Source organism: Echinicola strongylocentroti (genome assembly GCF_003260975.1).
GTDB lineage: Bacteria > Bacteroidota > Bacteroidia > Cytophagales > Cyclobacteriaceae > Echinicola > Echinicola strongylocentroti.
On the sequence record NZ_CP030041.1, the window covers coordinates 346,029 to 403,699 of the forward strand.

Annotated in this window: 48 protein-coding genes and 1 pseudogene (2 of these 49 cut by a window edge); 6 read left to right on the top strand and 43 right to left on the bottom strand. The window is 44.7% G+C overall.

Annotated elements, in window-relative coordinates:
- The 14 genes from DN752_RS01235 to DN752_RS01300 all read right to left on the bottom strand — a co-directional run.
- Positions 1–110 carry the 5' portion of a glycosyl hydrolase gene (locus DN752_RS01235; RefSeq protein ID WP_162633064.1) on the bottom strand. 2,092 nt of this gene lie to the left of the window's left edge, so the window shows 110 of its 2,202 coding nt (coding positions 1–110); its start codon is at positions 108–110; the stop codon falls past the left edge of the window.
- A gap of 167 nt (positions 111–277) precedes the next feature.
- Entirely contained in the window at positions 278–2,614 is a 2,337-nt protein-coding gene (locus DN752_RS01240) for an alpha-L-rhamnosidase-related protein (protein WP_162633065.1), read from the bottom strand.
- A 450-nt stretch (positions 2,615–3,064) separates the two neighbouring features.
- Complete coding sequence (locus DN752_RS01245; protein WP_112782285.1) at positions 3,065–6,577, bottom strand: glycosyl hydrolase; 3,513 nt, start codon at positions 6,575–6,577, stop codon at positions 3,065–3,067.
- Between the two features lie 178 nt (positions 6,578–6,755).
- Complete coding sequence (locus DN752_RS01250) at positions 6,756–7,889, bottom strand: glycoside hydrolase family 88/105 protein (RefSeq protein ID WP_112782286.1); 1,134 nt, start codon at positions 7,887–7,889, stop codon at positions 6,756–6,758.
- A 301-nt stretch (positions 7,890–8,190) separates the two neighbouring features.
- Positions 8,191–11,715 (bottom strand): sulfatase-like hydrolase/transferase, encoded by a 3,525-nt coding sequence (locus DN752_RS01255; RefSeq protein ID WP_112782287.1) that lies wholly within the window; start codon positions 11,713–11,715, stop codon positions 8,191–8,193.
- 294 nt (positions 11,716–12,009) lie between these two features.
- The gene (locus DN752_RS01260) at positions 12,010–13,056 is read right to left on the bottom strand and encodes a GntR family transcriptional regulator (protein WP_112782288.1); all 1,047 of its coding nucleotides are present in this window, start codon (positions 13,054–13,056) and stop codon (positions 12,010–12,012) included.
- A 351-nt stretch (positions 13,057–13,407) separates the two neighbouring features.
- Positions 13,408–15,015: a beta-N-acetylhexosaminidase gene (locus DN752_RS01265; RefSeq protein ID WP_112782289.1), complete on the bottom strand. Its 1,608-nt coding sequence runs from the start codon at positions 15,013–15,015 to the stop codon at positions 13,408–13,410.
- A gap of 27 nt (positions 15,016–15,042) precedes the next feature.
- Positions 15,043–16,203, bottom strand: a complete 1,161-nt coding sequence (locus DN752_RS01270) for an N-acetylglucosamine-6-phosphate deacetylase (RefSeq protein WP_112782290.1) — start codon at positions 16,201–16,203, stop codon at positions 15,043–15,045.
- A 1-nt stretch (position 16,204) separates the two neighbouring features.
- A complete protein-coding gene (locus tag DN752_RS01275) occupies positions 16,205–17,677 on the bottom strand; it encodes a sodium:solute symporter family protein (protein WP_112782291.1) in 1,473 nt (490 codons plus the stop codon).
- Position 17,678: 1 nt separating this feature from the next.
- A complete protein-coding gene (locus DN752_RS01280; protein WP_112782292.1) occupies positions 17,679–19,280 on the bottom strand; it encodes a family 20 glycosylhydrolase in 1,602 nt (533 codons plus the stop codon).
- 27 nt (positions 19,281–19,307) lie between these two features.
- The gene (locus DN752_RS01285) at positions 19,308–20,081 is read right to left on the bottom strand and encodes a 6-phosphogluconolactonase (RefSeq protein WP_112786386.1); all 774 of its coding nucleotides are present in this window, start codon (positions 20,079–20,081) and stop codon (positions 19,308–19,310) included.
- Between the two features lie 125 nt (positions 20,082–20,206).
- Positions 20,207–21,649 (bottom strand): CBM96 family carbohydrate-binding protein, encoded by a 1,443-nt coding sequence (locus tag DN752_RS01290; RefSeq protein ID WP_112782293.1) that lies wholly within the window; start codon positions 21,647–21,649, stop codon positions 20,207–20,209.
- Between the two features lie 51 nt (positions 21,650–21,700).
- Positions 21,701–23,068 carry a RagB/SusD family nutrient uptake outer membrane protein gene (locus DN752_RS01295; RefSeq protein WP_112782294.1) on the bottom strand — a complete coding sequence of 456 codons (1,368 nt, stop codon included), beginning with the start codon at positions 23,066–23,068 and terminating at the stop codon, positions 21,701–21,703.
- An 11-nt stretch (positions 23,069–23,079) separates the two neighbouring features.
- A complete protein-coding gene (locus tag DN752_RS01300) occupies positions 23,080–26,163 on the bottom strand; it encodes a SusC/RagA family TonB-linked outer membrane protein (RefSeq protein WP_112782295.1) in 3,084 nt (1,027 codons plus the stop codon).
- 224 nt (positions 26,164–26,387) lie between these two features.
- Here DN752_RS01300 and DN752_RS01305 point away from each other — a divergent pair, with 224 nt between their 5' ends.
- Positions 26,388–27,422 carry a LacI family DNA-binding transcriptional regulator gene (locus DN752_RS01305; RefSeq protein WP_112782296.1) on the top strand — a complete coding sequence of 345 codons (1,035 nt, stop codon included), beginning with the start codon at positions 26,388–26,390 and terminating at the stop codon, positions 27,420–27,422.
- 228 nt (positions 27,423–27,650) lie between these two features.
- Here DN752_RS01305 and DN752_RS01310 read toward each other — a convergent pair whose 3' ends face one another.
- The 29 genes and pseudogenes from DN752_RS01310 to DN752_RS01445 all read right to left on the bottom strand — a co-directional run bounded on the left by DN752_RS01310 (position 27,651) and on the right by DN752_RS01445 (position 52,257).
- Positions 27,651–27,974, bottom strand: coding sequence for a type II toxin-antitoxin system RelE/ParE family toxin (locus DN752_RS01310; RefSeq protein ID WP_162633066.1), 324 nt, complete (start codon positions 27,972–27,974; stop codon positions 27,651–27,653).
- Positions 27,968–28,225, bottom strand: coding sequence for a hypothetical protein (locus tag DN752_RS01315; RefSeq protein ID WP_211324115.1), 258 nt, complete (start codon positions 28,223–28,225; stop codon positions 27,968–27,970). The genes DN752_RS01310 and DN752_RS01315 overlap by 7 nt, the downstream gene beginning before the upstream one ends.
- A 47-nt stretch (positions 28,226–28,272) precedes the next feature.
- On the bottom strand, positions 28,273–28,611 hold the full coding sequence (locus tag DN752_RS01320) for a hypothetical protein (protein ID WP_162633067.1): 339 nt from the start codon (positions 28,609–28,611) through the stop codon (positions 28,273–28,275).
- A 182-nt stretch (positions 28,612–28,793) separates the two neighbouring features.
- Positions 28,794–29,033 (bottom strand): type II toxin-antitoxin system RelE/ParE family toxin, encoded by a 240-nt coding sequence (locus DN752_RS01325; protein ID WP_317048513.1) that lies wholly within the window; start codon positions 29,031–29,033, stop codon positions 28,794–28,796.
- Positions 29,034–29,109: 76 nt separating this feature from the next.
- On the bottom strand, positions 29,110–29,358 hold the full coding sequence (locus DN752_RS01330; RefSeq protein WP_162633068.1) for a hypothetical protein: 249 nt from the start codon (positions 29,356–29,358) through the stop codon (positions 29,110–29,112).
- Positions 29,359–29,375: 17 nt separating this feature from the next.
- Positions 29,376–29,744, bottom strand: a complete 369-nt coding sequence (locus DN752_RS01335) for a hypothetical protein (protein ID WP_162633069.1) — start codon at positions 29,742–29,744, stop codon at positions 29,376–29,378.
- A gap of 41 nt (positions 29,745–29,785) precedes the next feature.
- Complete coding sequence (locus tag DN752_RS24305) at positions 29,786–29,938, bottom strand: hypothetical protein (RefSeq protein WP_162633070.1); 153 nt, start codon at positions 29,936–29,938, stop codon at positions 29,786–29,788.
- A gap of 66 nt (positions 29,939–30,004) precedes the next feature.
- On the bottom strand, positions 30,005–30,226 hold the full coding sequence (locus DN752_RS01340) for a hypothetical protein (protein WP_112782303.1): 222 nt from the start codon (positions 30,224–30,226) through the stop codon (positions 30,005–30,007).
- Between the two features lie 70 nt (positions 30,227–30,296).
- Entirely contained in the window at positions 30,297–30,530 is a 234-nt protein-coding gene (locus tag DN752_RS01345) for a hypothetical protein (RefSeq protein WP_112782304.1), read from the bottom strand.
- Positions 30,531–31,084: 554 nt separating this feature from the next.
- Positions 31,085–31,264, bottom strand: a complete 180-nt coding sequence (locus DN752_RS24820) for a type II toxin-antitoxin system RelE/ParE family toxin (protein ID WP_245949415.1) — start codon at positions 31,262–31,264, stop codon at positions 31,085–31,087.
- Positions 31,258–31,494 carry a hypothetical protein gene (locus DN752_RS01355; RefSeq protein WP_162633071.1) on the bottom strand — a complete coding sequence of 79 codons (237 nt, stop codon included), beginning with the start codon at positions 31,492–31,494 and terminating at the stop codon, positions 31,258–31,260. Before DN752_RS01355 ends, DN752_RS24820 begins: the two co-directional genes overlap by 7 nt.
- Positions 31,495–31,635: 141 nt before the next feature.
- Positions 31,636–31,911, bottom strand: a complete 276-nt coding sequence (locus DN752_RS01360) for a hypothetical protein (protein WP_112782306.1) — start codon at positions 31,909–31,911, stop codon at positions 31,636–31,638.
- Positions 31,912–32,113: 202 nt separating this feature from the next.
- A complete protein-coding gene (locus DN752_RS01365) occupies positions 32,114–32,530 on the bottom strand; it encodes a hypothetical protein (protein ID WP_112782307.1) in 417 nt (138 codons plus the stop codon).
- Positions 32,523–33,470, bottom strand: a pseudogene (locus DN752_RS24825) (RHS repeat-associated core domain-containing protein); the annotation flags it as partial. The pseudogene DN752_RS24825 and the gene DN752_RS01365, both read right to left, overlap by 8 nt.
- A 235-nt stretch (positions 33,471–33,705) precedes the next feature.
- On the bottom strand, positions 33,706–34,086 hold the full coding sequence (locus DN752_RS01375) for a hypothetical protein (RefSeq protein WP_245949416.1): 381 nt from the start codon (positions 34,084–34,086) through the stop codon (positions 33,706–33,708).
- Between the two features lie 373 nt (positions 34,087–34,459).
- Complete coding sequence (locus tag DN752_RS01380; RefSeq protein ID WP_112782309.1) at positions 34,460–34,813, bottom strand: hypothetical protein; 354 nt, start codon at positions 34,811–34,813, stop codon at positions 34,460–34,462.
- Positions 34,780–35,031 carry a hypothetical protein gene (locus tag DN752_RS01385; protein WP_112782310.1) on the bottom strand — a complete coding sequence of 84 codons (252 nt, stop codon included), beginning with the start codon at positions 35,029–35,031 and terminating at the stop codon, positions 34,780–34,782. The genes DN752_RS01380 and DN752_RS01385 overlap by 34 nt, the downstream gene beginning before the upstream one ends.
- 351 nt (positions 35,032–35,382) lie before the next feature.
- Positions 35,383–35,559 carry a hypothetical protein gene (locus DN752_RS24320; RefSeq protein WP_162633072.1) on the bottom strand — a complete coding sequence of 59 codons (177 nt, stop codon included), beginning with the start codon at positions 35,557–35,559 and terminating at the stop codon, positions 35,383–35,385.
- Between the two features lie 10 nt (positions 35,560–35,569).
- Positions 35,570–36,046 (bottom strand): hypothetical protein, encoded by a 477-nt coding sequence (locus DN752_RS01390; protein WP_112782311.1) that lies wholly within the window; start codon positions 36,044–36,046, stop codon positions 35,570–35,572.
- Between the two features lie 530 nt (positions 36,047–36,576).
- A complete protein-coding gene (locus tag DN752_RS01400) occupies positions 36,577–36,795 on the bottom strand; it encodes a hypothetical protein (protein WP_112782313.1) in 219 nt (72 codons plus the stop codon).
- A 293-nt stretch (positions 36,796–37,088) separates the two neighbouring features.
- Positions 37,089–37,382: a hypothetical protein gene (locus DN752_RS01405; protein WP_112782314.1), complete on the bottom strand. Its 294-nt coding sequence runs from the start codon at positions 37,380–37,382 to the stop codon at positions 37,089–37,091.
- Positions 37,379–42,208: a DUF6443 domain-containing protein gene (locus DN752_RS01410; protein ID WP_112782315.1), complete on the bottom strand. Its 4,830-nt coding sequence runs from the start codon at positions 42,206–42,208 to the stop codon at positions 37,379–37,381. Before DN752_RS01410 ends, DN752_RS01405 begins: the two co-directional genes overlap by 4 nt.
- Positions 42,205–42,585, bottom strand: a complete 381-nt coding sequence (locus DN752_RS01415) for a hypothetical protein (RefSeq protein WP_112782316.1) — start codon at positions 42,583–42,585, stop codon at positions 42,205–42,207. Before DN752_RS01415 ends, DN752_RS01410 begins: the two co-directional genes overlap by 4 nt.
- A gap of 75 nt (positions 42,586–42,660) precedes the next feature.
- Entirely contained in the window at positions 42,661–46,554 is a 3,894-nt protein-coding gene (locus tag DN752_RS01420; RefSeq protein WP_112782317.1) for an RHS repeat domain-containing protein, read from the bottom strand.
- A gap of 296 nt (positions 46,555–46,850) precedes the next feature.
- Positions 46,851–48,200: an AAA family ATPase gene (locus tag DN752_RS01425; RefSeq protein ID WP_112782318.1), complete on the bottom strand. Its 1,350-nt coding sequence runs from the start codon at positions 48,198–48,200 to the stop codon at positions 46,851–46,853.
- Complete coding sequence (locus DN752_RS01430) at positions 48,200–49,162, bottom strand: TLD domain-containing protein (RefSeq protein WP_162633073.1); 963 nt, start codon at positions 49,160–49,162, stop codon at positions 48,200–48,202. Before DN752_RS01430 ends, DN752_RS01425 begins: the two co-directional genes overlap by 1 nt.
- A gap of 173 nt (positions 49,163–49,335) precedes the next feature.
- Entirely contained in the window at positions 49,336–50,262 is a 927-nt protein-coding gene (locus DN752_RS01435) for a hypothetical protein (protein ID WP_112782320.1), read from the bottom strand.
- Positions 50,263–50,315: 53 nt separating this feature from the next.
- On the bottom strand, positions 50,316–51,377 hold the full coding sequence (locus tag DN752_RS01440) for a hypothetical protein (RefSeq protein ID WP_162633074.1): 1,062 nt from the start codon (positions 51,375–51,377) through the stop codon (positions 50,316–50,318).
- A 13-nt stretch (positions 51,378–51,390) separates the two neighbouring features.
- The gene (locus DN752_RS01445) at positions 51,391–52,257 is read right to left on the bottom strand and encodes a hypothetical protein (protein WP_112782322.1); all 867 of its coding nucleotides are present in this window, start codon (positions 52,255–52,257) and stop codon (positions 51,391–51,393) included.
- 661 nt (positions 52,258–52,918) lie between these two features.
- Between DN752_RS01445 and DN752_RS01450 the strand changes: the two genes are divergently transcribed.
- From DN752_RS01450 to DN752_RS01470, 5 genes are all read left to right on the top strand, one after another.
- The gene (locus tag DN752_RS01450; RefSeq protein WP_112782323.1) at positions 52,919–53,695 is read left to right on the top strand and encodes a PASTA domain-containing protein; all 777 of its coding nucleotides are present in this window, start codon (positions 52,919–52,921) and stop codon (positions 53,693–53,695) included.
- On the top strand, positions 53,696–55,543 hold the full coding sequence (locus tag DN752_RS01455) for a T9SS type A sorting domain-containing protein (RefSeq protein ID WP_112782324.1): 1,848 nt from the start codon (positions 53,696–53,698) through the stop codon (positions 55,541–55,543). It begins immediately after the preceding gene.
- A gap of 5 nt (positions 55,544–55,548) precedes the next feature.
- On the top strand, positions 55,549–55,854 hold the full coding sequence (locus tag DN752_RS01460) for a rhodanese-like domain-containing protein (RefSeq protein WP_112782325.1): 306 nt from the start codon (positions 55,549–55,551) through the stop codon (positions 55,852–55,854).
- 371 nt (positions 55,855–56,225) lie between these two features.
- Positions 56,226–57,071, top strand: a complete 846-nt coding sequence (locus tag DN752_RS01465; protein ID WP_112782326.1) for a methylated-DNA--[protein]-cysteine S-methyltransferase — start codon at positions 56,226–56,228, stop codon at positions 57,069–57,071.
- A gap of 495 nt (positions 57,072–57,566) precedes the next feature.
- Positions 57,567–57,671 carry the beginning of a Gfo/Idh/MocA family protein gene (locus tag DN752_RS01470; RefSeq protein WP_112782327.1) on the top strand. The gene runs 1,044 nt beyond the window's last position, so only the first 105 of its 1,149 coding nucleotides appear in the window; the start codon lies at positions 57,567–57,569; its stop codon lies beyond the right edge, outside the window.

Consider the following 57,671-nt stretch of genomic DNA (forward strand, 5'->3'; position numbering starts at 1 on the left):
CGGATTCCCTCTGTGGTCAATTCCCCGTTGATATGCCAAAAAGGCATGGGCTTGAAATGGCCGGGAGGGTTTACAAAATCCCGTTCCAATGTATTTTGACAGGAGAACATCAGCAATAAAGCTAAGCTCCTAGTGAATATTTTTGCTATTTCACTTTTTTGCACCGCCATAAATATCATATGAATAAATTATCTTCTTTTTTTGACATGTCTCTAGAAGCGAAAATGAATCAGTCCTCTGTATAGTAAAGTGAACTACCAACTGACACACCCGCATATTATTTTCTGTTTTCCGTGGCCTCAAATCTCCATATTCCCGGCTTTACTTCAAGACTTATGAATTCCTCGTTTGCTTGGAGCAACTTCACCTTAGGTAGCTTGTTTTTGAATCTCCCCCTTTTCCAAACTACCTTACCATTTACACTTACCAGTTCTTTTGCAGGAATAAAAACAGTAGCTGTTGTTTGGGCTGGTGAGGCCAAATCAAGGGCATAAGTATCCGCCGTTTTGTCCACTTCTAAAGTGATATCCCCCTTTACACTAGGTACGATTTGTTTTACGTGAGTGAGATGGGCCATATTAGGCTTAACTTCGTATTTGCTCCAAGCGACGTCAGTTGCCTTAATGCCCGCTATGTACCGCGACAGCACATAGTTGGGAGCGTTCCAAGCATGGTTATAGGTACCCCGCAATTGAGGATGGTACTTTTCGTACAGCGTCGTCAACCACCCCATTTTCACCTGGCTTTCGTATCGCTGTTTCATACGCAACAAACCTTTTTCAAATTGTCCCGTGCGCATAATGGCCTCTTCTACGATCCATTCCATATGAGGACTTGCTTTTTGTACTGGCAATAACACGCTATCCACCAAGATGTCATAATGCTCTTCATTGGCCAGACCGCTTAGTACGGCCAGCGCACTGGTACGTTCCTCTAATGGTTTGTTTTGTCTTCCGTAATAGCTGCCTTGCCAATATTCATCTTCAAAGTTTTCGTTGATACTATTGATCCGTTGGGTGTACCAGGGGATATCCTCTGTTATATTTAAAGCAATGGCCATTTTTTTTGCAGATTCCAGGGCCATATAATACAAGATCACGTTCACAGGTACCGGGTCAGGATCTACGCCCCAATCCACCCAATTGGCATAACCTTGGCGATGTTCTGGCAAACCGTTGGGCATCATTTTCCACAGCTTCAAGTAATCGACCACAGCGGGGTAGGCATTTTCAAGCGTGGATGTGTCGCCTGTATTGTAAAAATAGCTCCATATTCCCTGATCGATATATTGCAGACTTTGACCTGTCAACTCACTACTTGTCCCACGATATGCGCCAAATCCCGGCGCCAAACCTTGAATCGTATCCCCATCACTATAGGCAATGGTATTGTCAATGGCTTTTTTAAGTAATAAGCGCCCGGGTTCATCCAAGGTATAAAACACGGCCCCTGTTTGATCGGCCACATCGCCTATCCATAACCCCCGCTCCCTATCGGGGCAATCCATATAGTTATCTCGGGCACATACGTAAAGGGTATTTCTGGCCATCCACCAAAGTCGGGTATAGAAGCCATCACTACATTGGAAAGTACCTGTCATCTCCCCCACACCAGTCCAGCGATACTTCAACTCCAGCACTTCCACACCTTTGGGAATGGTGTATGCTACTGAAGGGCCATTAAACCATGTAAAGCCTTCAAACTCCTGCTCTCCGTCCTTGGTGATATAGGTGGACTGTAGGAGATTAAAGGGATTATCGGTATCCATAACAATAGTATTTCCAGCTTTACTTCTTACCTTCAAATACGGGGTTATTTGCTGATTAAAAGGTAGTTTTGCGCTAATCACCAAGGCGCTATCCGTTGTGTTTTTAAACGGTAGCATGATGGTGCTTTTACCTTGCTTTATACTGAGGGAAGGATAATTCGACAAACCACGGTCGTTCCACTGGGGAATGGAACGCTCCACCATATCACCCCACGGTTTACTATTGGCCTTTCCTTTTTCTGTTGGCGAATGCCAATGGCTATCGTCAAAACCGCCAGTATACCAAGCTTGGTCTGTCCAATCAGCCATAGCTTTACGGGCATCAAACTTCACGTTATAGGCATTCACCCGGTTAGCTGAGCCACCACCTCCCCCACTAGTAGGATCATAGGCCGGGTGCGCCATCATCTTCCAGGAGGCATTGGTATTCAAATCCTGCGCCCATTCTGCCTCTACATAAAGCCCCCCAAAGCCACTGTCTTCATGCGTCTTACGGGTACGCCCCCAGTACCAAACTAAAACAGCTATGGTGTTTTTGCCTTTTTTTAGGTAAGGTGCAAAATCGACAGGATCATAATAAATGGTATTTGGAGCAGCACCACGGGCCAAACCACCCTCAAACAACACCATCTCCCCGTTTATGTATAACCAATATTTAGTATCTACTGCAATTTTGGTCAGTGCTTCCAAGGGAACATTGTCAAGATCGATTGTTTTCCTAAATGCCATCCATGTATTGGCAGCGCCTTCTTCCTCTTGCCATATCCATGCTGCATCAACCGAGTCCTGCGAAAATCCCCTAAAGGAATTTAAGAACAGCAGTAAATACAAAGTTGCTTTTCTCATGTCACTTGTTTTTTTGGGTTCATTGAATGGGGCAAAACGGCACCATAGCCTTTCATTGCTAGTATCACGCACCAAGGACTCAAACCGGGTCCAGGGCAAACTACTGTTCTGCGCAGATAATGTTAACCATTATTATGGTAAGGCTTATCCTGTCTCGTACTAGGGCAAACCAAGGCCCCTTATCGTGGAATGCAAGCCAATAAAAATAAAAGGATACAGCAAAGTAGAGAGAATACTTAAACCCGGTTTATGCATTAGCCTATCTATTGCGACCTGATCTGCTGCGACAAAATCAGCCGCTTCACTTTAATTTCCGGTTCTATCTGGCAGCTATACAGGGTAACCGTGGCGGTGCTATTCCTACACCTCCAAACTAACTGATTCTCTTTCACTTTCAGCTCTCCACGAGTTATCGGGACAGGCGATGACGCTTCCATAAATCGGGTTAAATCACTTGGACAGTTCCAACACCTCAACCTGTTGGTAGCACCTAATGACAACGGGGCCCAGTAATCCTGAAGTTTTCAGTGTAGAACCTTTATCCCAGTGTTTGTAAGAAGAAAAGGTGGTACGACCTAAAGGGCGATCAATATCAGGCGCAAGCCATTTGGGCAAAGACGCTAATTGCCTACCTTCTCGTTTGTAATCCAAGGGCAATTGCTCGTCCCCAATTAACCGGTTAGGCCACAGGTTAGTAACGCGTACTTCGAGTGTATTTTCTCCTTCCCTTACGTAATCTCCGATTTTCACCCTGAAGGGAGCCCTCCATAATACGCCGGCATTTTCTCCATTAACGATCACCTCGGCCATTACACCGACACGCCCAAGATCTAACTCCAAGGCTTGATTTGATCGTAGCATATCCTCTGGAAGTTTGAACTTATTTTTATAGGTCGCCGTACCGGAGAAATAACGTATCCTATCTTTAGAGAAATCGGACCACGAAAAGAGCTCATTAACATGCGCTATTTCAGGCATTCCTTGCTGGTCAGGGAAGCTAGCCTCCCATTGCCCTGTCAGTTCAATTGGTGTAGGCACTGATGCTACTTGAACGGTGCCTGTTTCTCCTTTTGAAGTAGTATAGGCCAGTTTACCAGTGTAGGGGCTTTCCCATATCACTTTATTGCCCTCCGTAAAAAGCTTCGGTTCAGGACGCTCCCTGGTCAGATCAAGTGTTTCCCCTTCCGGAATAGACAGCGAATAGGTCTCTCCGCCTGTAGCGTAGCTTATTCGCAATATTTTGTTTTTACCTTCCACAGGTCCCACTTCGACTAAATCGTCTTCAACAGGGATTTCAAGAATGCCTGAAGACAGCATTCCTTTTATCTTTTTAGTAATATCATAGGTTTGGTATTCATCTGGCACACCAACGGTTTCCGGTTTAAATTTCCCGAATACAGCCCTGATGATTTTCATATCTCCAGTAGTACTTGCATCAATATTTACAGCTTCTCTTTCCATGGCCTTGATCACCCGGACACTATCACCTATGGCATATTTCATTCTGAACTCCTTGGTATACCCCATTGCAGGATCACAATCACATAGCTCTCTACTGGCAATTATATTGAGTTGGTTATTTTTGATTTCTTTGGTCACCACATCAGTTATATCAATTAGCCCTTCCTGTAGGAAATTGCCATATTCCACTTTGATAATCTCCAAACCAGGAAGTCGCTGAGGTTTTGGCCGTTTAAGGCTAGGTGTTGTTTTTACCATATTATGGACGGATGCGGTTGGTTCCTTAAAAACCACAAAAACCGCTTCTTCCTGCCCTAAATGTACTGGAACACTGATTGTCCCATCCTTATTCTGTCTCCATTCTGCCAGCTTCATGATTTCACCGGTTTCTGCATTCCAGATTTCGGGCTTTTTCCTTGCTACTCTGAACCGAAAAACCATATCCCTACTTTGTTTTCGAGAATTGGCAACAAAATATATGTCCGTATCCACCACTTGTCTGTGTATAAAGGTAATATCAGCAGGGTTTCCCTGCTCCACATTAAAGTCGGGTGAAATTGGCGTCTTTTTCAGGTACTCATCGATAGAAATATCGTTGACCATGCCTCTGCCCCATAATTCACCAGCTATTCGCTCCACTATATCATCACATGCTGGATAGCCCATTAAGCTGGGGGATTTTTTGGGTTTTGGCCCAATGACCTTGGCTCCTGCTCTCACCAACTCTTCTATTTGCTTCAAGGTTTCGGGTCTTACCCATTCTATTTCGGGCAAGACCAGCACCCTGTACTTCCCTCCTACAGGAGTTTGGATTTGCCCGTTCTCTACTTTCAGTGATCCGAGTTTACCGGAACCTATCAAATCATAATCATAACCCAGTGATTTAATTTCCGGCAAAAGAAATGCAGAATTTGGCGAGGAATCTCCCGTAAACACCAGCACATCCGCCACACTTTTCCCTTGTTGTAACAAAAACTGTGACCTTCCTATATAATCCATAAACGCCTTCCCTTGTCTCCACCAGGTATTTAGTCGATTAAAATCGGTGCCAAACATCCCAAGGGCTAAACCTGGCCCCACATCCCAAGGCTGATGCACATAGGTATGAAAGATAAACCTGGTAATGCCCTGTGCCCAAGCCTGGTCTCCGATGGACTTTAACGTCGCAGGATGCTCATCCCAACCTCCAATTCCGGTAAATGATTCTGCCCCTACTATGGAACTGCCATTCAAGTGGGCTATTGATGAAACAAATTTTGGAGAATCAAAGAAAGGGTACCCTCCGCTCCAAAATTCACACATGACGATATCGCCTGTGGCCCCTACCTGCATATTGTCAAATGGCCCCCAATAAGGCTCCACAGAGAATTTCATTCCTGCCTTATGGCACAACTCTGCAAAGTGTCCATAATAATTCTCGGCCATTAAGTCCCCTATTGTACGACGAAAATCCCAAAGGAAACGCTCTGTCTCCTCGCCACTCTCGACATAATATCCGGCCATGGTAGGCAGGTACGAAAGTATCTCATATCCTCTTAAGCGCTCAAACTTTTTATCAAAGCCAGCTGTCCAGTTGGCTGTCCCCACTTCGTAACTATCGATGAGGCAATTATTCACTACAGTTCCGACCAAATCACCGAGTTTATTGATAATAGGCTCGATACCTCCTTTCCAGTGCTCATCGACTGCTCTTTTGCTCATCTTGTCACACTCTAAGCCATGTCCGCCAGCAATTGCTGGATGATTTTTCTTGCCTGTAGGAGTATGGCCAAGCCTTAGTATCACCCATTCTCCTTCTGGCACCTCCCACTCCAGTAAACCATCTTTGGAAAGCCTGGAAGTGAGGTCTACGATCTCCTCTTTATGAACCAAAGCAGCAACTGGAACATCCTTGGTATCCGGTGCCAAATGATTCCGCACACGTCCTGCTAAATTCTTATAATCCAACCCATCAATTTTAATATCTTTTTCCGGCTTGGGAAAAGCCAGAACAGCGATATCTTCATAATAATCAAGTTTCTTTTCAGGCTCCGGCAAAAGCGCCTTATAGGTAACCCCTCCTTCGACAAGGACCTCACTGTACACGACCGTTTGCATGGCATATTCAGGGGTAATCCAAGGGCCTCCGCTGGAAGACCAGCCCGAACTATTATGAAATGAAAGCTCCAGATCCAGTCGCTTTGCTTCTGTGGCGGCAAAGTAAAAATAATCTAGCCACTCCTCACTTAAGTATTCTACTGGACCTTGAGGAAAGTCCAAATGGACATTAAAAAGTTGTGCCTCTTGGATCCCCATTTCCTTCATTGCTTCAAGATCGGCCGTTATGCCTTCCCGCGACACATTCCCACTGATCCAGTGCCACCAGGTACGGGCCTTCGCTTCGGATGGGGGATTTTCAAACCCCGCTTGAAGCTGTCCTTCGTCACTGGAATACGGCGATTGAGCATTAACAGTAAAAAAGAAAGACAAAGTGACACAAAGTGAAAATAAAAACAACCTCATAATAACTTAATTTTATTGGCCACCGATCAATCAACAAACATTTCATCTTTATAAGGACCGCTTTCACCTGTTGTCCATAGTTGAACCCGGAAAATGCATTAGCCTATCTATGTCACGACGCACAGGTACCGTGGTCTGGTCCGTCGCGGCGGACGCGCACACCGAAAACCATCTGATTCTATTCCTGTAATTTCAAAATCTCACTTCCTGCCAAAAGAAAGGCGCCAGTGCCAAAGTTTTGCCAACTGTCCACGCTTGCCGGTTCGGGAGAAGCTCCAATATTCTGGACCCAGCCTACCATACCGTCATCATGTTGGCATTTGGTCAAGGCCTTCCAAGCTTTTTTCACAGCGGGTAAGTAGGTATCCTTTTCCAAATATCCATTGTTGATCCCCCAGGTAAGAGCATAGGTGAAAAAACCACTACCACTGACTTCACCATGATCATAAGATGCTGGGCTTAAGAGACTCGTCCTCCATAGTCCATCCTTATGCTGAAGCTCTACAATTCGTTCTGCCATCTGTACAAAAAGTCCCTCGTAAAAATCCCGGTGGTCATAGTCCTCGGGCATATCTTCTAATATCAAGGCCAATCCTCCTATTACCCAGCCATTTCCCCTGGACCAAAACACTTTCTTGCCATTTGGCTCATTGATGTCTTTTTCTGATCCCTTCCATATGAACCTGGCATCTCTGGCAAATAGGTGTTCATCTTGGTCATACAGCTTGTCGTAGGTTTCTTTGTAGTACTTGTGCATAGCATCCAGGTATTTCTGATCTCCTGTATGTTTAGCATAAAGGTTGATCACTGGCGGTGCCATGAAGAGCGCATCACACCACCACCATAATATGTTTTTTACCTCATCACCATTTTTGGCATTTTTCCACTTATTGTCCATAAACAAGTGCTCGTCCAAGAATGCTTTTGTCGGTGCCAAATCCACCAAACCTTTCCGTCCCTCAGCCTTGTCCACATACAAGTAACTATATGAAATAGCGATGTCATCTGCATGTTCCCTCCTCTCGAAGGTGTCCCAACTATTTTGATAGCCCATATTTTTTAATGCTGCCATAAAAAACTGATCCCCTGTGGCCGCATGTGCGCGTGCCACCCCAGTATAATAGGCACCATTGGTCCAGTCAGTGGGAGCCACCGCATAGATTGGGTGGGCTTCCTGCCATTCCATGGCTGCTATCATTTTACGCTTTATCCATTCCTTATCAAAAGCTTTTTGTGCCACTACATTACCAGTGGACACTGATCCAGCCAAAACAATCAATACAAATAACCTTGTCAATAATTTACTTATCATCTTCTTTTCTTTTTATATCGCACATGGTACAGCATGCCCAATGACCTAAAATCCTTAAACCCTGAAAATGCATTAGCCTATCTGTTGCGACCTGAAACTGCTTCAAAATCAGCCGTTTCACTTTAGTTTTCGGCATAACTGTAGCGGTGCTACGCTAATGCCTCCAAACTAACTGATTTTCTTGCAATTTCAGCTCTCACTACGATTCCTAACGCATAATCCGGGTTAAATCACAGTGGGCAAAACCGATATGTTCACTCAAAATTCAGCCTATGGCCGGGGTTATAAAATACATCCTGTTTTAAAAGGAATTAACCTTTAACTGTATCCGGTGTTTACCAGGTTCCAAACGGATGCTACTAAAGGCAGACGGTACATTTTGCCCATTATGGATCAGGTCCTTGCCTTCAAGGTCACCAAGTGAAAACTCCCCTACCATATTGGCAGGTATCTCAATCTCGTAGGTTTGTAAGCGGGCGCCATTATAAGTATAGGTACCTTTTATGGTTCCCAATATCGTCGGCACCTCAATAGCACTGGACTTCAGCGAACTCATCTGTGGGTGGATCGTAGCTACTCCAAACCCGGGAGTTTTTGGCTTGATTCCCCATAGGCCCCGTGGAATGACATTCGCAGGGACTGCCCCCCAAGCATGGTTCCAGTCCAAGTTAAACTTGTATTTATTGTCCCAAGCTTCCAGCGTTATCGTGGAACCAAGGCGGATCATATTGTACCAACTTCTGTCACTGGTGTCCGTCAGCAGCTCCAGGGCATAGTCTTCCTCACCGGCACTGTACAGTCCATCCATTAAATACTGGGAACCATACACACTACAGGCCATCCCTCTTGACTTTACAAAATCCAGGACGGATTCCCTGTATTGCTCTGGTACCAAGCCAAAAGCCAAGGGCATCATATTGGCATGCAATGAAGCATGGTCCGTCCCAATGCCGTCTAGGTACACCCCTCGTTCGGTATCAAACATCTGCTCGTTTATCGCTTTTTTTACCTTGGCTGCCCTAAGCTCAAAATCCATCACTTCCTGTGCTTTTCCCATGATCTTGGCAAACCCGGCCATGATCTTCATATTCTCATAGTAAAAGGCATTGATCACGGTATTATAAGGCTTAAACACAAACCCGTCCTGTTCACCAACAAAGGTGCTGTCTCCTCCAAACCGAGCAGGGGGCCAATCCACGATATCGGTAAGTTTCTTATGATAACCTTCTTTGAAACCGAGCTTTAACATGTACTCATGGTCTACACTATCGGAAGTGATCAACCCGTCCTCATTGGCCAGTTCATATAGCGTTTTATATTTCAACGGCTCATAATATCGCTCTATCAGCTCAGTATTACCTGTATACATATAGTCAGCATACAGCATTAGGGCTACATGTTGTTGCCATTCAGTGGGCCAAGTGGGGTGCTCCATAAAATATTCTATGGTCCTTCTGGCCATGGCATATTCACGGTCCGTGGTATAATGGCTTAGCTGGTTCAGGTAGGCGTCTGCCTCATAGGGGATCCGTTCCCTATCTCCATCCACATACAGGCCATTGAAAGTCGTGGCCTTTATGGAATATTTGCACAGCCTCCATACTTGGTTTAGGATATTGTCCGAACTCTCAAAAAAGCTGGCTTCATCGTCAAAATAAGTATGAAAGGCCAGCTGTTCGAAATCATCTTTGTCAAGGGTACCTTTTGCTCCCTCTACTTCGGCATATCGGTAGGGCACCAGTATGGGCGTACCTTCTGGTAGTGGCAAAGCCTTATTGGGCAGGGTGTTTTTGGTATTCTTGTGGACAGGCAGCTGATAATGCGTTTTGTCCGGGGACACTCCCACTTTGATTTCCTGATAGCGGATGTTGCTCTTTGCCGGTGGGGTACGGCTGACAGACTGACCATCCAGCATCTCCCCAATCCTGAAAACAAGGGTATCCGGCGTGGCTGCTTTATAGTTGAATTCCATCGTGGCAAATGCCGCCCTACCAAAATCCATGAAATATACATCCCCACGTTTCTCAAAAGTCACTGGTTTGATCCTGCTGACTTGCTGAAGATTTGCAGTAGAGATCATATTACTTTCGCCCTTACCAACGGTAAATTCTTGCGCCTCGGAGTAATCCACCAGCCTGTTTGCCTCATCCCATATCCTCACTTTCCAATAGTACGTTTCTCCCGCTTTGAGTGGGGGGCCTTGGTATTCTATATTATTGGAAGCTCCGGACCTTACTTGTCCACTATCCCATACATCTCCTTGATTGTACCCAATTGCCTCACGGCTAGAGGCCAATAGAATTTGATAGGCAGACTGAAAACGGGACTCCCCTGGCACCTTCCATCCAAACTCCGGCCTGGTGTCCAATACCTGAACATCCTCTTCAGGAGCCCTGATTAGTTCGACAGTTAATCCTGAAGGAGTAGCTCTGTATTTATCACTGTTTTCCTTGATCAACTCATCGCATTTGGCACGAAGCCGATCGGCTACTTCCTTATATTCCGGATCATTGATCAGGTTATTCACTTCCAAGGGATCCTTCTTCAAATAGTACAGCTCCTCTACGGACTTATCGTTTACATATCGGAAATATTTCCATTCTGCGGTACGCACCCCTTCACTTGGTGGGATTTCGTCAAACTCCCATATGTGCTCGACCAGCACAGTATCCCTGTCAAGATGCCGCTCGTCTTTTTCTACCAAGGGCTTTAAACTTCTCCCTTGCCAACTTTCGGGAGCCTCCACACCTGCAAAATCAGCAATGGTGGATGGTATATCTATGTTCAATACCATGTCCTTGATATCGCGCTGCCTTTTCACTCTTGGATCGTAGATGATCAGAGGAACACGAATGGAATTATCATACATGAGCCATTTTCCCGCCAACTGTCTCTCGCCCAAGAAATACCCATTGTCACCCATCACAATAATGATGGTATTTTCATCCAGGTTCTTTTCCTTTAACTTCTCACGGATCTTGGTGATCTCTTGATCGATGCCAGCGATCATCCTATAATATCCCTTTAAGCTGTGTTGGTATTTTTCGGGCGTATCATAACGCCACGTCCATCGAAGGCGGTTAAAGCCATCCCTGACAAACTGGGGCTGGGCATCAAAATATTCCCTGTCCCCAAGCGCCGGGCCGGGGATAGTGGTATTTTCGAGAAGTCCAGCGGTGGACTGTTGCCAAAAATATTGCTCCGGAGCCCCATCATGTGCATGGGGAGCACTGAAGCTAAGAGACAGGCAGAACGGTTGGTCAGCGGGTGTGTCATCCAAGAATTCCAATGCTTGCTGGCCTGTATAACGTGTCAGGTGGACGGTATCACCATCCAACGTCTTATAGAAATATCCCCTTCTGTCATCGTACCTATTATTACGGTCGTAGGATTCATACACATCAAACTGCTTGTCCAAATCATCATACCTCACCCCGTATTTTCCGAAAAACCCCGTATAGTAGCCGTTGGATTTCAGTATAGTAGGATAGGAATTCTGCATGTACTCTTCCCTTATATTGCCTGTCTGAAAATTAAAATTATGTGAGCGCTCATGAAGCCCTGTAAAAATACTGGCCCTACTGGCTGCACAGATCGGCGTGGTCACTATAGCCGACTCAAAAAAGGACCCTGACTTGGCAAGGTCATCCATTTCTGGTGTCTCTACAAGCTTGTTTCCGGCATATCCCAGCGCATCAAACCGTTGATCATCGGTCAAAATAAAAATGATATTAGGCTTCTCCTGAGCCGCACCAGTCCCTTGGGAAATAGCTTTGTTCAAACTGGCAATGAGTAACAAGCAAAGAAGTATGGTAAACTTACGCATTAATTTGGGTGATTTTAATTGACATATTTCGGATTAGACTTACAGTATATAAAGTCAAATAATGATTACTAAACTACACCAAAGATATGGTTCTTGCATCCTGTATCCTTATGGGCTTGGGGCAATCGGTTCCTTAAATTGAAAAAAAATATCTCCATTTCAACATTTACCTGCAAAAAACTTCCCCCCCAAAAAGGCAGGAATCAGGGCAAATCAGCAATATATCAAGCTGCTGCCGAGCCAATTTTGTCATTGCTATGAAGAGGGGAAAAATAATTTCGGGGTATCAAAAGGTTATATTGAGCCTCTGTTTATGAAAATAAACTCATTCTTCAATTGTTCTTTTTTATTGGATTTGATAAAACCGGCTGCTATCCTCCCCATGCTTTCGAAGTCCGTAGTAAATACCGTTATCCCAAGAAACTGCTTCAAAGGAGTATCATTGTAAGAAATCACCCCAATATCCTTTCCCAGCTCCACTCCCATTTCCTTTATTTGACTGATGATACCTACAAGGTCATTTTCTTGTATCACGATATATGCATCGCCTTTTTGGACATCGCACACCTCTCCCGAAGAATCTATTATCTCAAAGTCAACATCATTTTCCACGCAAAATTTACGGAAGCCAATTTTAATTTCCTGTGGATGTGGGTATAGGGAGTTTGCAGGAAATATCAAGATCAACTTCTTGTACTTCTGTATATAAAGATTCGCCTCAATCAATGCATAATAAATATCCATTTTAAAATCCTGGTAAATAGCAGGAACAGGCCCTGCTAATTCCTCCAACTTATTGTCCATTACGATTAACTTATTGGGGGCGATTTTTTTGAGGACATTCAGGACTTTATCATTTATACTGACGTGTAGGTCATTTTCATTTTTAAAATGCGGCATTACCACGAATAGATAATATTGCCCGATTGACTCATTCAGTTTATTGACAAACAATTGATCATCACAATGGTAAACATAAAAGTCAACTTTAAAGTCTTGGTCAAGTGCAGCTAAAAAAGCTTTATATATTTTCAATTTATAATCACTAAACTTATTTATAAGAAGCAGGACCTTCTTCCCCCCTTCTTCCATTGTATTGGCGATATAATACCCAATCGATTTCTTTGATTTTAGAATACCTTTTTCCTTCAGGATTTTGTAGGCTTTTTCGACCGTATCCCTTGAGACGTAATGCCTTTCACTTAACTCATTGATTGAAGGGATCCTAGCTCCAATTTCCAGTTTCCCTCCATTGACATCTTCAGTAATGGAGTTTACTATTTGCCTATACTTTGGTACTCGGGAATTGGGAGAAATCCTTATAAAACTTGTATCGTTCATTAATGTATATTTAGCGACTTTTGGGAAATTATACAAACTAAAAGCTCCTAATGGCACCATATCCAGTAATCAATACGCTCCTTAATTTTACTACTTCTACAAGAATGGTGAGTTTCCAACCAGAAAGTTAAGCATAATTATCCACCTCCTTTAGCATTCCATCATATCTCCTATAATAACATCAGCGCTAAATTTTCTCACTTCACTTCTGATCATAATTTGGATAGATTAATTATATGAAGCCCTTCCTTATCTTTCCGGATGATCTGAAAATAGAGAATTCCTTTCATGCGATGTAGTGGTGAGGTAGAAAGATAAATGAGGCTGTCTCAAATGTAGACGTCACTACCGTCATTTCCCTGCATAGTCTCCAAACTTTATCCCCACCTGATTTAGCTGCACCTTCATAGCTTCTGCTGTTTCAAGGAATCTGTCGTAATTTTTATTTTTGGGAATTGTCCAGCCAACCTCCGCATATGCCAGTAAACGAGGGAACACTTGCTGAAGCATGGCAGATTCGGTTCTTGTGTATTCTGTCCAAATCTGCGTCCCCAATCCTAAAATTTTACCGTGGTACACTTCGGGTAAACCTGCTGGAATGGGATCGAATGCATAGGACTTTGACAAAGGCAGCCTCCGGTAAGTATAGTCAAGGTAGGTGTCCCAATGATTGGAGTTCACCACTTCGTAGCCTCCCTTCGCCGCTGCTTCCACGAGTCCCAAATCACCTTTCCAAAAATGAACGATGGAAGATTTTTCCAGCGTCTGCTCGGCCTTTGCTGATGAGCTGTCTCGTTCATTGTGGATATCATGCCCCAATATATCATTCCATCCCATCATCCTTTTCCCTTTGCCTGCGAGGTAGGTGGAGATTTGATTGGTAAAATAGATCTGAAGGTCCATTGGAGTCGAAAGGCCGTTTAGGCGCATATAATCCGTGATTGATTCCGAATTCTTCCATGGATTATAGTTGACTTCATCTCCGCCAATATGAATGGCTTCCCCTGGAAATAGTGCTACGACTTCATCCAACACATCTTTAAGAAACCCAACTACCCTAGGGTCTGCCACATTGAAGGAGTCTTCCATTTTTCCAAATGTAACAGGTACCTCCTGCGTGGTCCCCAAAGAACCAATCCATGGATAGGCCGCTATGGCTGCCATGGCATGACCCGGCATTTCTATTTCTGGGACAATTACAATGTGGCGCTCTTTGGCATATCGAATGATTTCCTTGATCTGAGCTTGGGTGTAGTACCCCGTTTGTGGCTTCCCTACTCTTTCATCACTTCCTCTGGCCAATTGAGTGTCTTTTCTTGTACCTCCTACTTCAGCGAGTTTGGGGTACTTTTTGATCTCTATGCGCCAAGCTTGGTCATCTGTCAGGTGCCAATGAAAAACATTCATTTTCAGCATGGCCATTTGATCAAGCATCTTCTTGACCACTTCCTCCCCCATGAAGTTCCTACAATCATCCAACATAAATGCCCTCCAAGAAAATCGAGGTTTATCGACAATTATTGTGTTAGAAATCATGACCTGACCAGGTACTGAATCGGAAAAATCACGAGGCAATAGCTGTTTCAATGTCTGAATTCCATAGAATACCCCTGTAGAAGTAGCTGCTACTATTTCAATGGCCCCGTCAATCACCAACGAATACCCTTCGTTCCCAAGGGAATCTGATAAATTCTCATCTAGCCGTAGGTGGATACCATTCCCACTTGCCAAGATTGGAGATGGAGTGACAAAGCCTTCATTTAAATAGGTGGACAAAAACTCGGCCTCTGTCCTTAAGCCTTCTCCGGCAACAATTGGCATTCCTGCCTTCAACACAAACTCCCCCTCTAGTGCCATTTTACTTAAGGGATATGGGATAATCTGGGCTCGCAGATCGGTAAAAGCCATCAAGCCTACTATCCAAATAAAGAAAAAACCAACTGATTTAGTGTATTTCATGATCAATGTAATTCTGAGTAACTCGTCCTATATTTCTAATGAATAAACTAGCCTTCCGCTCTTGATGGTCTTGTAGATCACCATTTTACTGTCTTTGTGCTCAAACAGGACCACATCCGCCCTGCTTCCTTCTTGGAAGGCCATGATCTTCCCGCCCTTCCCCAAGTAGGACAATGGTTTGACGGATGCCATGTCAATAGCATTGGGCAATGTCGCCAAGTTTGTTTGGGCCAAATATTCCAGGCAAGATTTGAGAGAAGCGGCTGATCCTGCCAGTAATCCGGGGTTATCCTGCATGCACAGCCTCCCTACCGAAGTCAACTGCACCGTCCCGCCAATAGGGCTTTGATACGTTCCAGCTGGCAAGCCAGCAAACTTGGTCGAATCGCTCACCAAGAAAGTTTTATCCGGCTTTACGCTCATAAATACTTTCATAACAGCATCCGGCAAATGAAATCCATCGGATATCATACTTGTCCAAAGGTCATCCATTGCCAACTGATCCCAGATATAATTAGGATGTCGCGGTAATGATAAATGGGCGGCATTTCCCAAATGGGTAGAAAGACTCGCCCCTGCCCCAACGGCTTTATTTATCTGACCCGCTTGGGCAGCGGTATGCCCAATGGCTACCTGGATATTCTCGGCTACACATTTTTTTATCAGATCGTTTGACCCCTGATATTCTGGAGAAAGGGTGATCAATTTAATTTTCCCATTTGCCTCCTTTTGCAAACGGGAGATAAATTCCCAGTTTGGCTCTTGCACAAACTCTAGGGGATGGGCTCCCCGAGGTCCTGCATCCTTGCTGATAAAAGGCCCTTCCAAATGGATCCCGCCTATTGATGCGGCTATCAGCGGATCTTCGCAGGCATGGCTTATTTTCTTGATGGATTCAGACAAGGCCTGTTTACTAGCGGTGATCAATGTCGGCAAAAACGTAGTCACGCCATTTTCCCAAAGTTTCTCAGTACAAAATACCACATCATTTGCCGAAAGGTCGGGTTCATTAAAATCCACTCCTTGAAATCCATTTACCTGTAAGTCCACCAACCCGGGAGCTATTAGCAAGGAAGAGGACGTTTCTTCCAATGCCTCCATTCCACTGATCAAACCGTGATCAAACGTTAGCCGGATAGGACGTTGTGTGTGGTAGTGAATACCTTCGACATGCTTTATTTTTTCCATGCTAATCCTTTTTGCTTAATCCATTAATTAATTCATCGACCTTTGGGTCTACTTTTGCAGTCCTGAAAAAACCTGTCACGACGAAGGCAAAAAAGGAAACCAAGGTGGGTGCTCCTATTTCCAAAGCTAAAGAACTCACAGGAAAAATTTTGAGCAAAATAAAAGTGACAAGTCCAGAAACTATGGCGCACATGGCGGACATGGCATCGCTCCTTTTAAATGCAGGAAGTAACCCCAAGATCATAGGAATTGCTATCGGGCCCAATAAGGCTGCAAACCATGAAATCATCAAACCGAATACACCTCCGAAGTTGGCCGCATTGATGGCTGTGAAAATGGTCAAAATGGTAAAACAGAATGTAGTAATCCGTGCCAAGGTCAATGCTTGGGCCTTGGAAAATTCTTTGACCTGTGGAAACAAAACAGGCAAAATGTCCCTACTTATGACCGCTGAAACAGTATTGGAGTCCGAAGCGGTCATGGAAAGTGTGTTGGCAAAAAGCGATGCCAGTACCAGCCCTATAAGCCCATTGGGAAGAAATTCCAATACCATTTTGCCATAGGACAACGTTGGGTCCGCCAGGTTTTCGAAAAAAACCGGCGCAGCAAACATGGGATAAAACAGGATCAAAGGCCAAGTAAAATAAAGTCCAGAAGATAGCAATGCTGCTCTTTTGGCCACTTTTCCGGAGGTCGTAGAAATAAACCGAGTAGCGAGATTCCACGTTCCACCGCTGTAGCTAAAGAAATTGATCACCAGCAAAACGGCCGCAAAACCTACGGTATAGGGATCATGGAAGAATGCGGCATGCTCTTCGGGTAGCCGGTCCCAGAGGGTAAATATCCCTGAAACACCATCGCCCAACTTGTACAGGATCATCACAAACATGGTCACCCCCGCCAGCAACTGGATCAAAAACTGGCCGAAGTCATTCCATACATCAGCCCATAACCCTCCGATAGTGATATAGATCAAAGAGATAAAGCCGACCAGCAGTACACCAAAAGTGATGGAAGTCCCGCTGAACACATTCAATAAAATGGCGATCGCGGCCAACTTTCCTCCTGTATCAAAAACTTTGATAATGGTGCCTACCCAAGCAATCACCTGCTGCGTCGGAAGATCATATCGGATCAACAAATATTCTGTGGGAGACTGGACTCCAAAGTTCACCCGAAGCCTCGCCCATCTGGGTGCGATATAAAAGGCAGTCACTAAAACGGCCACTGCCACTGTAAAAGCCCACCAAACATAAATGGTAAAACCATGCGTATAGGCTATCCCTGCATATGCCACAAATACAGCCCCACTATAACCGGAAACATGGTGGGATATCCCCGAAAGCCACCAAGGAAGTTTTCCTCCCGCCGTATAGAAATCCTCGGAATTCCTTACCCTCAAATAAGCCCACAGCCCAATGGACAGCAGCATGACAAAATATAGCCCAAGTACGATCCAATCCAGCAGCTCCATGTTACTTTAACTTAGCCAGTCGGTGGTACAAAACTTTGATTGGCAGTACTCTCTGCCTATTGAGTTCTTCTATTTCTGCATCGTATAAAAACCCTGAATTCAACTTGTAAAACGCTTTGTTCAGTTCTTCTGACCTTTCCAGAATGACTTCCATTTGTTTGGTAAGGGCTGGAAGGAGGTCCTTGGTGAACGCGGGGGAATTATACACTTCATCGACTTCTTTGTAGTCCAAATAAAGCATCCGCAAGTTGGCCATTAGCCTAAAATGATCGAACTCTTCTTCGTGCTGGTTTGGACTAAGCTGAAATAATGGATCGCTGACTTGCCGATAGTTTTCCTTTACCTCGGGCACGCTTTTGCTTTTTACGGGTTTAGCGTTGGAGATCAACTCCCGAGGAAACACCAAAAACTCCCACAGCTGATTGGCTTCCTTTTCGTTGAGGCCAAACCTCTCAGAAGCATAATTCACCACAAATTCCTGTGGTCGAAACTCTTCCAGCTGGGACATGGCCGCGGCGTAGCTGGCTATCAAAATCCTAAACCCTGACATCGGATAGGTATTTCTGATCTGGACCATATCGGCCACATCGTAGCCTACGTCCCAAGTAAATCCATAAAGCCCGGAAGTGGACCAAGATGTCATGATCATTCCTTCATACTGGCTTGCTCTGGCATAGGGAATAAAGTCCCGTTGATTATTAAAATGCGTGGACCAGTTGGTCATGTACCAGTTATCAGGATGACTGCGGATAGAAGGCGCTCCCCAAAATGTAAATCCCAAATCCTGAAGTTTGGATACATCTCCAAAATGATTGGTTTTCCAACCGTAATTCCAGTCGACAAATACAGTTTCTTTAGGCAGCTCGGCCGCAGCTTCAGGGTACTTCAGGATAATATCTGCCCACATCAATGGGGTCTTGCCATTTTCAATTACCAAGTTGGCAATCATTTTCATATGATCCACAAAAAGCTGGGACTTGCCCACCTCTTCCACTCTAGCACTGCAAAGGTCGCAGTGCCCCAGCAAATACGTCTCATCTCCACCAATATGGATATAATCCGAATTATGGGTTGCTGCCAAGTCCTTAAAAAGGGATTGGAACAATACTTCACTTTCTGCGATTTTCATGGGGCATAGCTGGGATATGTCCTTTCTGTCCTCTTTCAAAACGCTGTACCTGGGATTTCTCAGTATATACTCCACATGCCCCAAACTTTGCTGCAAGGGGACGACTTGAATGCCCAGTTGATCACAGTATGCGATAAAATCCTCGAGCTCTTCCCTACTGTAAGAAAACTGATTGGCTATGGTCAGGTGTTCTTTAAAAGGGTAGGTTGCCTCCCATTCCATGACGAGTGTATTGAAGCCAAAACCTGCCATTTGCTTGGCAAAATGCTTCAACGCCTCGGGTGTCATCACTTGAACGCGGAGGTCCAAATGGAAGCCTTTCACCTTAAAGTCACTGTCTCCCGGATCATTCTTCGATTGAGAATAACCAGCGATGGCCTGAAAAATGAACAGAAGACAAATAATCCAGCGAAAGACTCCAAGTGTAGGTAGAGATTGCTTGTGCCAGTTGTTGCTATAGTTGTTTGTTACCAAGGGGATGCTTATTTAATATAATTGTATTTATTCTATTACTGTATAGGATTGGCCATCGATCTTACTCACGGCCGCCTGATTAAAATAAAACTTGCAGTTGGGATGAGTAGTCAGGATGGATGCAGGACAATCTGTGCTGACCGCTTTGGTCAATGTATCGCTGACAGCCTGACTTTTATTTTCACCCAATACGACACATACCATAGCCTTTGCGGCCATTAAGGTAGGGATCGTAAGCGTAACGGCGGTGGTCGGTACGTCTTCCAATTGGTCAAAACACTGGTCATTTACTTGCTGGACCCTACATGCTTCCTCCAATTCGACTAGCTTAATCACCTGTGGATCATCAAATTGTGCAACTGGAGGATCATTGAAAGCGATATGCCCATTCTCACCGATCCCCAGACATACCAAGTCTATGGGTGCTTTGGCAATCAAGCGCTCATATCGGGCAAGTTCAGCTTGTGAATCTCCTTGGGGCTTGATCAAATTTACTTCTTTAAAAGGCAATTTGGAAAACAATATCTCCTCTAGATAAGATGCAAACAACTCTGGGGCATTTTTCTCCAAACCTATGTATTCATCCATATGGAAGGCCACCACTTTTTCCCATCGTATTTGATTTGATGAAGCCAAATAAGATAGCATGCCTGTTTGGGAGGGAGCTGCCGCAAAAACAATCCTTACTTCATCTTGCGCTGCCTGTAAGTTGACGATGCATTGCTCTACTTCTTTACCTGCAGCTATTCCCGCAAGTTCTCGGTTGGAAAAGACATGAATGTCTTTTTGAAGGTCTATCATTTTTTTATAAGAAGTGGGCAGGACATCTCCATCCGCAACCAGATAAGACCGTCCCTTACCCACTATAAGTTAGTTATAACGCTATTAATTCAATAAATATCAATTCCTTTTGGGGGCAATTAAATTCACTCAATAATTACCTCCACCTCGAATGGATCTAATTTGGCTCCAGCCCTATCTCTCGCCGAAAGGACAAGCTGGTCTTCACTGCCTTCACCATTACTGATATAGACCAGGTTCATGACATTGATGTCATTTTGGGTAAATCGATCACCAGGTTTTAATATGGTCGCACCGCTGATCAACCAGCCATGCTGAGCCACTTCCTCCACGGTGTAGATGATGTCATTGGCGGAGGCTCCAGTTATTTCCAGCATCTCCGAGTCCAAGGCCACGCTACCTCCTGACTCCACGGATATTCCAGTATTGGTCACCAAGTCAAGTACACTGTTTCCAGTGGCGATGATGGCGATGATCATCGGTGCAGGCAGTGTTTCGTGTTCTTTGGAGGCCAAATCATTTGTTTCATCTCCCGTATCCTGTCCATCGATCATCAGGGAGAGTTTTCCCCTTTTTTCCAAGCCCGTATAGAAATCAGTCAAATCAAAATTGAAGGCACTGACTTTGGTGGTGGTGATGGTAGCAACGGGTGGATCCACCGGCGCGGTGGCATTGTTCCAGTTCAGGCCCATCTCGGTCCAAGTGGTATCGGGAACCTGAAACAGGTTCATATCCAAATTTTTTGCATGGGTAAAAGAAACCCCCACTTCAAACCGGAGATCTGTGATAACACCCTCAGCAGGCAGCTCATTCAAATCAAACATCAAATAGGCCTTTCGGTCATAATCCCCATCCCCTGTCACGTTCTTCACTTTTAACAGGTTCGTAGATCCAAAATTGCTATTCGCTGCTGCTCCACCATTGATATACGTGTCTGCCAAGGGGAATATGGTATCCGTTTTCACAGAAGGATCCAGTTCATCAAGGTCTGTGGATGCTGCTGAAAAATAAACGATGGCGTTTACCACATGGATCACCCCATTGGTAGGTTCAAGATTAGAAGTAGCTATTTCCCACTGCTGGCTCGTCCCTTGGTTGACCAGCCCCACAAAATTGGTGTTGTGGGAGAGGTACATTGCTTGGCCACTTTCTGTAGAGTAAGCTATCGGTAAATTGCTTTCGAACAATTCAGGATCAGAAAACAACACCTTATCTTCCACGATATGGTACCTCAGTAGATTTCTCAAAATGGGCACCGGTACTTCCTCCAAACTCCCATAGGCATTCTCCTCCAAATATTCCTCAAAAGCCCTGTCTGTCGGGGCGATAAAGGTCCTGATTTGCTCAGCGCTGTACGCCTCGGTCAGACCTGCCAAATCAATGGCCGAACTGAGCATGGTAAATGATTCGTGAGACTGGAAATACTCCAAGGCAGGCATTTCCAACTTGCCAGTGATACCTGCAGGATGATAATCATAATCCTCCTGGACGGTGCAGCTGTAAAACACCACACCAGCAACGATGAGCGTAAGTAAAGCTCCATTGATTTTTATAGGTAAACTCTTCATTCCTTTTGGTTTTTGCGTTGATTATTTGATAACAGGAAGCTCTAATCCGGCTTAATTATAAAATTCATTCTGAACCAAATTTGGATTCCTGTTGATGGCATCTTGATGGATCGGCCATACCAAGTTTGCCCCTTCGCTCAAGCCGTTGATTGGTCCCATGACTTCCATCGCTTTCCCTGTCCTCATTAGGTCAAACCACCGATGTCCTTCATAGCAAAGCTCAATCAATCGCTCATGTAAAATCGCCGCCTCCAAATCACCGTACTGGGCATCGGCAGAGGACAAGCTCAGGCTTTCCAGCCCCGCCCTATTCCTAATGGTATTCAGTAAAGTCAAGGCTTCATCGACTTCTCCCAATTGATTATGCGCTTCGGCTTTCAGCAGTATGATATCCGCCAGCCGGACCATGACGATGTTATTTGCAGATGGATCTGGACTTTCATCATTAAAGCCCTCTCCAAAAAACTTCCAGATTTTTCGGGGCTGGGCAGAAGTCACATCGTAAATAAGCTCTTGTCTCTGGTCACCTTCTTCGAAGGAATTTCGAAAAGACTCGCTTGGGAAGAAGTTACTATCCGAGCCCAAGGCATATAATACCCGCAGGGAATTGGTTTGCACTTCATTGTAGCCTATTTCAAAAATGCTTTCGTTCGAGTATCCTTGCGTAAAAATCTTGGACCAGTCGCTGATGGACACCAAACTGTACAAGGAATTATCTAGCACTTTTTCTGCAGCAGCCACCGCACTGGTATAATCTCCCCTCCACATATACAGCTGGACCAACAAGGCATTGGCACCTCCCTGGGTAATCAAGTTCCGGTCCCTTTCACCCCCAAAACTAGCCCTACAATGTTCTGCAGCAAATAGGAGATCTTCCTCTATTTGATCCAGAATGGTTTCAGCATCGGTTCGCGTATTGAACAAGTCCTGCTGCACGCTTTCATAAGGCTCCAAAATCAATGGAACATCGCCCCAAATCCGCACAGCATAGAAATAGCTTAAGGCCCTCAAAGCCCTGGCTTGCCCCAATAACTGTAAGCCAAACTCCTCTCCATCCTCAAATACAGGCGGAATATATTTAATGGCATAATTGGCCCTGCTAATGGTCTCATAAAGATTGTCCCATCGAGCGGAGTTCAATGTGGGGTTCAGGTTATTATCCTGGAGCAAAAAAGGATCTCCGGACTGATTGGTACTCACGGCATCTGCCCTTCCCTCACCCCAAAGGGAGAAGTTGAGGGAAAATGTAGACTGTGCTGCATCGTATATTCCATAGACCCCGGATTGCGCATCACTGGATGTCTTATAAAATCCCTGGGCGGAAAAACTACTGACCGGATCTTTGTCCAACAAATTCTCCGAACAAGAGAAGAAGATGAGCGTCAGCATTGACATAAAGATATTCCTGCTACTATTCATAAGTTTTTTATTTACAATCCAATTGATAAGCCCACGATCACTGTTCTACTTTGCGGATATGACCCCTCATCCACTCCTATTCTCAGCCCACTGTACGAGCTCACATCAGGATCAAAACCGGTATACTTGGTCCATGTGATGAGGTTCGTCCCGGTGACATAGGCATCCAGCCGAGTTAAACCTATGCGGTTGACCAATTTAAGCGGCAAAGAGTAGCGTAGATTGACATTCTTCAATTTGATATACGAGCCATCCTCTACCCACCTGCTTTGAATCCTACTGTCACTTTGCAATGGGTCATCTTGTACTGGCTTGGGGTAATCCGTGATATCTCCCTGCTCTCTCCACCTGTTGAGGGCATCTGTGGATAGGTTATTGTACCGGACGATGGAATTACGCTGGTGATTGATCTCACTGTAGATTTCTCCGCCGTAGGAAAACTGAAACATGAAGCTCAGGCTGAAGTTTTTGTACGAAAGGTCATTGGTGATCCCGCCAAAAAAATCAGGAGTCGCATTACCAATTACCTGCCTGTCATTTTGATCGATGACATTGTTCCCGTCGAGGTCATGCCAGATGGGATCTCCTCCCTCATATACCGGTCCTTGGCCGCCATTGGTGACCCCATTGACATTGTCTTCATCCCTGGCATATACACCATCAAACCGCCATCCGTAAAAAGTGCCGATCGGATATCCTTCCTGGAGAATATGGTAATTCCCGTTTTGGATAAACCCATTGGTCAAAAGCTCCTCAGGAAGCTCCTTGACGATGTTGTTATTTGTACTGATGTTAAGACTTGTGCTCCAGTTGAAATGTTGTGTAGCGATATTATGTGTATTGAGCAGTACCTCTATCCCTTTGTTCTGGATCTTCCCAATATTTTGGGTAATGTATCCAAAGCCTGTTTCCCTTGGGATCGGTACATTATAGAGCAGGTCTTTGGTGTCTTTGATGTATGCATCTACCGTCAAGCTCAGCCTGCCTTGCCAAAATGCCAAGTCTATTCCCGCATTGTACTGTGTGGTGGTTTCCCAGGACAATCCCGAATTGGGCATTACCGTGGGAGCAGCTCCAGAATAATCCAGGTAGTTGGTTCCCACCATGAATTCACCCTGTGAAGTGTAATTCCCGATTGCCTCATTCCCCGTTTGCCCCGCGCTAAAGCGCAACTTCCCGTCATCAAGCACTCCCACATCACTTAAAAACCCTTCATCGGAAAACCTCCAACCTACTGAAGCCGAAGGAAAAAAGCCAAAGCGATTGTCCCTTCCGAAACGAGAAGAGCCATCCGCCCTTAAATTGGCTTCAAAAAGGTACCTTCTATCATAATCATAAGAAACCCTCCCAAAGTAAGAAAGCAGCGAATGAGACGTCGTGATGTTCACCCCTTGATTGGAGATTGTCCCTGCCCCATTCATGGTTCGGATATCATCACTGGGAAAAAACATCCCATCCAATCCCGTACGCTCATAATCCCAGTCCTGGTAACTGAATCCCACAAGTCCTCCCACATTGTGCTTTCCGTCAACTTGTTTTTGATAGGTCACTATATTTTCATTGGACCAAGTAAGGTTATTGGTAGACCGGACCGAGCCAGAATTATACCCTTCTCTATAATCCAATGTGGAAGGTATAAAGGTGTCTTCCTTCATGGAAAGAAAATCCACGTTAACTGAGGTTCTGAACTTCAAGCCTTCGGCTAATTGGTATTCCAGGTATTGGCCTGCTATTATCCGGTTGGTCTTATTGAGGTTGGTAGATAGCTCGGCAAGCCCTACTGGGTTTCGTTTACCAAACTGATACCCGTTGAGCGAGCCATCCGGCAAATACATCGAATACGATGGAGGACGGATAAGCAATTCACGAATGATGCTCAGGTTTCCCGTACCTGCTGCATTGATCCTGTTGTTGACGCCATTGGAGTAGGATATACTTTGCCCCACAGTAAGGCGATCAGTTACGTTGAAATCCACATTGAGCCGAGAAGTGATCCTGCGGTAGTTCGAATTGATGATGATCCCATCTTGGTCCAAAAACGAGGTACTCCAAGCATACTTGGTGTTTTCGGAGCCTCCCTGAATGGATAGGTCCACATTCGTCTGGACCGCCTTTCTGAGCAGTTCACTTTGCCAATCCACATCTCCATTGTTGGTAGAACTCAGTGAATCGACGATGGCAGAAACGGGCTCCCTTCCACCATCTGAGTTGGCATAGGAATCCAGTACGGCACTTCTGTATTGGCTGGCATTGAGCACATCCAGCTTTCTGGTAATTTGACTTACCCCCGTATGTACATTCACGTTAATTTGCGCCTTACCTTCTTTCCCTCTCTTTGTGGTGATCAGCACCACCCCATTTGCAGCCCTCGAACCATAAATAGCTGTAGAAGCCGCATCCTTCAGCACTTCAATGGACCCAATATCTGCTGGGTTAATGGCGGCCAATGGATTGAGGCCAAAATTCTCGGAGCCGTTTAAAGAAGACGTTACGTTGGCTTCGATCGGCACTCCATCCACCACATATAAGGGATTGTTCCCGGCATTGAGCGAGGAGCTCCCCCGGATATTGATTGTCATGCCTCCCCCTGGGGCTCCGGAATTGGATGTCACCTGCACACCAGCAGCCCTACCCTGTAAAAGCGATATGGGATCCTGCATATTTGTTTTGCGCACTTCATCACTTCCTACCGAGACAATAGACCCCGTCAAATTTCTTTTTTCCTGTACGCCATACCCCACGATAACCACCTCATCCAAATCACTTGCATTGGAAACGAGCGTCACATCCAAAACTGATCGGCTACCAATGGTGATTTCTTCCATGGAATATCCCAAATAAGAGAAAATCAACACATCATCCGGAGACACACCCTCAATGGAATAGGCTCCGTCCATATCCGTGACCACTCCCTTGGAAGTACCTTTTACCAATACTGAAACTCCGATCAATGGTTCACCACTATCTCCATCCTTTACCACTCCTTTCACTACCGTCCCTTGCGCAAGCAAACCAAAAGACCCAACCATACTTATTAAAATAATTAATAAAGAAAACCAAGATTTGGCCTGTACAAACCTGTTGAAATGCCCCATAGAATTTGGATTAAAATGTTTTCAGAAGAATTTTCATAATCATATTACCCAAATGTAAACTTAATGCAAAAAAATAGCAAACGTTTGCATATATTTTTCATTACACATTTTTTTATCAGTAAATTACTGGCGGTTGGGTACGTTTTTATTACATCCCTACTCATCATTTAAGAAGTCCTTTTAAAAATTATCCTTATATTGCAAACGTTTGCCGAAAGTTTTCCATGATTAAAAGAAGAATTACCCTAAAGGATTTGTCCAAAGAACTTGACCTGGCTGTTTCAACGATATCACGAGCCTTGGACGATCATCCTGGAATAAGCCCAGAAACAAAGGAAAGAGTCAAGCTAAAAGCCGATGAATTGGGCTTTACCCGAAACTCGATTGCGTCGAGTTTTAGAAAAAGTAAAACACTAACGATAGGGGTAATTGCTCCTCAGATCGATATCCACTTTCATTCACTTGTCATCAGCGGAATAGAGGAATATGCCTATAAGGCGGGTTATAACGTAACGATTTTCCAAAGCCGAAACTCATTCAAACGAGAAAAAAAAATCACCGAAACCCTGCAGAACAACATGTTTGCCGGAGTGATCATCTGCCAAGGAGCAGAAACAAGGGGCATAGATCACTTTAAGAAACTGAAAAAGATGAAAATGCCCTTGGTATTTTATGACCGAGTGCCTACGGGCTTTGAAGCGAACAAAGTGATCATCAATGATTTTGAATCCTCATTGCGGGCCACGGAACATTTGATCGAAAAAGGGTGTAAAAACATAGCACATATTGGCGGGCCTCAAACAACTGGGATTTTCAAATCCCGGTATGAAGGTTTTAGGAAAGCATTGGAAAATCACCATCTTGAGGTTTCGTCCAGTCTTATCCACTTTACAAAGGGCTTAACGTATGACGAAGGCCTGTCAGCTGCAAAAGAACTCCTTTCGCAACCCGTCAAACCAGATGGGATTTTTTGCTCCAATGACTACACCGCGGTCAGTGCCATTCAGGTGTTCCAAAAAAATGGATTCAAGGTACCAGACCAAGTGGCAGTTGTCGGCTTTAGCAACTATCCAATTTCCAAAATCATAGAACCCAACCTTTCTTCGGTAAACGACCGCGCATTCGAAATGGGCCAAGCGGCAGCCAAACTTCTTATCAGGCAAATTGAAGACGAGGAAGATGTGATCGAATCGGAAATTGTCACGCTAAAAACTGAGTTGATAATCAGGGAATCCAGTTCAACCCGAAATATGCATTAGCCTATCTACTCCACAGCACACAGGCATTGTGACCTAAAAATCACTCATAACCAATCGCTTCGCTGCTGTTTTCGATTCTTATTGGCGCCCAGACTGGCTCACCATCCTCCGCGGCGGATGCCTCATTCTCCAAACAGCCACACCACTTTACCTGACGGTCGTTGTCGCTGGACTAGACGTTGTTTCGGAGGATTTCCGTTATGTTATGTAGTGGGAATTCGGGTGGGGTTATTTAAGGTGCTTTTTGATCTTTTCAGGATTTTGGCTTGTGTGAAAAACCATTATTACAATCACTTCTTTTTCCGTTTCTTCGTAGATGAGCTTGTAATTCCATTTGCTGACCGACCGGTAATTGCCCGGCTCTTCCTTCAGAGATGGTTCACTAACGTATTTTTCAGGGAAGTCTCCTAGGCTTCTCGCCAAGGATAGTAGGGTCTGTCTTACCTTAAGTGCTCCCGAAGGAGAGTCTGCTTTAATATACTCGTAAATGTCCCGTAAGGACTCGATCGCTTCATTGTCCCAACGAACCGGCAATCGTTTTTTCTTTACCAATTTTCCGATTCTTTTTCCAGATCTTCCTGTGTCGTGTACTGTCCGGATTTCACCCGTTCAGATGCTGCCCTTACTCGGTCAACCAGCTTTGATTTGGTAAGGACCTCTCCTTTGGTAGTGTATCCCACTATGGGGTCTCCGGATGAGTGAAGTCCCCTTTCGATGATTTTAAGATAAGCATTGAGCAGTTCTTCATCTTCTATCCTGTCAATAAGGTCATGGATCGATTCCTTAACATTTGTAATAGCCATAATTATCTCCTTTTTCACAAAGTAACGATTTTTCACCGTATTTCCGTTCATCCTAGCGGATGGAACTTGTCCACCACTTCCTTCAACCCTTCCATGTCGTTCTTCGGGTGGCTTTCCATGCTGCTGATGTAGCGATGGCCAGCCAGGTATTGGGCTTTTCTCAGGTGGTACATTTTTACCCATTTTGGGATTACAGAAGCCCGGATCGGATTGTCATTCTGGATACCTGGATTGATCTTTCTGAACTTGACCATTAGCAGGGTCATCAGGTTGCTGAAGCTGTAACAATTGCTGCCTTCTCCGATAAATAGTTGGTCAGTTTCTTGTCTGATTTGGCTTTTGAGCTCTGGTTCCATCTTTAGGGTTTCCGGTCTCACTTGTAGCATGTAACCGTACATGTACATCACTTGGTGGGATTACGGTTGAATTAATCGTCCGTTGTTCTTCCAGCTGCCTGCCCCAAACGGACAGCAGACCACTTTACCTGACGATCGTTGTCGTTACTCTGCACGCCCTTTCGGAGGGTTTTCTGTTATTTTTAAAGACAGGTTTAAAAGTTTGATCGGCACTACACTTTTAACTTGGTGGGATTTTGCCTTGTATCGAAAACGGCAGCTATCAATATCGCCCTGTCTTCTTTGTAAACTTTGTAAACGATTTTGTAGTTGCCCTCGACCAAGTACTGGACCCCCCTGCCAACAACTTCCGGATTGTCCTCTATCTGTCCCATTTCTGGATGTTTTGTCAGTAAACGGGGCCTGTTGATGATCTTTTCCATTATTGATCTGGCCACTTTCGGGCTTGCCACTATTTTGTAGATAGGTATGTATTTCTTTTATGTTGGCTTTCGCCACATCAGACCATATGATTCGCATAGTTAAAGATTACCAGTTTTCGGATTCCTTTTCCAAACCTTCCTGTGGGTTGGTCCTTCCGTTCCTGTAATCTTCTTCTGCACAGTCCAGCAATGAACTGTACTGCTGGGAGGTCATCGGCTTCATCTTGGCTTCGTAGGCTTCGACAATGGATTTCTTTTTTAGCGTTTCCACTTGCTTCAACAGTGACTTGTCCTCTATCCCGGCCAGCCATTCTATCAATTCAATCTTCTTTACGGCTATGTTCATCGGTATCATTGTTTCTTGGTTTAAAGTTAACGATTATTTTGGTTATTTGGGTTCCTTACCCCATCGTATGGAACTTTCTCACCACTTCCTTCAACCCTTCCATGTCGTCCTTCGGGTGGCTTTCCATGCTGCTGATGTAGCGGGTGGCCAGCCAGGTATTGGGCTTTTCTCAGGTGGTACATTTTTATCGATTTTGGGATTACAGAAGCCCGGATCGGATTGTCATTCTGGATACCTGGATTGATCTTTCTGAACTTGACCATTAGCAGGGTCATCAGGTTGCTGAAGCTGTAACAATTGCTGCCTTCTCCGATAAATAGTTGGTCAGTTTCTTGTCTAATTTGGCTTTTGAGCTCCGGTTCCATCTTTAGGGTTTCCGGTCTCACTTGTAGCATGTAACCGTACATGTACATCACTTGGTGGAATTACGGTTGAATTAATCGTCCGTTGTTCTTCCAGCTGCCTGCCCCAAACGGACAGCAGACCACTTTACCTGACGATCGTTGTCGCTGAGGTTAACGTCCTTTGGAAGTACTTCGCCATGTCGCTTGGGTTGGGTTTTGTGGTTACCTATCCCGTTATCATCCATTTGAAAAAACCTGAAAAGAATAATTAATTGCTGACACCGTTTATCTAACAGACCTGTGTGATGGGGCTAAAGCTGTCTTTTGGCTGGGTTTCGTCGATTATCAAACAAGGTAATCAGTTCTATTTTGTCTTTCTTTATTTGGTAGTAAAGACTGGTTTGTTTACTGATCACACACCTTTTCACTTGTTTCTTTTTGCCCGATGTAGGGTAGATTTCTGGTCTTTCGACGATGAGTTCGAGAATGGACTGTAAGCGATCATTAACCTCATGGTGGCCTTTTCTCCCCATTGGCTTTGCAGGTAATCCAACAAATTCAGATAATCTTGTTTAGACCTAGGCGACCATTCGATTGGTTTGCTCATAGGTTGTATTTCTCTCGAACTTCTTTCATTACCTGCTCATGCGGTATGCCTTCCCCACGATCAAGTTGGGCCAGACCTTCATTAATTGCGATTCGCTCATCTTCGCTGATCTCATCCCACCAATCCACTTCTTTGGATTTTTTTAAGTTAATGAACTCTTTGAGTGTATTGGGATCATTCAGTCCCGCTAACCACTCCAGCAAACTTAATTTTTCAGCTTGTAAATCCATGACTATCGACTTTTCCTCAAAATAACGATTTTATATGTAATTCCGTTCATCCCATCGTATGGAACTTTCTCACCTCTTCCATGTCGTTCTTCGGGTGGCTTTCCATACTGCTGATGTAGCGGATGGACGTGTGGCAGCTGAACATAGTGAAGCTTTGGCGTAATGGAGTGAAGCGGCCTAAGCGGACACAGGAGCAGCCGTGAGGGGAAGCCGGAAGGCAAGGCAGGGGACGTGACAGACTAGGCTCGAAGGGTGGCATGGCTTCCTGTATGCCTTAAAATATCCAACACTTATACAGGGTGCCCTGCCGGTCTGGCGCGATCCCTGCTGCCCCGTCCGGACAGCACACCGCTATACCTGTGAACGTCGTCGCTGACGTAAGCGGGGTTTCGGAGGGTATTCCGTTATGATATGCCGTGGGAAGGATTAGTGGTTTTTAGGCTCCTGCTTTACATGCCTGATCCTTAGTATTCTGATCTCTTTGTCGGTATGCTTGTAGGCTATCCTGTAGGAATATTTTTCAAAAGCCCGGTAATTGCTGGGATTGTCTTTTTTTATCTGTCCATAGGGTGTTTTTCCGGATTTGATGGGAGTTGGTCAACTGCTTTTATTATTCCGCTCCTTACTTTCTCAGCATTGGAGTACGATTCCTCCAGGATTTTATCGTATATTTTTTTAAGCCGTTGGGATGCCCGGCTGTTCCAGTTGACCGTAGGTCTGTTGCTCGTTACCACTTCTTCATCTGTGCTTTTAAATCCTCATGGCTTATGTATTCCCCCCGGTCCATCTCTGCTTCCGCTTCATCCAGTTCACGGTTATATTGCTCAACGCTGATGCGTGTTTCCATCTCCCGTAAACCAAAGTCTACCATGTGTTTTAAAGCTTCTATCAACGAACGGTCGTTGATCTGTTCCAGCCGTTTGATCAATGCTTTTTTTTCTGCCTGGATATTCATCTGTATCATTGTTTCTTGGTTTAAAGATAACGATTTTTCACCGTATTTCCGTTCATCCCAAGGGATGGAAATTTCCCACTTCTTCCTTCAGCCCTTCCATGTCGTTCTGCAGGTGGATACGAGTTAAAACTCATCCCGAAGGGATAGCAATTATCCTTCTGCACTACCAAACTGTTTTGATGCATTTCCATTACTATAATGAACACTCATTTTCATGGACTTTCCGAGCATAGACGCTCCTTCTCCAATAGGTACCAAGACTAGCGAAGCGCCTTCTGACGGGATGGCCAATGCCACTCCCACATCAGCAACAACCTCTCCTCCTTTATCCAAAACCTCCCCCGTATCCATGGCAACTTCCTGCCCAAGCTCTTTTCCTGTCTTTATCACCGTATTGACATCATTGGCCACACCAGCAACCTGCATTGCAGCTTGGGTATTGAGTTCATGCCAGTGCCCCAGAACGGATTCCGAAGTCCCGGAAATAAGCCGCTGGGAAAGTGCAGGTGCCCGGCTTATTATAGCTGAATCCTTTGCTTTCAGCCCCGTATAAATTGACTTGATGGTCTGTCAACCGGTCGGACTGTCACCATTAGAACTAAAGAATATTTAGGACTATAAAACTCCGTCAATCGCCGAACAAAAGATCATAAAACCCAAAAATTTCCATTCGTTTTCTTCGGTATTGTTTTAATTCTTTGGGGACTTCAGCCCATCCCTCCCAGGGGACTTTGATTTCCACCGTGTCCGGAACCGGGTAATAAAGCAATGCCTCCGACAGGTCCAGTTTCTCTTTGCTGAATTCAATGACATACCTGTCCCCGACCCTAACAGAGTAATCCCCCATCCCGGTTCCTCCTTCAATTTTTCTTCCTTGGTAGTAAAACTCGAATTTTATAGCGGTGCCTGATTTCAATCCAGTCGCCTTTCTTACTACTTCCCCTATAGTATAGTTTTTCTCGTAGGAGGTATAATATATTTTCCAGATAATAAAGCCAATGAAACATATAATTAAAACCAAGAACAATTCCTTTTTATCACTCATCTGTAAACCCTTTTTTCACCCCTGTACCTACGGTATTTCTTAGGTTTCCGTTAAAACCATTAAAGAACTCAACAACTCCCTTTTCGACTCCAGCCACCCCCATCTTATCGGTGTGCCATTTGTTAAAGCCTCCGATCAATAAATCAGTGCCAAACTGAGCAGCATTTTTTCCTGTTCCAACAGTGACAACTCCCTCTCCCGGGGTATAATCCAGGATTGCCATTCCTACGAAACCATATTTACTGAAAGCCGCAAATCCGATATCGGCTATATCCACTTGGGAAAGGTCTCCATTATAAAGTAAACTGTTCATAATCTGAAATCCGGCCTCCAAGGCCATATCCCCGCCTGCTTTATTTGCTAAGGTTTCCAATAAAATCGGACTCGCTGCAATGGCCAAAATACTCCCGGTCACCCCATATTTGTACATGTTCCGAATACCGTCAAGGTACTCGGAGTTTTTGCTCTGCTGTGCCTCATAGTCACTGTAATGGAGGGTTCTCCCTCTGGATAATAAATCCCGAGCCTCCTTTGCACCTCTATTCTGAGCAACATACCCCAGATTCCTATAAACAGTATTGGTACTATTTCTGAACTGTTCGAAGAGTAGGGAATAATCCGGAGTTGATTCCTGCAATCTACTGGCGGTGACCGTGACTTCCGGCAGATCCACTTCTGGACAATCGTCACACTCCCCTAAAAGTCCAGTTGGGTCGTTAAATTTGATCGGGTTGTTAAACCCAAATACCATTGGACTTATTGATGTGTACATATCAGAAAGTTTATCAAGTCCCGAAAACCGTCCAATTGAAGGATCATAGAACCTGTTTGGCGTCCAGTATAAACCAAGATTCAGATCATCAATCAATTCCCTTCCCCTGTTAAAAAGGTATTTCTGTTCCATAGAGCTTGGCCTCTGATAAGAGTTAAAGGAGTGGCCAAAAAGATAGTAATTATAGCATTTTTTCCGCTGTCACCGTTTTATGGTCAGTACCAGTCCGAGAAAAACAGCGGTTTTCCCAAGGACTCCCTTCCTCTTGCCAACAATTTTCGAAAAAGCCTTATGCCCTTTTCCCTGTAAGATATACTTTTACCATCCTACTGCCTAGCTCCCTTCCATTGAAGGGACACGTTCTTAAAAGAAATCAAATAGAAACACAAAATGAGCTCAATAATTATTGGTTATATTCTATTATAAACTCTGGAATTTTCTCCCAACCTTCCCAAGGAGAATCTATCGGATCACTAATAGGGAAATCTAACAATATCTTTGATTTCTTGATATCTTTAATTGGAACTTCAACGATGTATAACTGTCCTTTTTTAGGATGATAGATACTTCGTGGTGATAATTCACTATGCTTGTTTCCGTAAATTGTAAAACTAAATTCTACTTTTGGATCTTGTCCCCAAGCCGGGATGATTCGATCAACTTTACCCACTACATACCTTTTTTCCAAGGAATCGTAGCCCTTTCGCCAAGTAACATGAACTATAACCACAGTAACAATCACTAAAATTGCTTTACCTATTAATCCTTTTGTTTTTGAGGTCATTATTCCTTTGTTTTTGAATACTCTCCAATCCCTTTTCTTGCCCCGCTAAAAACATTGTTATATATTTTTATGACATTTTATCTATATCAGAAATATTTAACAATTCTGAATGTCCTAAATTGAAAGTACCGACGCCTAATTCAACTCCTGTTGAAAACAATGATTTTCTATTTTCTCCGAAACCAAATGTTGTATTAATCCCATCTTGAACGTTGAAATCAATAAACGCTTGACTCACGAACGAAAATTTACCAAAAATACCCGCCCTGTCGGTCTGGCACGGTCCCTGCTCCCCGGCCAGACAGCACACCGCTATACCTGTGAACGTGGTCGCTTCATCGTACGTCCTTTCGGAGCAGGGTATATAAGTTTGCTAAGAACTTCTTCCCGTTATTTTATCAATATCCATTTCTGTTGGAAAAAAGTCTGTGACATACACCTTTCCTTCATTCTCCTGGATGTAATAAATGATCTTGATGTCTGCTCTTTTGGTGCGGTTAAAAAGAAGGAACCTGTATTCCCGCTCCCTACCTGACAGCCACTTTTCCTTTTTGCCCCGATGGGGAAGGTAATTTAATCCCTGAGCCATACCTTCCAGTTCATCCGCCAGTTGCTCTGCACGGCCTATCGGATAAAGTCCGTACAGATATTCGAGAACTTCGTAAAAATAATATCTTGATAAGGGAGTAAATTCTACTTGATACTCTCGCGTTTCTTCTTTTTCCACTGTTGAAAATCAGTATTGAATTGTTTGGCACTGATTGTTTTTCCCGCTTCGATCTCTTTTTCTGATTGTTCCGTCCTGCTGATCATTTCCTTTTTCAACAGGCTTTCAGATTTGTCTTTCTTCTCCGCCCGGACCATACTATGGACCAACGACAAAAACCTGTCATCCGCTTTGTCCACATATTCGTGGATTTCCTTACGTACTGTTGAAGCTTTCATATCTTAATACTTTGTTCCACAAAATAACGATTTTTTACCGTATTTCCGTTCATTCCAAAGGATGGAACTTTCTCACCTCTTCCTTCAGCCCTTCCATGTCGTTCTTCGGGTGGCTTTCCATGCCGCTGATGTAGCGATGACCAGCCAGGTATTTAACAGTTTTCTGATTATAATTGGTGATAGGGTCAGGATTAACTAACCTAACACTACTAATTGCAATTTTAGTTTACACACTTTTTGGGATAGTGTCACCATCGGGATCAATTCTTGAAACAGGGCTGTTCTTAACATAATTGTAAGGGGGCGTCCATTCATTATCCTCGGTAAAGGCGTCAATTGAATTAAACCTACCTAACCTAAACCAAATATCCTGTCATTAAAATCATAAACAAACCATTCCTGTTGTTCCTCATTTCCTCCGTATTTGAATTCCTGCCCCTCGCTTTCCGGCCTCGTATACGAGTTAAAACTCATCCCGAAGGGATAGTAATCATCCTTCTGCACCACCAAACTGTTTTGATGCGTCACCTTAAAGTCGTCAAAAGCCTGCCCGCCGTGGCGGGAACACTTCGATGCGCTTGCCGCTTTCGTTCGATAGGTAAATATACGCAAGTCCGGGCTTTTTCACAGTAATTGGCCCTGTTTTCAGGTATTGGTGAGGGATGTCACTGCCGTTTTCCAAAGCTGCACTGGTCACGGGCACGTAGGACATGTGCTGTAGGTTGCCCTGTCTGTCCGTAATGATGAGGTTCAGGTAGGCCTTTGGCCCCGAGGACTGGTCGCTACCGTGGTCCATCAGGCCGCTGATCGGCGCGATCGGATCGGTGCCTGCCGTGGCTCCGTCCACCACTATATGGCTGGCATTAGAAGATAGGTCATTGATCAGCTGGGCGAAGGAGGAGCCTGATTGGCCGGTGGTGGACGGGTCGAGGTATTTTGCCCATACCTCTGCCGACACCTGGTCGCCGGGCTTTACCTCCAAGGACTTGGCTAGGCCATAGATTTCATTGCCCATACCGTTCAGCCGCATCGAATAGGTCTTGGCACTGCCTGCGTCGGTGTGGTCGAAGAGGTCGGCGTTGATGGCCTTCCTATACCTGACTACTCACTAAAAATGTCCCCTGTACATTTCCTTATATGATCAGCTTTTATGCCGTATCAGCTAAAACACCTTTACTCCGGTGCGGGAAAATACATCTGCCCCAGATTTCCCCCAAGCTAAAAACTTGAATCAAAGCAACTTTTCGACAAAATACGTACTAATCATTCATGTTAGACTGTAAAATAAAAACAGTAATAATTAGCCCATATAGCAAATAACAACAATACCTTCCCTTTTTTAAGTTTTTATCCCCTGCATTATCAAAAATAATTGGAAGTAAAATCATCATCCGATAAAATCCAGATAAAAATGGATCAAATAAAAAATAAACATAATTTCTACTTTTCACCTTATTTGTTTTTTTTAAATAGTTAAAGTGATAATACATTTTAAATTGCCAAATGACAAATATAAATATTATAAAAAAACCTACTTTTAGTTGATTACTCATTGTTACTGTTGATAAACATTTGATTATTGTAATTTAATACACTAACTCTTTCTTCCTTTGTCAGTGTTTCAAATTCAATGTGTACAGACTCAGAAGATTTGGTTTTATTTGATTCCTTTTCACCTAAATTACCAGCCTTGAAATTTAATGACACGTTTTGTTGCATTTTATTAACCTGAGCTCGACTTATTTTTAGCATTAAAAGCGTCATTGCGAACCCTTTTTAGGAGGATGTGGGTTGGAAAAGGGTGTGGCAACTCGCCGCGGCGAGCTGCCACGGCTTCCACCCGCTCAGACCTCCCTCTAAGCCTCGCAGTGCATGTTCCGACCACTGTACGGAAACGGTTTTATAATCGAACTGAGGTTATTAGGTACACTCTTACGGACACACATACTTTTTTTAATAATGCATAGATATTGCGGTGCAAGTTTTTAGGTTCAACCCCGAACTTTTTGATGAAGAATCGTATAATTAAAAAAATAGCTTCAGCTGGTTTTTAATTCCTAATAAGGTAGCAAATCCGGTAATAAATGAACTCTACTAATAGTATAAAGCCCAATTAGGATTACCAAAACTATTAAGAAGTAAATCAACTCATACAGTCCTCTTTTCTTTAGGTTCAAGTACAGCACAACTATCTGAATAAGTAAAACTGGTAAATAAACCGCATCTATATTCAGTTCTTTTGCATGATCACTTGCTCCCGTCCCTGCAAGAAAAAGGCCGATCACAGTTAGCCAACGAAGGGCAACAAAAGCAACAATATTGATTAGCGCAATTGCTATTTTTTTTCTCATTGCTTTACCGTTACTTCAATACCGTATTCATCTTGCATCCTCTTAATAAAGTCATCTACAGTTGACTGATCAGTGGACTCATTATTATATAAAAATGAATCAATGAAAGCTCCAACCTCTTTTGTAAATCCAGTAGTGCTATGTGCTGACAATATTGAATTCCCAATATCAGATTCAAACGCTGCAAGCAAGCCTCCCATTTCGTTACCCGATAATGCATCGCTGGTATGGTGCATTGAAAATTCATTGCCAGAAAATGCCTGCAAACTCCCAGATTGGTGGGGAGCCAGATGCAAAACATATTGAATAACATTCGATGGATCATCAAATTGATCGGCATAAGCACCAATTAATTCAAGTAACCCCTCGGTGTATCCAGTTGCAAAAGCACCACCTCGGCTATGGGAATATATTTGAATTTTCTCTATGATTTTATCCGACTCAGGGTCTCTCGCAAGCTTGTTCAAAATTGACTTAAAGTCTCTTTTCGCTTGAAAGTAGCCTGCATTATGTCGTCCGGCTGGACTATTCCCTCCATTCACCCAACTTCCTTTGGCTGAAAGGGGAAAGCCATCCCTAGAACCAAAATTAGTACTAAACCTATCCCCATCAACAAAATGTAATTCTCCTCCGGGATTAGCTACTCCAGAATTCTTAATGGTTTCCAGTAACTGTGTATCCCAATAGCTGGCATCACCTCTCTCTGAATTTGACATAATTCGGCCGTTTATAAAAATTGGCAGCTCCCCATCTAAATCAATAAAATTTATGGGGTTGTTTAGGGAATATACATAAGGAGAAGACATTTCCAAAACATCTGCTGCGGGATCAACCACTCCCCACCTTCCCAGATCACTCATATACATCCTCGCACCAAAATCATCCCACCCTGTCAGTGCCTGCCTTTCCTTTCCATTAAACTTAAACTTCTGCCCGACCGAAGACGGCCTAGTACAAGAATTAAAGCTCATCCCAAAAGGATAGTAATCATCCTTCTGCACCACCAAACTGTTTTGATGCGTCACCTTGAAATCGTCAAAGAACACTTCCAAACGGGAACCTGTCTCGTTCGATAGGTAAATATACACATATCCTGGCTCTTGGATAGTGATCGGGTTGATTTTTAGGAATTGATGGGGCACATCGCTGCCGTTTTCCATAGCGGAAGTGTTTACCTGCACGAAGGAGCTGGTGACATAGTTACGGCTCCTGTCCAGCACCAGCAGGTTCAAATAAGCCTTGGGGGCTCCGGCATCCCCGCTACCATGGCTGATCATCCCCGGAAAGGGAATGATCGGCTCCATTCCAGCCGTGGCTCCGTCCACCACTATATGGCTGGCATTAGAAGACAGGTCATTGATCAGCTGGGCGAAGGAGGAGCCTGATTGGCCGGTGGTGGACGGGTCGAGGTATTTTGCCCATACCTCTGCCGACACCTGGTCGCCGGGCTTTACCTTCAAGGACTTGGCTAGGCCATAGATTTCATTGCCCATACCGTTCAGCCGCATCGAATAGGTCTTGGCGCTGCCTACGTCGGTGTGGTCGAAGAGGTCGGCGTTGATGCGGGTGACTTCACCGTAGCGGATGAAGTACGTATCCTCGTAGTCCTTGGTCTTCTGATCGTTCTCTGCCGTGGCCAAGTAGATGTCCGGCGCATCGGGCTTGGTCTTAAAAGTCACCCGGACATTGCCCAGGTGGTCTTTGAGGTGGTATTGGTAGTCCCAAGACGAGATGGTTTCGCTATCGCTCGCCATGACGGGTACCACACGGCCCTCGTCGTGCTGGACGAACTGCAGCTTGTCGTCCTCGTAGACGAAGCCGCCCATATAGTCGGACACCTTCGACTCCCCGCTGTCCACTGTCTTCTGGGACAGCTTGGTTCCAGAGGCATCGTAGCTGTACTCGATGTACTTATCGGCACTGAAGGCCACTTTCTGCGGCAGGTTCAGGTGGTTATAGGTGATCGAGGTGATGCCCTTGTTCCGGTCTTCCTTCATATTGCCATTTTCGTCATAGAAGTACTCCGTCGTCTGGTTGGTGCCATCCTTAAAGCCCTCGGTGCTTCCCGAGGCATCCGCCACCTTGCTGAGTTGGTTGCCCTTGGCATAGGTATAGCCCAGCTTGTCGATGTCCACGTTGGGACGGTTGTCGTCATCGCCCTTGCGGTTCAGGCTCTTGATATTGCCGTTCAGGTCATAGCGGATCCCCGTCACGTCAAAGCCCATGGCATTGCCCGTGTCGTTGTGGCCGTAGTCGGCCGCTGTCAGCCGGTTCATTGCATCATAGTGGTAGTCATAGCGGTTGGTCACGGACTCGTAGGGGTTTTTCCATACCGTGCTGCCGATATTACCGTTATAGGCCTGGTGGCCGCTCGGGGCATTGTCGTAGTGCAGGTCCATTTCGAAGAGCTTCGATGTCCCGTCGGAGACATTGTTGATCTTGGTCAGCCAGCCGCGGATATTATAGACATAGTCGATGTCCTCGAAGCCATCGGCCAGGTCCTTGTTCACCAGTTCGCCCAGTTCGTTGTAGGTATGGCGCAGCAGGGTTACCGGAGTGGCTCCATTGATGCTGTGGTTCACCGTCAGCAACCTGCCCGCATGGTCGTAGGTGTATTCCTGGGCCACTTCCATAGGGCCCATATCCGCTGCCGGATTATGGTGTAGCAGGTGGGTCTTCCTCACCCTTCCGGCAAAGTCGTACTGGGTAGTGACCACGTCCTCGCCTTTATGGTGGTTCAGCACCTTGTACTGGATCAGCCGGTAACGGTCGTCATAGAAGTTAACCGTTTCGATATAGTCGTTGGTGCTGCCCAGTATTTTGACTTTCGTGCCGGTTACCTGGCCACGCATGGCGGTGAAGGCCTTGGGAATGATTTTGTGGTCGTCATCACCGAAAACGCCCGTAGGCAGTGCGAACTTTTTGTCCGTAAAGGCATAGTTGTCATAATAGGTCACCGTGTGGACCTCGGCCTCCGTGATGCCCTTCGGGTAGACGGTGTCCGAGTACTTGGTCGTACCGCTGCCCGTATAGCTTTCGTGGCCTGACCCGTCAGCCAGTGCCTGCGTCACGGTACTGCGGCTGCCGATCACCTTCTCGCCCGTCACCACCGGACGGTCCAGGGCATCGTACTTGGTAAAGGACCATTTGTTGGCATTCTCCCCGCGTTGGTTGCCATCTTGGGTAAGCACCAGCCTGTCCAGCTTATCGTAGACCATATAGACCGGCTCCGCACCGGGCACCCGCTTCTCGGTCATGCGGTTACGGTGGTCGTACCGGTACTGGAAGGCCCAGTCGTCCAAGTAGGACTGCGCAGGCATCGCACCAACGGCCTTGATCTCCACGCCATCGCCCAGCACATCCCCGGGCTTCACGGTCACCGTTGCCGTGGGAATATAGGCCACCTTGCCACCCGACTGGGCGGCGATGTCGGCATAGTCCACGTCCTCGCTCACCAGGTAATAGCCTTCGGGAGCTTCCATCTCGGCCTTGGCATAGCCCTTGGAGGCCTCCGGCGGCAGCACATAGGACAGGTTGCCATACTGGTCGTACACGTAATAGGTGTCCGCCCACTGGCCATCGGGTGCCTGCACCCGCTTCAGCACCACACGATCCTGTAGGTCCCTGAACTCAATGGTCTCGTGCTTTTCCTCATCGGTGGTCACGGTCTTGTACAAGGTACCGGGCTTATAGTAGCGATAGGCGATCAGCCTGTCGCCTTCCACTTCCCAGAGCACGGCCCTGTCCTCTTTCGTGTTGGACAGGTAGTCCATGCGGACGGGCCGACCCGTTTTATTGCCTTCTTCATCTACTTTTTTGGCCCAGCTGTCACCGGGGGCATAGCTGGCCATGACCCTGTTCAGCGGCGAGCCGTCAAACTCGCTTTCGCTGAAGGCCACTTCGCCGACCCCGTTCCCGAAATGGTCATCATAATAGGCCTGCTGCTGTTCGTTCCAGCCTTCCACATAGTGGCCATTGCCTTGGGAAGTGCTGGCATAGGGCAAGAACTTCCTGGCCTCCCGGCCAAAGGCATCGTATTCCACGCCGGCCACGATGTCCTTGCCAGTCGGGCTGGCCGCCACCTGCACCTGCTGCATCGGACGGCCAAGGCCGTCGTAATAGGCAAACTGTTTTTGGGAAACGCTACGGTCACCCGTTTCAAGCTCAGAGGAATTTTGAACAGGTACTGTTGCGGTATAGGTCTTGATATAGTTATACGATGAGTTTTCGTCAAGGGGGGGATTGACAATGGCCCGAACATCTATCATAATGGTTTCACATCCCGAGGAATGTTTATAGGCCAATTTATATGTAGTAGTCGCTGATAGGTATTCTGTTGTATAACTCATATCACTCGATAACAGTCTGGTACCCTCAGCGTTGTACCACTGGTAAGTGTATCCACTTGGGGAGGTATTTGCAATAAGGGTTACTTGTCCAGCGCCCGTACGACTGACGTTTTGGGCCGAAGGAACCGTTCCATCACAAGGGTTTTCCACTTTTACATTCAAAAATGTGAAGTAATAATTATCATAAGTAACGTAGCCATAATTTATACTTTGGGCACCTTCTTCAAAAAAAAACAGACGACTTTCAAAGTCTGTTTTATTTATAAAGGTCACACTCGAACCACCCCAATACCCATCACCCCCTGACGGAGGTGAAATGGAGATTCCATTTTTGGAAAATTCGGCCCTGTACAATATTTGGTTTCTTAACGGAACGCTCGTGGGACCAGTGATCTTTACTTCTATCTGTCCCCAAACAGTTAAGGACAGCAACAAAAAAAAGACACTTAGAGCTGCAAAATATTGGGGATTTCTCATGGCTTCTCGGATTTATTGAATATTAACTTGGCCATCAAACCGGACTTTTCCTCAGGTACCAATATTAGCCGTTCATCCTTCAAAAGCTCGATAACATAGGCCTTTCGATCACTGTCTGTGATTATCCACAGTGTCCCGTCCTCATCCAATGTCCAGGAGCCATTCACTTCCTCCTGCTTTCCCCTGAAAGAAAAATAGGCATTGAAGCTTCCGTTGTTAAAGAAACGGAATACCTTCGAGCCCATGTCCTTTATGATCTCTTCTTTCTTTTCAGGAGGAAGCATATCCAAGGTCTTTTGCTCTTTGTCTAGCATTTCTGATTCCAGAACTTCTGTGTCCAGTATCCATTTTCCCCGTAAGTACGTATTCTGAGCCATAGTCTTACATGGAATGATTATATAAAAAGCTGTCGTCAATATTATTATTAAAGTAAATCTATTCATCGTCTTGTCTTATTGGTCTTTTTCAGCATAGTGGTAATTGTAGGTTTCCAGCACATTCCCTTCATGGTCCTTGATGGACTTCAGCCTGTTAAAGTCGTCGTACTCATAATAGATGGTGATACCGTTGGGGTCAGTCTCACTGGTCATGCCCACTAGTGGATCGTAGGTATAGGTGATCATTTGGGCATCTATCGGATGGAGCCGGACATCATCTATGTAAAAGTCTGTTTCTCCTATTACTCTACCTGCACTGGAAGCTTCAATGGTCACCGTATCTTCGAGACGGTTCCAGGTTTCACCATCATTACTGCGCCAATAACTAAGTATATACTTTCCTGGAATTTTGTCTCTCAATTCCAATGTATACTTTCCGTTATAAACAAACTTCCCCGTCCGAGCGTTGGATGAGGCCTCTCCCCCGCTATATTCCTCAAACCCTTCATATAGTGACTGGCCTACCCTGCTTATGTCAATGGCTGTCTCGCTGTACCTTAGTTTCATGGTAAAGCCTACATCTGCCGGTTTGGTAAAATTAATGTGGTAGACGCCCGGGTCAAGTGAAAGCGACCAAGTGGCAGGCAGTCCGGCCGCTTCATAAAAAGACTTTTCAGCATAGACGTTTTTACCGTCCGATGACACCAACTGAAGAGATACTTCACCAGTACCATTGCCCTTTGCAGAATAAAGCGACGTGATCTCAAGGTTTGCCGTTTGTGCAGAGGATATGGTTATATAAAAAAAGGCCTTGCCCTTAGTATATCCCTTTGCCGGGTCTTGCGTTGTATTTGCATTCACCCAAGATTCACCTGAGACCTCCATGCCTCCTTCATCGTTTTTCGCATTCACAATCTTGGCGACCGGATACTGTCCATTATATCCCCAGATATAACTAGTCACCGTCCCGTCTTCCTTGGATACCGCTGTGGGATTGCCATAGCTGTCGTAAGCATGGTAGCGGAGGCGGGGTTCCAGGGGAGCATTGCCTTTCGCAGCTTTAACTATTGAAGGAAGTACTGTTCCATTGTCTGTCTCTTGGTAGGTTGTTCTCTGGGAGGAAATTTTCTCCCCATTTCGCCAAATCTCCACCTGGATGGGGGTGGCAATACGATGCTGTTCTACGTGCTTAAGTTTACCAATGGAAGTATATTCTTGTGAGGATAAGTTTCCTCCATTCAAGAATGATTCGCTGGTAATATCATCAGGGTAATAGGTCTTCGTTGTAACCTTATTCCCTTTGGAGGTGGTTACTTCGGTCCTACTAGGCTGAAGGTGGACTGGATTATCATAATAATACTTGTTAACCACTTCTATAGTATCTTCTCCATTGGAATTGAATGTTCTTTCAATTGTTTCATCCAAATAATGCCAATAAGAGTTCAATGAATACTCCGTAATGTCCAAATTATCGATTTCATTTGGATACGTAAGAACCTCGCCAACAGACTTATTACGGCAAGGATGATAAAATATCAATTCAACATTGTTATGTTTACGAGCCAAACATACCCAATCTCGCTTCCAAGGTATTGCAAACCAAGAATGCCCATGGTCAGTTATACAGGTTGAATACTTATATGTTTTATTGATATCTTCTGCCTTACACTGGTAGGTTACAGATCCGGTAGGACCAACAAAATCATATTTTTTATTGATGGAATATCCATAAGTAGTTTCAGAAATTCTTTCGTCCTTCTTATATTTATTTTCAATTTCTCTTAGAACAACTATATCGGAAGATTCAGTAACCTTAAAAGCCCTTTGATAATGTAACTGCCCATTATCCCATCCCGTATTGTTCCAAGGGGAGCTGGCTATATAATCTCCCACTATAGGATTCCCTTGTGCATCACTAGACATAAGAAATTCTTTCTCTTCTCCACCATTCTCAAAATCATCTCCACCATGGCTAATTGTTACATATTCATAATAGGTCGTGCTGTTTCCAAAAGAATTAAACAACGGTCGAACTGAACTTGAATTCAACGTGGTATAATAAGTCTCTACAATCGATACCATATCCTGACATTTGGTCTGATTAGTTTGCTCTGACAAATAGTATGAGGGGATTCCTTCGACTCCAGAAGAAACCAATGGCGTCTCTTTTTTTCCATAATAATACCGCTTTTCAACAGGATCACTGTATCCGTTTTGAAAATCCTTTGATCGCTTTATCCTGACCCCGCCAACAATGATGTTTTCGTAAACTTCTTCAGGGAGCGCAGTGTGGTAATAGATCATTAAATTCGCACTTACACAAGTAAATGTTGGTTGTATCCTTACTGTATAACTGTGTCCTTTTTTTATTTTAAGATAAAACTGACGGTTAGTAGTTTCATCCGATACAGTCAAACTACCTCCGCTAGAAATTGACCCCGATTGAGTTTTTCTAATTATTTCTAAGTTCTCACCGGTTTGATCATCTACTACGGTAATATGAGCTTTGGACTTACCCACATCCTGAAGTTGGTCACAATCGTATGCATTAAACCCTCCAAAAGCAACCATACTTGCCTCGTAGTCAAAAGGAGCTGTTGGGATCGTCCCTACCTTGTCAAATTCGCCACGTCCACCAACATCGCTTTTTCCTGTATTGATAGTTAATTGGAGCAATTCTGCTTCAGGAGCAATGGTTTTTTTTCCATTATAGGTATTCGGTTCGTATTCAAAAGTCGTAAACCCTTTTGTTGGATAAGTTATTTTTTTCAACAACCCCTTGACGGCATACGTAAAATCCACTGATTTATCCGCTCCTATATTAAGGGAACTAATTTCAGTTCGAATAGAAGGATTGTTAAACAGATTTGGGAAATAGTTTTTGTTCGATTTTTTACCATTGTAGAAGCCCCAATGGTCTTGTGCTGCTGATAATCTCATTGCAAGACCTTCGGGATCATGGTACGAAAAAGAAAACGATCTATTCACATCCCTCTCCGTTATTTGCTCCAAGAAAACCCTGTTATTTGCCGTAAACTTATACTGAAAACCATAAGCTTCTATTACTTTATCTTCCTTGCTTTTTATAACTATATCAGACACCAAGTCAAGTCCACCTACACCAGGGTGTCCTTTATTGTGCTTAAGGTCTATATAACCGTTTTCTGGATGGTTGCTTTTTAGTTTGATTAATCGCCTACCCTGAACCGTAAGATTACTGCTTATTACCGGATTAACTGTGTATCCAGGTCCAGTCCCTGTTGAATTTGAACAGCCGTTTTGATAGGTCGGGGTAGGAACTGTTATTGACTCGGATTTGCTTAAGGTGTAGGAGTAGTTATCATTTTCATAAATAAATTCAACCACGTCGCCGCTGATGTGTTCTATTTTTGAAAGGTACCATGCAGTAATATAGGCAATCGGTTCAGGGCGAATACCTCCCCCAGAACTACGAAACATTGACTTTTCTGCCTCTAAGAAAAAATAGGATGTGCCATCAGGTGTAATGATCTTAAAGCCCCCATCATTTGAATAATAATCAATTCTCAGATCTTTATAGGGCATCATGATGATTTCATGGTTGTACCCTTTTACAAAACTACCTGTATATCCCATGAAATTATAAGAATAAAGGTCTTTCTCGGTATCTATTTGTTGTTGGCCCGCCAAGTAGAAGAATTCCAATGCCATAGGGCTCTGGTATCCAGCTTCATGGATATCTTTTTCTGGATAAAGTATCCCCTTGTCACTATCAGGCCTATCTCTTACAATCCTAGTAATCACGCCTCCCACGTTCAGGTTCCATCCCAAGCCGACGTTCGTTGAAATCTGGTCTACTTTAATCCCATTGCTTGAGTAGCTCAATGAAATAGGAACATTGATTTTTCCGGCTTTATAGTTGTAAATTGGAACGGAAACATTTGGAGTCCCACTAAAAAGTCCTACTGGCGTCTGACCAAATTTTCCCAAACTATATGCAGTTGGTGAAGGGGGACTAGCTTGGGCAACTCCGTTCCTTGCCCAAAAAGCAGTAGGCTTTTAAAAACAAAAACAACCCCTATCCCTACTTTGAATATTTCTAAAAAACGCTTGTGATTCATTGTATTTATGATTCTTGTTAACATAGAGTTTATATGCTGCGTGTATATGTAATAGCTAATCTTTGTATCCTATTTCTAATAACCCAAACACACGAAACGGCCTTCTAATTGTCAATAATCAAAGTAAACAGAGGCTAACCATTTACCTAAAACGGAATTCTTCTTTCACCCTCCTCCATCCACCCCAAACCCCACCCGAAACACCCAAGGGCTCCCATAAAGGGGGTTGTCCCGGCTGCTAAAATTATACAGCAGCTGTGCTTGGCCCTGGACTTTTCCCTTTAGGCGGAAGCGCCTCTCCAGGCCGGCCAATACGCTGAAATACCAGTCCCTGCTGACCTGCTTGTCCGCTTGTGTCACTTTGCCTTGCAGTCCCTCGTATTCTCCATGGAGATAGAACTGCTTGATCAGCTGATGTTCGGCAAATGCACGAGCACCCATCACTTTTGGGTCCGCAGCACTGTTGGGAATATCCTTGGTGGCCACTGTGAGCCGATAGGTACCGCCAAGGCCAATGTCAAACTTCTTGTTTACCCGGTAACTGATCTCGGGGTTCAGGTCTACTTTGGTATCCATGTCCACATGCAGCTGGAAACTACCGCCAACAACCAACCGGTCCTTTAGCCGTTTGCCCTTTAGCGAACTTGCTTTGGTGGCGGTAGAGAGGTCATTGGCATCGGGCACCTCGCTATAGCTCTTTTTAAGCTTGGCCATCTGCTCCTTGGCCTTTTCCAAGGCCTCTGGCTTGTCCTTAAAGTGGTCGCCCGCCTGGGCAGTGGCCAGTTTGAGCGCCCCGTCCTTGTCCATGTCCCCGGACAGATAGCTGTTTGCCTCCTTGAACTTAGCCAGTTCCTTGTTTTCAAATCCCCCTGGAAGCTCCGGTGCTTTCTCGTTGACGATATCTTTGGCGATGGCTTCCGTCTTGCCTTCGTATTCCTCGGCGAGCGCTTTTTTCTTTTGCTCCACCATAAACCTGATCTCGTCCCGGTCCAGGCTATCGATGGCCTTCAGGCTGTCCCGATAGCTTCTCAAGGTCTTTCTGTAAGAGTCGATTTCCCCTTCCAGCCCCTTGTAGCGAGCGAGATAATCGCTGCCGTCCAGTTCTTCCTTGATCTTGCTTACCGATCGGTCCTTGGCCACTGTTTTGGTCTTCTCCCAAGAGGCCAGCTCTTCCAAGCGGTGAAGTGTATCGGTATAGATATAGTACTGCTCTTGTTGCTTGGCCAGCTGCCCCCTTCGACTCCGCTCAGGGAGCAGCTCAGGGGGCAGCTCAGGGGGCAGCTCTGTGGGAGGTGAGAGGGTTTTCAAGCTGTCCTTGGCGGCACGGCACTTCTTTTTTCGTTGCTTAAGGTAGTGGCGGTATTCTTTCTTGATCCGTTTGTACTCATGCATTCGTTCGTCCACAGTCTCACTGGCCCTTCCGATACGGCCATCAAAGACCGATACGTCCAATGTCTGGGCATGTCCCCATAAGGAAATCAGCAGGAGCGATATGATCAGCGCAGCCATCTTCATCAGTCATTGAGCTTTGTATTTTGGTCTTCCAAGACTTCCAGTCGCTTTTGTTGCTGCGCTATCAGCTCGGCCTGTTTCCGGTTGATGTCCTGTTGTTGGGAAATAAAGGAGGTCAATGCCTTCATCTTTTTCTCACCAAGCTGCCAATTCGTTAAGGCCTCTTTAAAAGAAAGCTCAAGTGATTGGACCTTTTGGTCTTTTTTGATCAAGTGCAATGTCAGCTCCTCAATTTTCTCCAGTAACACCCGGTTCAGTTCCATGATATTTACGCCTTCTCTCTTATATTCCTCTGCTGACCTCAGTCCTGGCAAATGCCCAAATTCATCGATAAAAGCCTTGGTCTCCTCCAACGATATCAACCTGTAATCCTTCCCAAACACATAATCCGGCCAGTTGGCCGTTTCCAGCTTGATCTCGTGGGCGCGGATATTGCCGTTTACGGTGAGTTTCGAATCGGGCGTGGTGGTGCCGATACCTACCCTGCCCTCGAAAACAGAATGCTCTCCATTTCCCCTAAGCGCAGTTTCACCTCCTAGTCCTAAAAATCCATAATCCCGTTCTGCTATATGAAGCCAAATGGTGGTGTTTTTATCCGTCCCATTTATTTTCAGGCCCCGGTCTGATACCGGTGAAACAATATGTAGCGGTGCCTCTGGCTGAGTGGTGCCGATACCTACCTTGCCTCCTGACGAAGGAAAAATAATTACATTCCCCTTACCCGGTCGTAAGGTAATGTCCCTGTTATCATAAGTAAAAATGGAAAAGTCGTCCCCATTACCATATGAAGCGTTATTGTTGTTCCACATAAATCCCGCATAGAAAGCTGAGGGAGTCCCAAAACGAAGAAACTTATAAGGCACCTCTCCTCCAAAAGAAGGATTTAAATAGCTCACATCCATGGTCTGCCCAAACAATGGGAAGAAGCCAAAACACATTAAAACGAGTAGAGTTGATTGCTTCATATTATGTCAATTGTTGAAATAAAATATCATAGGCATCGGAATAAGGATTTTATTTTCGAAGAAAATTCACCGAAATCCACCCCTATATCCCCTAAAGGGGACTTTCTGATCACCCCACTGCACCTTTCGGATAGCTAGTTTATCGATTAATTTATCATGTGGGCAAATCATGATCATTCCTTGTTTTGGCTGGCTTTTCTTTCCAGTGCTTCGATTCTTTGCTGTTGCTCCGCTATATATTTTGCCTGTTCTTGATTTACCTTTTGCTGTTGAATCAGGTATAGCGTCAGTTCTTCTATCTTTTCCAGAAGTTTTACATCCATCTCACCAAGATTGATCCCCTTTTCTTTTATTTCGGCTTCTGTAGGGATGTTGGGTAAATGACCTTGTTCTTTCACGTATGTTTCCAAGTCCATCAGCGGCATTAACGGATAGTCAGGGAGGAATACATAATCTGCCCACCCACCCTTCTTTACATTTACCTCATTGGCCGTTAGTCTGCCTTTGATCCCAAGGTCACCCGCTTTGGCGCTCAGGAACATTCCGTATTTATTTTCGGCTTTTCTTCCTGTTCCCCAATAAAAGTTACCATTGCTGTGAAACCCGAACATCAACTCCGTGCTCTCGCCAGGGTTATACACGATTGCGGAGTGATCCGCGGAAACCAACTCCAAACTATTCCTAAAACCATGTACAGAGGATACCGGATTGTATCCTTTGATCGACATCCCCCCCTGTATGTTCAGCCTGCCATATTTGTTTAGGATCATCGAATAGCTGTTGCCGGCATTCCGGCCGGTCCCCCAGTAAAAATTACCATTACTATGAAACCCGAACATCAACTCCGTACTCTTACCGGGATTGTAGACAATGGCAGAATGACTAGATGAGAGCAATTGTAAGCTATTATGGAAATAATTTACAGAGGAAATGGCATTATATCCCGAGAGTGAAATTCCCCCGTTCACATCCAATTTGGCTTGGGGTGCGGTTGTTCCTATCCCCACATTGCCACTGGATGGAAAGGTATTGGTCTGCCCCAAGGACATCCCTGCCGAGGTCAAGGACAGGACAATAAATACTATTATTGCTGCTTTCATATATTATTTTTGAAATTTATAAGGATATAAATACCACGCTATCTGGGATTCGGCTAGTCTTCTCCCTTTTGTTTCATTTGGACCTTAGCTATTTTTCTCTCGAGTGCTTCGATCCTCTTTTGCTGTTCATTAAGTCGTTTTGATTCTGCTATTCTAAAATCCATGATTTCGATCATCATTTTATCTTGCTGAATAATGTACATGGTGAGTTCTTCTACTTTCTCTAGAAGCTTGGTGTTCATTTCCCCAAGGTCAATTCCGTTTTCCATCACCTCTTTTTCGGTCGGTATCCTTGGTAGGTGACCATTGGCATGGATATAAGCTTCCAGCTCCTTCAGGGGCATTTGACGATAGTTCTCTGTAAATACATAATCTGGCCAGTCTGAAGTCGTTACCTTTACTTCTTTGCACTTTATCACACCGTTCACTTTAATCCCTCCATCATTGAATTCAGCTTGGACACCATTCCCCCCATAGCCTCTGATCAACCAACTTTGGGTGGTGCCGTCATTGGAGAATTGCCGCAGGTACTGGCCTGATGAATTGGAATTGACTTCTGTATAACTAGCCTCATTCCCTGTCCATTTGCTGGATCCTGCCACCTCAAGCGTCCGACTGGGAACTACTGTCCCTATGCCCACGTTGCCTTTATGGAAGCCCATCTTTACATTATCCCCCTCTTTTGTCTGTAAAAAATTGAACACAAAAGGATCATCGTATTCAACAAAGTTCAAATAGGGACTGAACATCTCATAAGTGGAGTGGATTCTTCCGGCATCATCATTGGATTGGTTACCGAAATTTATCGCCTTGTGCCAGTTGCCCGCAACTGTCAGGAGCGCATCTGGAGCCATGGTACCGATACCGACAGCCCCATTGTTCTCGACGGTAAAGCGGACATTGGTATTGACACCAAAGCTCCCACTTGAAAGCCGTAATATGGGGTATGTACTTCCTGCCTCTTGATTGATATACACGGCTGCTCCTCCCCCGGTTCTAGTGAAGTGATGGTAATTGCTATTCCCTTTATCCGTCCGCCAATGACCGGACTGGACCTGTCCAAAGCTTAGGTTAAGGACCATAGAAAGGGATATAAGGCTTATGAGTAGTTTCATTTTTTTCATCTGGTTAGGGGTTTAACTCCGACAATCTTTCAGAAATCCTGCTGAGTTTGTCTTCGATATTTCTCAGCTGCTTGCCCTTTTTGATCAAATGCAAGGTTAGCTCCACTATCTTCCCCAACAGCTGTTGGTTCATCTCCATCATGTTGACGCCCTCCTCTTGGAATTCCTCTGCGCATTTTAACCCCGGTAAATGGCCATTTTTTCGGATATAGACTTCCATCTCTTCCAAGGGCATCTGCTGATAGCCCCTATCAAACACATAGTCCGGCCAGCTAGCCGTTTCCAGTTTGATTTCGTGCGTACGAATATTGCCAATGACAGAAAGCTTCGAATCGGGTGTGGTGGTACCGATGCGGGTCTTGATATTGCCCATTACCACCATACTTATTTTGTCTCCCTGACCATTAATAAAAATAATATCCCGAAGGGCGGATGTTCTAGGCTGTATCACCAGATGGCCTAAATCGACATTGGCAAAAGGATAATTCTTGCCTTTAATATTCTTGGTACTCCCTATCCTTGGATCAGGTTTGGTGACAATGTAATCAGCCTTACAACCACTACCACTTACAATTCTAATGCCTCCGTTTACATCAAGCCTTTCTTCCGGATAAAGCTTCTCAATCCCAACGTTTCCTGAATACGCAGAAGTTGGTATAAGAATTACATGTCCTGTACCCGGTCGTAAAGAAATGCCCCTGTTATCATAAGTAAAAATGGAAAAGTCACCCCCATTACCATATGAAGTGTTATTGTTGTTCAACATAAATCTCGCATAGTACTGCGCTGAAGAACCAAAACGCACAAACCTATAGTGCGTTTCACCGCCAAATTTCGGATTTATATACGCCGCATCCAGGGGCTGACCCATTGCCTCAAAACAGGCTAAATATATTAGATTTAAAAAAACAAACTTCTTCATGACATGTCAAATCTTGAAATAAATGATCCTGAATTTTCCTATAAGAAATCACTGTAATCCCACGGTTAGTTTTCCTAAAAAGTAATCCTTGAACACTCCTAATCCCATTCTAAAAGGCTTAAAAAAAACAGCCAGTCTATCCTATCCACTGTTCAAAAAAACAAACAAAAGGTTTAATACACAGGTTAAACTTTTTAATTATTAAACCTATATAATGCTAATGATTTAAGTTAGGAAAATCAAATAATTCAATATTTAATTTTATAAAAAGGTAATTAACATATTTAAATTATTGAAAAGTACTTAAATAAAGTATTTTTCAACAATCTCTTAACCCGGTTTATGCTTCATTGATTCCTCCTCTCAGGATTGGCTATGCTGCGATTAGGTAATATCTAGGCCAGTGGCACCCAGGACGCCGTAACGATTACTTTTATGCGGGCTACTTGATATTTTATTCTTTGTTCTTGGTTCTATATTCTACTCCTGGTACTTGACCCATTTCTGGCACGTTTATTATGGTATGGAATGCTATTTATGGAAAAAATCATTCCATGAAGTGAAAATTAAAATTACCTTTACACAGGAATAAAAAATCAGATAATCGTCAATGAGCAATTTTAAGCAAGGTTCCAAGAGAGTTTTGATCCATCTCGCAATAATTCTGGGGCTGTTATTCACTATTCTATTTGTATTCTTCCAAGTTTACCTGCCCAATTATACCAATCATGGAGAAACCGTTACGGTTCCAGATTTGGAAAATTATGATTACAGTGAAATAGAAAGTTATTTGGAATCACGCGATCTTCGCTACGAGATCACGCTTGACAGTGGGTTTGAGGCTGATGTCAAGCCACTTACCGTACTCAAGCAAAATCCACGGCCAGGAGCCAAGGTCAAGCAAGGCCGAAAAATATACATCACACTGAATGCGGAAAATGCTCCTTTGATAAAAATGCCTAACTTGGTCAACAGTCCATTGAAAAATGCCCAAGAGGTACTTTCCAACTATGGGTTGATAAGGGGTGAAATCATCTATGTTCCGGACATCGGTCAAAATGTCGTGCTTGAGCAAAAATTCCATGGAAGATCGATCAAAGAGGGTTTCGAAATCCCCAAAGGTTCCCAGATTGATTTGGTCGTGGGTGATGGACTGGGCAAGCAAAGTTTGGCCATACCTAACCTGATCGGTATGGAAGAAGAAGAAGCGGAGTTTTTGGTCGTTGGTTCAGGGCTGCGACTGGGAAGGGTGAACTTTGTCACCACCGATACCGTACCTAAAGGAACAATTGTCAAACAACTGCCCCCCTCAGGTATTGAAGCAAAAACAGGGGAATTAATCGATGTGTGGGTGTCTGAATTGGGAGCCACCGAGAATGATTTTTAAATGAAAAGAAACGTCGCCAAGCTTGGTCTATTTTTATGTGCGCTGATTGGTGTCTTTCACCAATCCTTTGGTCAGTTGCGCCAACTCAGTGTCAACAGGAGCGATTATGTTTCTCAAAAACAGCAAAACATCAACTCCAGAGTGTTGGCAGACACCTTGGAATTACCGTTTTGGGATGACTTTTCCCAAGGCACCTTGGACAGCACCAAATGGGAATCAAATGGTGCCAATGTATCCCTCAGCGTCGGCGAGGGAGCTCCGAGTCTGGGCGTATTGCTCCTTGACGGCACCAAGGCCAATGGTCAGCCCTACAGTACAGATATTGGACAAGTCGATGTCACCGACCAGCTCACCTCACGTCCAATTGACCTGTCGGGAATAGCCGATGAAGAACAAAACTCCCTTTACCTCAGCTTCTTTTGGCAAGCAGGGGGAAAGGCTGAAATGCCCGATTCCAATGACTATTTGCAGCTTCAGTTTTTGGATAGCCTAGGTAACTGGAATGAAATCTGGACACAATACGGTGGGGCCAGCATGCTGGATTTCCAACAGGAAATGATCCCTTTGGACGGTATTTACCTCCATGGCCAATTCAAAATGAAGTTCCTAAGCTCAGGGCGATTGGCAGGGCCATTTGATAGTTGGTTGCTGGATTATATTTACCTCAATAAAAACAGGACGGCAGACGACCAGAATTATCCCGACCGAGCTCTTACACAACTGAACAGCAGCTTTTTAGGCAACTACACCGCATTGCCACTATATGAATTCAACGCGCTTTCCGACACGGTGTTGACCAGTATCAACAATCAGTTTTACAACTTGAACGATCGGTTCAGGGCAATGGAATATTCGGCGGAAATCAGGGATGAGAGCAGCCAAGAATCATTCATGGTGCTCAATTCCAACACCCCATTTAACCCGGTACCTTTGGCCAATGAACGAAGGGATTTTGCCAGTGGCGTTCCCTCCGAACTGGCTCAACAAGCCCGAGAGGAAGCATTTGACCTGGAAAGCATTGTCTACCTTAGCTCAGGAGATGATTTCCTAATTGATGAAATCACCGATGGTGACACCACCTACTTCAGCGAGGTGGATTTCCGCATCAACGACACGGCTCGGACTACCATCCCTATCAGGGATTATTATGCTTTTGACCGGGGAACGGTGGACTATGCAGCAGGGATCAATCAGCGATCAGGTATGGTAGCAGTGAAATACCACAGCTCCTCCCCTGCTTATGTCAATGCCCTCAGCATCAATTTTACCAATCCAGCCCAAGCAGGTACGGCTGTAGATCTGTTGGTCTGGCATTCCTTGGAAGAACAACCTGTATATGCCAAAGAAGTAATTATCCAACCTAAAGACAGCCTCAATCAAATAACACAGTTTAGCTTGGACACGGCTATTCAGGTGGAAGGAGATTTCTATGTTGGTTATATGCAGTTTACCAATGATTTTATCCATATAGGACTAGACAAGTCAAACGACAGCTCTTCCGAAGTACATTATAATATTTCAGGATCCTGGGCACCAAGTGACCAAGTGATCGGTTCCCTCATGATCAGGGCACATATGCAAACGGAAGCCCCTCTGCCACCAGAAGTCCCTGAGGCCGCATCCCTGATCAAAGCCTATCCGAATCCAGTGGAAAACAATAAAATATTCCTAGAAGGAGATGTGGAAGATGTCAAACTCTATGACACCTTTGGCAGGGAAATAAAAATCGATATCAGTGAGGCAGAAAATGGCAAATTCGTTAATTTTACGACCAATCGTAAAGGAGTTTACCTGATCAAAGCCTGGAATAAAAACTCACCGCAATTAATAAGAATTTTAGTCAAATAGAGATTATGGAAGACATTACTGTAGAAGAACTAAAGGAAAGAATAGACAAGAATGAGGAATTTCCATTTGTCGATGTCAGAGAAGAGTGGGAATATGAAGAAGACAACCTTGGTGCCTTGAATATCCCATTGGGACAGCTGGCTGCTTCTTTGGATGAATTGGAGCAATACAAAGACCAGGAACTGGTGGTACACTGTCGCTCAGGTGCCCGAAGTGGCAATGCCAAAAAATTCTTGGAAACCAAAGGATACACCAAAGTAAGAAACGTCTTGGGAGGCATCATGGCTTACCGAGAACTGGAAGAAGAATAAACATGATATTCATAAGGCTGTCTCACCTAAAGAGACAGCCTTTTTTTTAGGCAACCATGGAAATGACTACGTTTTTCAAAGAACTTTTTGATTATGGTTTTAAGCAAAACTTAGCTGTTCGGGATTTGCAATCTCGAACCGAGATAATGGGGATTTGAAATCCCCCTAGCCCATTTATGAATAGCGCAGACATTATAAAAACATAGATTTTCAGCAACTAGCAGACGTTAGCCTCACGACTATGCCCTATCTGCGTTCCATCAAAGCCGCACCTTTTCTGCTTGCCCCAAAACATATTCCGCAATTTTCGGGTGGTATGCTTAACGTCTTCCTGTTATCTTTAACCCGGAATATGCATTAGCAGTATCAGCATGAAAAAACAGGAAATCATTACTTACCAACGTATTGCAGAAGCACTAAACTACCTGCAAAATAACTTCCAACAGCAGCCAACATTGGACGAAGTGGCAGAGACAGCCCACCTAAGTCCTCACCATTTCCAGCGGCTATTCTCTGAATGGGCGGGTGTAAGCCCCAAAAAATTCCTGCAGTACATCAGTATTGGCCATGCAAAAAAGATCCTCAGCAACCCTTCATCAAACTTGCTGGAAGCCGCTATGGAAACAGGGCTATCCGGCACAGGCCGTCTCCATGACTTATTTGTCACTATCGAAGGGATGACCCCGGGCGAGTATAAAAACGGGGGTAAAAATCTGCAGATCAGCTATACTTTTTCCACTACACCATTTGGGCCGGTCTTGGTAGCGGCTACCCAAAAAGGGATTTGCCATATGTCATTTGTGGAAGATAGAAACCAGGCACTTAACCACCTTCAGTCCCTATTTCCCAAGGCTCTATTTTCAGCACAGCCCTCTCCCCTTCACCATAAGGCACTTAACATCTTCCAAAAAGATTGGCAGCAAATGGACGCTGTAAAGCTCCACCTGAAAGGAACTGATTTCCAGCTCAACGTATGGGAATGCCTGCTAAAAATCCCCCACGGCAAGCTCAGCACTTACGGCCACATCGCCCAGCACATCGATAAACCCAACGCCGCCAGAGCAGTAGGAACGGCCATTGGCCGCAATCCAGTGGCTTTTTTGATCCCTTGCCACCGCGTCATACAGGCTTCTGGCGTGATCGGCGGATATATGTGGGGACCGCTCAGGAAGAAAGCCATCATCGGCTGGGAAGCAGCGACCGTAGAGAAGGAATAGTGGAAAAGGGGATTGAGATGGGAGATGTGAGACTTGAGATATGAGACATTAGACATGAGTATTGAGTACACAAAATTCCTCCCTTCGTAGGTGGGCTTAGGTGGAGTTATTTTATACTTAGGTTGTGCTGGGTCTCTGCCCCAGCACTGGCAAGCACTGAGTCTCTGACTCAATTATATAATATTAAGACTTGAGAGTTGAGACTTGAGACATGAGTATGGAGTATTGAGTACACAAAATTCCTCCCTTCGTAGGTGGGCTTAGGTGGAGCTGTTTTATACTTAGGTTGTGCTGGGTCTCTGCCCCAGCACTAGCAAGCACTGAGTCTCTGACTCAATTAAATAATATTGAGACTTGAGACATGAGACGTGAGATGCGAGAGTTTTAGATTCAAAAAACGGGAATTCACCAATTGATATAATTTGAAAATACGTTTCATAACTCTATCTTTATTGCCCATCTTTTAGTACAAAAACCTATAGAAAACCTATAATCATGACAAAACCCATCAAAGCAGCCATTGTAGGTACTGGCTTTATCGGGCCTGCGCACTTGGAGGCTCTACGAAGAATCCCAAACATTGAAGTAATTGCACTTTGT

Bases quoted from the DNA above. Each gene is read 5' to 3' on its own strand.
- DN752_RS01465 (WP_112782326.1), top strand. From the start codon at position 56,226: ATGAAAAAACAGGAAATCATTACTTACCAACGTATTGCAGAAGCACTA.
- DN752_RS01285 (WP_112786386.1), bottom strand. From the start codon at position 20,081: ATGATAGACCTTCAAAAAGACATTCATGTCTTTTCCAACCGAGAACTT.
- DN752_RS01355 (WP_162633071.1), bottom strand. From the start codon at position 31,494: ATGATACAGATGAATATCCAGGCAGAAAAAAAAGCATTGATCAAACGG.
- DN752_RS01290 (WP_112782293.1), bottom strand. From the start codon at position 21,649: ATGAAGAGTTTACCTATAAAAATCAATGGAGCTTTACTTACGCTCATC.
- DN752_RS01390 (WP_112782311.1), bottom strand. From the start codon at position 36,046: ATGGGCAATGAAATCTATGGCCTAGCCAAGTCCTTGGAGGTAAAGCCC.
- DN752_RS01260 (WP_112782288.1), bottom strand. From the start codon at position 13,056: ATGAACGATACAAGTTTTATAAGGATTTCTCCCAATTCCCGAGTACCA.
- DN752_RS01410 (WP_112782315.1), bottom strand. From the start codon at position 42,208: ATGAGAAATCCCCAATATTTTGCAGCTCTAAGTGTCTTTTTTTTGTTG.
- DN752_RS01295 (WP_112782294.1), bottom strand. From the start codon at position 23,068: ATGAATAGTAGCAGGAATATCTTTATGTCAATGCTGACGCTCATCTTC.
- DN752_RS01425 (WP_112782318.1), bottom strand. From the start codon at position 48,200: ATGAAGATGGCTGCGCTGATCATATCGCTCCTGCTGATTTCCTTATGG.
- DN752_RS01275 (WP_112782291.1), bottom strand. From the start codon at position 17,677: ATGGAGCTGCTGGATTGGATCGTACTTGGGCTATATTTTGTCATGCTG.
- DN752_RS24305 (WP_162633070.1), bottom strand. From the start codon at position 29,938: ATGGATGATAACGGGATAGGTAACCACAAAACCCAACCCAAGCGACAT.
- DN752_RS01400 (WP_112782313.1), bottom strand. From the start codon at position 36,795: ATGACGCTTTTAATGCTAAAAATAAGTCGAGCTCAGGTTAATAAAATG.
- DN752_RS01270 (WP_112782290.1), bottom strand. From the start codon at position 16,203: ATGGAAAAAATAAAGCATGTCGAAGGTATTCACTACCACACACAACGT.
- DN752_RS01435 (WP_112782320.1), bottom strand. From the start codon at position 50,262: ATGAAAGCAGCAATAATAGTATTTATTGTCCTGTCCTTGACCTCGGCA.
- DN752_RS01445 (WP_112782322.1), bottom strand. From the start codon at position 52,257: ATGGGTCAGCCCCTGGATGCGGCGTATATAAATCCGAAATTTGGCGGT.
- DN752_RS01250 (WP_112782286.1), bottom strand. From the start codon at position 7,889: ATGATAAGTAAATTATTGACAAGGTTATTTGTATTGATTGTTTTGGCT.
- DN752_RS01330 (WP_162633068.1), bottom strand. From the start codon at position 29,358: ATGATACCGATGAACATAGCCGTAAAGAAGATTGAATTGATAGAATGG.
- DN752_RS01305 (WP_112782296.1), top strand. From the start codon at position 26,388: ATGATTAAAAGAAGAATTACCCTAAAGGATTTGTCCAAAGAACTTGAC.
- DN752_RS01455 (WP_112782324.1), top strand. From the start codon at position 53,696: ATGAAAAGAAACGTCGCCAAGCTTGGTCTATTTTTATGTGCGCTGATT.
- DN752_RS01240 (WP_162633065.1), bottom strand. From the start codon at position 2,614: ATGAGAAAAGCAACTTTGTATTTACTGCTGTTCTTAAATTCCTTTAGG.
- DN752_RS01245 (WP_112782285.1), bottom strand. From the start codon at position 6,577: ATGAGGTTGTTTTTATTTTCACTTTGTGTCACTTTGTCTTTCTTTTTT.
- DN752_RS01405 (WP_112782314.1), bottom strand. From the start codon at position 37,382: ATGAGAAAAAAAATAGCAATTGCGCTAATCAATATTGTTGCTTTTGTT.
- DN752_RS01340 (WP_112782303.1), bottom strand. From the start codon at position 30,226: ATGGGGAGAAAAGGCCACCATGAGGTTAATGATCGCTTACAGTCCATT.
- DN752_RS01360 (WP_112782306.1), bottom strand. From the start codon at position 31,911: ATGCAGGTTGCTGGTGTGGCCAATGATGTCAATACGGTGATAAAGACA.
- DN752_RS01255 (WP_112782287.1), bottom strand. From the start codon at position 11,715: ATGCGTAAGTTTACCATACTTCTTTGCTTGTTACTCATTGCCAGTTTG.
- DN752_RS01265 (WP_112782289.1), bottom strand. From the start codon at position 15,015: ATGAAATACACTAAATCAGTTGGTTTTTTCTTTATTTGGATAGTAGGC.
- DN752_RS01460 (WP_112782325.1), top strand. From the start codon at position 55,549: ATGGAAGACATTACTGTAGAAGAACTAAAGGAAAGAATAGACAAGAAT.
- DN752_RS01365 (WP_112782307.1), bottom strand. From the start codon at position 32,530: ATGAGTGATAAAAAGGAATTGTTCTTGGTTTTAATTATATGTTTCATT.
- DN752_RS01430 (WP_162633073.1), bottom strand. From the start codon at position 49,162: ATGAAGCAATCAACTCTACTCGTTTTAATGTGTTTTGGCTTCTTCCCA.
- DN752_RS01315 (WP_211324115.1), bottom strand. From the start codon at position 28,225: ATGGCTATTACAAATGTTAAGGAATCGATCCATGACCTTATTGACAGG.
- DN752_RS01345 (WP_112782304.1), bottom strand. From the start codon at position 30,530: ATGGATTTACAAGCTGAAAAATTAAGTTTGCTGGAGTGGTTAGCGGGA.
- DN752_RS01300 (WP_112782295.1), bottom strand. From the start codon at position 26,163: ATGGGGCATTTCAACAGGTTTGTACAGGCCAAATCTTGGTTTTCTTTA.
- DN752_RS01335 (WP_162633069.1), bottom strand. From the start codon at position 29,744: ATGCTACAAGTGAGACCGGAAACCCTAAAGATGGAACCGGAGCTCAAA.
- DN752_RS01320 (WP_162633067.1), bottom strand. From the start codon at position 28,611: ATGCTACAAGTGAGACCGGAAACCCTAAAGATGGAACCAGAGCTCAAA.
- DN752_RS01385 (WP_112782310.1), bottom strand. From the start codon at position 35,031: ATGAAAGCTTCAACAGTACGTAAGGAAATCCACGAATATGTGGACAAA.
- DN752_RS01375 (WP_245949416.1), bottom strand. From the start codon at position 34,086: ATGACCTCAAAAACAAAAGGATTAATAGGTAAAGCAATTTTAGTGATT.
- DN752_RS01440 (WP_162633074.1), bottom strand. From the start codon at position 51,377: ATGAAACTACTCATAAGCCTTATATCCCTTTCTATGGTCCTTAACCTA.
- DN752_RS01450 (WP_112782323.1), top strand. From the start codon at position 52,919: ATGAGCAATTTTAAGCAAGGTTCCAAGAGAGTTTTGATCCATCTCGCA.
- DN752_RS01415 (WP_112782316.1), bottom strand. From the start codon at position 42,585: ATGGCTCAGAATACGTACTTACGGGGAAAATGGATACTGGACACAGAA.